The 51,546-nt window shown below is 37.4% G+C and carries 39 protein-coding genes and 3 pseudogenes; 13 read left to right on the top strand and 29 right to left on the bottom strand.

The genetic code is table 11. The features are described from left to right. The first annotated feature begins 122 nt into the window (after positions 1 to 122). The 3 genes from FJR06_RS21700 (at position 123) to FJR06_RS21710 (ending at position 5,968) form a co-directional block, all read left to right on the top strand. Positions 123 to 1,448 (top strand): TIGR03279 family radical SAM protein, encoded by a 1,326-nt coding sequence (locus FJR06_RS21700; RefSeq protein ID WP_015079907.1) that lies wholly within the window; start codon positions 123 to 125, stop codon positions 1,446 to 1,448. 183 nt (positions 1,449 to 1,631) lie between these two features. Next, positions 1,632 to 2,858 carry an EAL domain-containing response regulator gene (locus FJR06_RS21705; protein WP_015079906.1) on the top strand — a complete coding sequence of 409 codons (1,227 nt, stop codon included), beginning with the start codon at positions 1,632 to 1,634 and terminating at the stop codon, positions 2,856 to 2,858. Positions 2,859 to 2,971: 113 nt separating this feature from the next. Continuing rightward, entirely contained in the window at positions 2,972 to 5,968 is a 2,997-nt protein-coding gene (locus tag FJR06_RS21710) for a diguanylate cyclase domain-containing protein (protein WP_015079905.1), read from the top strand. A 54-nt stretch (positions 5,969 to 6,022) separates the two neighbouring features. Here FJR06_RS21710 and FJR06_RS21715 read toward each other — a convergent pair whose 3' ends face one another. The 9 genes from FJR06_RS21715 to dndC all read right to left on the bottom strand — a co-directional run bounded on the left by FJR06_RS21715 (position 6,023) and on the right by dndC (position 15,449). Beyond that, entirely contained in the window at positions 6,023 to 6,781 is a 759-nt protein-coding gene (locus tag FJR06_RS21715) for a HEAT repeat domain-containing protein (protein ID WP_015079904.1), read from the bottom strand. Positions 6,782 to 6,823: 42 nt separating this feature from the next. Continuing rightward, complete coding sequence (locus tag FJR06_RS21720) at positions 6,824 to 7,348, bottom strand: GNAT family N-acetyltransferase (protein WP_168652248.1); 525 nt, start codon at positions 7,346 to 7,348, stop codon at positions 6,824 to 6,826. An 18-nt stretch (positions 7,349 to 7,366) separates the two neighbouring features. Next, positions 7,367 to 7,504, bottom strand: a complete 138-nt coding sequence (locus FJR06_RS21725) for a hypothetical protein (protein WP_168633480.1) — start codon at positions 7,502 to 7,504, stop codon at positions 7,367 to 7,369. Between the two features lie 49 nt (positions 7,505 to 7,553). After that, positions 7,554 to 8,897, bottom strand: a complete 1,344-nt coding sequence (locus FJR06_RS21730; RefSeq protein WP_015079902.1) for an RNA-guided endonuclease TnpB family protein — start codon at positions 8,895 to 8,897, stop codon at positions 7,554 to 7,556. A gap of 311 nt (positions 8,898 to 9,208) precedes the next feature. Then, positions 9,209 to 9,613 carry a hypothetical protein gene (locus FJR06_RS21735; protein ID WP_015079901.1) on the bottom strand — a complete coding sequence of 135 codons (405 nt, stop codon included), beginning with the start codon at positions 9,611 to 9,613 and terminating at the stop codon, positions 9,209 to 9,211. Next, a complete protein-coding gene (locus FJR06_RS21740) occupies positions 9,598 to 11,127 on the bottom strand; it encodes an AmpG family muropeptide MFS transporter (RefSeq protein ID WP_015079900.1) in 1,530 nt (509 codons plus the stop codon). The genes FJR06_RS21735 and FJR06_RS21740 overlap by 16 nt, the downstream gene beginning before the upstream one ends. A gap of 15 nt (positions 11,128 to 11,142) precedes the next feature. Then, positions 11,143 to 11,538, bottom strand: coding sequence for a DNA sulfur modification protein DndE (gene dndE, locus FJR06_RS21745; protein WP_168652249.1), 396 nt, complete (start codon positions 11,536 to 11,538; stop codon positions 11,143 to 11,145). 86 nt (positions 11,539 to 11,624) lie between these two features. Further along, the gene (gene dndD / locus FJR06_RS21750; protein WP_168652262.1) at positions 11,625 to 13,613 is read right to left on the bottom strand and encodes a DNA sulfur modification protein DndD; all 1,989 of its coding nucleotides are present in this window, start codon (positions 13,611 to 13,613) and stop codon (positions 11,625 to 11,627) included. A gap of 210 nt (positions 13,614 to 13,823) precedes the next feature. Continuing rightward, on the bottom strand, positions 13,824 to 15,449 hold the full coding sequence (dndC, locus tag FJR06_RS21755) for a DNA phosphorothioation system sulfurtransferase DndC (RefSeq protein ID WP_168652250.1): 1,626 nt from the start codon (positions 15,447 to 15,449) through the stop codon (positions 13,824 to 13,826). A 180-nt stretch (positions 15,450 to 15,629) separates the two neighbouring features. Here dndC and FJR06_RS21760 point away from each other — a divergent pair, with 180 nt between their 5' ends. Next, a complete protein-coding gene (locus FJR06_RS21760) occupies positions 15,630 to 17,228 on the top strand; it encodes a DGQHR domain-containing protein (protein ID WP_168652251.1) in 1,599 nt (532 codons plus the stop codon). A gap of 10 nt (positions 17,229 to 17,238) precedes the next feature. On the opposite strand, the gene FJR06_RS21765 is transcribed toward FJR06_RS21760, so the two are convergent. The 5 genes from FJR06_RS21765 to FJR06_RS21785 form a co-directional block, all read right to left on the bottom strand. Beyond that, positions 17,239 to 18,177, bottom strand: a complete 939-nt coding sequence (locus FJR06_RS21765; RefSeq protein ID WP_168652252.1) for an HNH endonuclease — start codon at positions 18,175 to 18,177, stop codon at positions 17,239 to 17,241. A 35-nt stretch (positions 18,178 to 18,212) separates the two neighbouring features. Next, positions 18,213 to 18,686 (bottom strand): DNA phosphorothioation-associated protein 4, encoded by a 474-nt coding sequence (locus FJR06_RS21770; protein ID WP_168633477.1) that lies wholly within the window; start codon positions 18,684 to 18,686, stop codon positions 18,213 to 18,215. Between the two features lie 113 nt (positions 18,687 to 18,799). Then, positions 18,800 to 19,360, bottom strand: a complete 561-nt coding sequence (locus FJR06_RS21775) for a Uma2 family endonuclease (protein WP_168652253.1) — start codon at positions 19,358 to 19,360, stop codon at positions 18,800 to 18,802. Positions 19,361 to 19,419: 59 nt separating this feature from the next. Then, a complete protein-coding gene (locus FJR06_RS21780; RefSeq protein WP_015079892.1) occupies positions 19,420 to 21,486 on the bottom strand; it encodes an AAA family ATPase in 2,067 nt (688 codons plus the stop codon). Then, the gene (locus tag FJR06_RS21785; protein WP_015079891.1) at positions 21,483 to 21,656 is read right to left on the bottom strand and encodes a hypothetical protein; all 174 of its coding nucleotides are present in this window, start codon (positions 21,654 to 21,656) and stop codon (positions 21,483 to 21,485) included. Before FJR06_RS21785 ends, FJR06_RS21780 begins: the two co-directional genes overlap by 4 nt. Before the next feature lie 291 nt (positions 21,657 to 21,947). Here FJR06_RS21785 and FJR06_RS21790 point away from each other — a divergent pair, with 291 nt between their 5' ends. Together FJR06_RS21790 and uvrB are read left to right on the top strand one after the other, a co-directional pair. After that, entirely contained in the window at positions 21,948 to 22,511 is a 564-nt protein-coding gene (locus tag FJR06_RS21790; protein WP_015079890.1) for a Uma2 family endonuclease, read from the top strand. Between the two features lie 246 nt (positions 22,512 to 22,757). Beyond that, on the top strand, positions 22,758 to 24,755 hold the full coding sequence (gene uvrB / locus FJR06_RS21795; RefSeq protein WP_041457899.1) for an excinuclease ABC subunit UvrB: 1,998 nt from the start codon (positions 22,758 to 22,760) through the stop codon (positions 24,753 to 24,755). Positions 24,756 to 24,887: 132 nt separating this feature from the next. On the opposite strand, the gene arfB is transcribed toward uvrB, so the two are convergent. The 9 genes from arfB to FJR06_RS21840 all read right to left on the bottom strand — a co-directional run bounded on the left by arfB (position 24,888) and on the right by FJR06_RS21840 (position 38,339). Beyond that, positions 24,888 to 25,301: an alternative ribosome rescue aminoacyl-tRNA hydrolase ArfB gene (gene arfB / locus FJR06_RS21800; protein ID WP_015079888.1), complete on the bottom strand. Its 414-nt coding sequence runs from the start codon at positions 25,299 to 25,301 to the stop codon at positions 24,888 to 24,890. Positions 25,302 to 25,472: 171 nt separating this feature from the next. After that, a complete protein-coding gene (locus FJR06_RS21805) occupies positions 25,473 to 25,730 on the bottom strand; it encodes a hypothetical protein (protein WP_015079887.1) in 258 nt (85 codons plus the stop codon). A gap of 74 nt (positions 25,731 to 25,804) precedes the next feature. Continuing rightward, the gene (locus tag FJR06_RS21810) at positions 25,805 to 26,074 is read right to left on the bottom strand and encodes a hypothetical protein (RefSeq protein ID WP_015079886.1); all 270 of its coding nucleotides are present in this window, start codon (positions 26,072 to 26,074) and stop codon (positions 25,805 to 25,807) included. 140 nt (positions 26,075 to 26,214) lie between these two features. Continuing rightward, positions 26,215 to 27,753, bottom strand: coding sequence for an HlyD family efflux transporter periplasmic adaptor subunit (locus FJR06_RS21815; RefSeq protein ID WP_168652254.1), 1,539 nt, complete (start codon positions 27,751 to 27,753; stop codon positions 26,215 to 26,217). Between the two features lie 70 nt (positions 27,754 to 27,823). Continuing rightward, positions 27,824 to 30,544: a peptidase domain-containing ABC transporter gene (locus tag FJR06_RS21820; RefSeq protein WP_015079884.1), complete on the bottom strand. Its 2,721-nt coding sequence runs from the start codon at positions 30,542 to 30,544 to the stop codon at positions 27,824 to 27,826. Positions 30,545 to 30,565: 21 nt separating this feature from the next. Next, positions 30,566 to 31,162, bottom strand: coding sequence for a helix-turn-helix domain-containing protein (locus FJR06_RS21825; RefSeq protein ID WP_015079883.1), 597 nt, complete (start codon positions 31,160 to 31,162; stop codon positions 30,566 to 30,568). Between the two features lie 1,194 nt (positions 31,163 to 32,356). Continuing rightward, on the bottom strand, positions 32,357 to 32,740 hold the full coding sequence (locus FJR06_RS21830) for a HetP family heterocyst commitment protein (RefSeq protein ID WP_015079882.1): 384 nt from the start codon (positions 32,738 to 32,740) through the stop codon (positions 32,357 to 32,359). A gap of 2,435 nt (positions 32,741 to 35,175) precedes the next feature. Next, on the bottom strand, positions 35,176 to 37,563 hold the full coding sequence (locus FJR06_RS21835) for a GH116 family glycosyl hydrolase (RefSeq protein ID WP_168652255.1): 2,388 nt from the start codon (positions 37,561 to 37,563) through the stop codon (positions 35,176 to 35,178). Between the two features lie 302 nt (positions 37,564 to 37,865). After that, complete coding sequence (locus FJR06_RS21840) at positions 37,866 to 38,339, bottom strand: DUF5320 domain-containing protein (protein ID WP_158310519.1); 474 nt, start codon at positions 38,337 to 38,339, stop codon at positions 37,866 to 37,868. Positions 38,340 to 38,809: 470 nt separating this feature from the next. On the opposite strand from FJR06_RS21840, the gene FJR06_RS21845 reads away from it, so the two are divergent. Further along, positions 38,810 to 40,171 carry an NAD(P)/FAD-dependent oxidoreductase gene (locus tag FJR06_RS21845; RefSeq protein ID WP_168652257.1) on the top strand — a complete coding sequence of 454 codons (1,362 nt, stop codon included), beginning with the start codon at positions 38,810 to 38,812 and terminating at the stop codon, positions 40,169 to 40,171. Positions 40,172 to 40,308: 137 nt separating this feature from the next. Here the strand turns inward: FJR06_RS21845 and FJR06_RS21850 are convergent. Next, positions 40,309 to 40,677: pseudogene (locus FJR06_RS21850) on the bottom strand (type II toxin-antitoxin system PemK/MazF family toxin). Continuing rightward, a complete protein-coding gene (locus FJR06_RS21855; protein ID WP_015079878.1) occupies positions 40,643 to 40,873 on the bottom strand; it encodes a hypothetical protein in 231 nt (76 codons plus the stop codon). The pseudogene FJR06_RS21850 and the gene FJR06_RS21855 overlap by 35 nt, the downstream one beginning before the upstream one ends. A 349-nt stretch (positions 40,874 to 41,222) precedes the next feature. Here FJR06_RS21855 and FJR06_RS25020 point away from each other — a divergent pair, with 349 nt between their 5' ends. Both FJR06_RS25020 and FJR06_RS25025 read left to right on the top strand, forming a co-directional pair. Further along, positions 41,223 to 41,483 (top strand): transposase, encoded by a 261-nt coding sequence (locus tag FJR06_RS25020; RefSeq protein WP_371724279.1) that lies wholly within the window; start codon positions 41,223 to 41,225, stop codon positions 41,481 to 41,483. Continuing rightward, positions 41,455 to 41,640: a hypothetical protein gene (locus FJR06_RS25025; protein ID WP_371260327.1), complete on the top strand. Its 186-nt coding sequence runs from the start codon at positions 41,455 to 41,457 to the stop codon at positions 41,638 to 41,640. The genes FJR06_RS25020 and FJR06_RS25025 overlap by 29 nt, the downstream gene beginning before the upstream one ends. Positions 41,641 to 41,712: 72 nt before the next feature. Here the strand turns inward: FJR06_RS25025 and FJR06_RS21865 are convergent, their stop codons facing one another. Then, positions 41,713 to 42,129 (bottom strand): hypothetical protein, encoded by a 417-nt coding sequence (locus tag FJR06_RS21865; protein WP_168652258.1) that lies wholly within the window; start codon positions 42,127 to 42,129, stop codon positions 41,713 to 41,715. 176 nt (positions 42,130 to 42,305) lie between these two features. Here FJR06_RS21865 and FJR06_RS21870 point away from each other — a divergent pair, with 176 nt between their 5' ends. Continuing rightward, a complete protein-coding gene (locus tag FJR06_RS21870; RefSeq protein ID WP_168652259.1) occupies positions 42,306 to 43,052 on the top strand; it encodes a hypothetical protein in 747 nt (248 codons plus the stop codon). Positions 43,053 to 43,201: 149 nt separating this feature from the next. Here the strand turns inward: FJR06_RS21870 and FJR06_RS21880 are convergent, their stop codons facing one another. After that, the gene (locus FJR06_RS21880; protein WP_168652247.1) at positions 43,202 to 44,329 is read right to left on the bottom strand and encodes a hypothetical protein; all 1,128 of its coding nucleotides are present in this window, start codon (positions 44,327 to 44,329) and stop codon (positions 43,202 to 43,204) included. A gap of 156 nt (positions 44,330 to 44,485) precedes the next feature. On the opposite strand from FJR06_RS21880, the gene ileS reads away from it, so the two are divergent. Together ileS and FJR06_RS25030 are read left to right on the top strand one after the other, a co-directional pair. Beyond that, a complete protein-coding gene (gene ileS, locus FJR06_RS21885) occupies positions 44,486 to 47,404 on the top strand; it encodes an isoleucine--tRNA ligase (protein ID WP_168652260.1) in 2,919 nt (972 codons plus the stop codon). Positions 47,405 to 47,452: 48 nt separating this feature from the next. Next, positions 47,453 to 48,171 (top strand): annotated as a pseudogene (locus tag FJR06_RS25030) (Uma2 family endonuclease). Between the two features lie 158 nt (positions 48,172 to 48,329). Here the strand turns inward: FJR06_RS25030 and FJR06_RS21895 are convergent. Then, positions 48,330 to 48,578, bottom strand: coding sequence for a hypothetical protein (locus FJR06_RS21895; RefSeq protein WP_015079873.1), 249 nt, complete (start codon positions 48,576 to 48,578; stop codon positions 48,330 to 48,332). A 344-nt stretch (positions 48,579 to 48,922) separates the two neighbouring features. Between FJR06_RS21895 and ppsA the strand changes: the two genes are divergently transcribed. Continuing rightward, entirely contained in the window at positions 48,923 to 51,358 is a 2,436-nt protein-coding gene (gene ppsA, locus FJR06_RS21900; RefSeq protein WP_168652261.1) for a phosphoenolpyruvate synthase, read from the top strand. Here ppsA and FJR06_RS21905 read toward each other — a convergent pair. Further along, positions 51,315 to 51,546: pseudogene (locus tag FJR06_RS21905) on the bottom strand (hypothetical protein); the annotation flags it as partial. The gene ppsA and the pseudogene FJR06_RS21905 overlap by 44 nt on opposite strands.

Genomic DNA, 51,546 nt, shown 5'->3' on the forward strand with positions numbered 1-51,546 from the left:
CTTCCAAATGCTTCGCCCCTACTGACAACTAACAACTGACAACTGACAGATCGATAATTTATCTTCCAAATGAATGCTTCGCCCCTACTAACAACTGACAACTGACAACTGACAACTAACTCATGACTACCATTCAACCTGCTAAAATTACCAAGGTGCTTGCTGACTCAATTGCGGAGGAAATTGGCTTTACAGCCGGTGATGCGATTGTGGCCATTAATGGCACACAACCTCGTGATTTAATTGATTATCAATTTTTGTGCGCTGATGAAATTCTGGAACTAGAAGTTTTAGATGCGACAGGGAAAACCCATCATGTCGAAATTGAAAAAGATTATGATGATGATTTAGGACTGGAATTTTCAACAGCTTTATTTGATGGTTTAATTCAGTGTAATAACCGTTGTCCCTTTTGCTTTATTGATCAACAACCACCGGGAAAACGGACTAGTTTATATTTAAAAGATGATGATTACCGATTAAGCTTTTTATATGGTTCTTATCTAACTTTAACGAATTTAACCGCGAAAGAATGGCAAAGAATTGAACAAATGCGATTATCACCTCTGTATGTTTCCGTGCATTCTACAGAACCAGATATAAGAATTAGACTTTTAAAAAATAATCGGGGTGGAGAAATATTATCACAAATTCGCTGGTTTCAAGAACGAAGATTACAAATTCATGCTCAAGTTGTTGTCTGTCCAGGGATAAATGATGGTGAACATTTAGAAAAGACATTACAAGATCTAACATCTTTTCATCCTGGAGAATTACCAACAGTAGCATCAATAGCAGTTGTTCCCGTGGGTTTAACGCGATTTCGTCCCCAGGAAGATGAACTCATACCTGTAACTAAGGAAAAAGCACAAGAGGTAATTTCTCAAGTTAAATTACTCTCTCAGAAATTTCGCAAAAAATATAATTCTAGTGTAGTGTGGTTAGCTGATGAATGGTTTTTAATTGCCGGGGAAGAATTACCTAGCGAAGCTGAATATGAAGAGTATCCCCAAATTGATAATGGTGTGGGTTCAATTCGCTTATTTATTAAACAATTTACCCAAACTGCAACTGAGTTATTACCACCGAAAATTACCAACCAACGCAGATTGACTTGGGTTGTCGGTAATGCAGTGGAAATAGCATTTCAACCCCTGGTACAACAATTAAATACTGTAGAAGGGTTAGAAGTGAATATGCGGGCTTTATGTAGCGATTATTGGGGACAGAGTATCAGTGTTACTGGGTTATTAACGGGACATGATTTACTGTTAAATCTTCAAGGACAAGATCTAGGAGAGGGAATTTTATTACCTAGTGTCATGCTTAAACATGGGGAACTGGTATTTTTAGATGATATGACGGTTGCAGAAGTATCCCAACAATTAAATGTCAGTATTTTCCCTGTGGCGGGAGTTGAGGAATTAATCAATACTTGTCTTCAATAGGATTGATGATTTACCAAAGTCTTTCCTATTCGACAACCATACTCAACACGGCTTAATTATTTGATTTAAGCGGGTAGGGGTTTAGCAATGCTAAACCCCTACAAATCTAGGTTTTTCGTGATTTTACAAAAGTCCATGTCCCAACCGTTTTGAGTATAACAACTGACAACTGGCAACTGACTAATGAATAGAAAGACAAAAATTTTAGTTATTGAAGATGAAAAATCAGTGCGGGAACATCTATTAGATTTGCTAGAATCTGAGAATTTTGAAGTTGTTGCTGCTGCTAATGGGAGAATAGGCTTAAATATGGCTATGTCAGAATATCCAGATTTAATTCTCTGTGATATGATGATGCCAGAATTAGACGGTTATGGCGTATTAACAGCATTGCGGCAAGAGCCATCAATATCAACTATTCCTTTCATTTTTTTAACTGCTAACTCGGCTAAATCTGATTTCCGTCAAGGGATGAATATGGGAGCAGATGATTACCTGACTAAGCCATTTACCAGGGCTGAATTATTGAGTGCTATCCTAAATAAGTTGAAAAATTATGCAAATTTAAAGAAGAATTTATTGGCTAATATTAATAAATTAACACCAAGAATGCAGTTGGTTTTAAATAATTTAAAAATAGCAATAAGAGAGAAAAATTTTGCAGATTTTGAGCTTCATTATCAACCAATTACCGATATTAATACTGGCAAAATTACCGCCGCAGAAAGTCTATTACGTTGGACAAATACGGAACTAGGAAGAGTATCACCACAGGAATTTATTCCTTTAGCAGAGACCAATGGATTAATTATTGATATTGGTAAATGGGTGTTAAATAGAGTTTGTCAGCAAATGCAAACTTGGCAAGATATTGGCATTTATAACTTAACCATAGCGGTTAATCTTGCATCAATTGAATTTAATCAACCAGATTTAATTCCCCAAATTATCAATTTGATATCTAGCCATAATATTCAATCAAATTGTTTAGAGCTTGAACTAACAGAAAGAATGATTATGGAAGATGTGGATATGGCAAGAGTAGCTATGAATAAACTACGCTCTTTAGGGGTAAAGATTGCCCTGGATGATTTTGGTGTTAGTAATAATTCATTGCTTACTCTCAAGCAATTACCAATGGATACACTCAAAATTGATCGTGATTTTATCCAAAATATTAATGATGATTACCGCAAAGCAGCAATTACAAAAAACTTGATTCAACTAGGACATGATTTGCAGCTAAAAATTATTGCTGAAGGGGTAGAAACTGAAGCAGAACTAGCATTTTTACGAGAAAATAACTGTGATGCTATTCAAGGCTTTATCTGTAGTCCACCATTACCTGCATTAGAATTCCAGAAGCTCTTATTGACCAATAAATCTTTATTTATTTATCCTAATGGTTAGAATAGATTTAAGTAGGTTAGCATTGAAAATCGTCGTTATGGCACTAGGCAAGAGGCAAGAGGCAAGAGTGAAGAGGGTTTGGGCGGCTCGTTTCCCACTTACCGCGAGGTTTTATGAATTCTCCCTCTCTTAATTGGTTCGCTAAAATATTCATCAAAGTCCCGCTAAAAACCTTGTTGATAGTGCCATTTGTTTTGCAAACCGTGGTGGTAGTAACACTGGTGGGTTATTTTTCCTACCGTAGTGGACAGGAGGCTGTGGAAAGTCTAGCAGATCAATTAATTACCGAGGTAGATAATCGCATTGAACAACATTTAAATAGTTATTTAGGCAAAGCCCAGGAAATCAACCGCACTAATATAGATGCTTTCGAGTCAGGAGTCTTAGATTTAAATGATTTTAACGCCCTGGGAAAATATTTTTATCGTCAGGTGCGATCTTTCAATTTTGCCTATGTTAACTTTGGCACTAAAGAGGGAGGATTTATCGGTGCTGGTTATGGGCTGGGTAATAAATTCGACATTGGAGAAATTCCCATATCGGACCAAAGCAAAAGCCTCAGCTACTCAGTAGATAACCAAGGAAATCGCCTCAAGTTAGTAGCTACTCTCAAAAACCCGCAATATAATAATGCTGCCTGGTACTTAGATGCGGCCAAAGCTGGTAAACCGATTTGGAGTTCTATTTATACATGGGCAAATGTACCTGGTCGCATCTGCATTTCCGCCAGCACTCCAGTTTATGACCAGCAGAAAGGATTATTAGGTGTACTTGGTATTGATCTCGAACTTTCGCACATTAGTGAATTTCTGAAAAAACTGGATTATGGAAAATCAGGTCATATTTTTATTATCGAGCGATCAGGGTTGATTGTTGCTAGTTCCCAAGGTGAATCTTCTGCCCCTACTGTCAATGGCAAAGCGACAAGATTACAAGCCCTGCATAGCCGTGAACCTGTGATTCGTGACATAACTCAGGATTTAATCCAGCGGTTTGGCAATTTGCAAGCTATCTCCAAAACCCAACTTTTTCACCCGTCTTTGTCACAAAAACTCTTTGTGAGAGTGACACCATACCGCGACGATTACGGCTTAGATTGGCTCGTGGTGACGGTGATTCCGAAATCGGAATTTATGGCAGAAATTCATGCTAATGCCCACAGAACCCTGATTATCTGTAGTTTATCACTGCTAATTGCTGTGGGAACGGGTAGTTTCACTGCAAACTGGATAGCTAAACCAATTTTACGCTTGAGTCGAGCTAGTCAAGCTATGTCCAAAGGAGTATGGCAAGAGTCTTTATCTGAAGATATAACAATTGCAGAACTCAAGGTTTTAGCAACATCCTTTAACCAGATGTCCACTCAAGTCAAAAAAGCTTTTCAGGAATCAGAAACTAAATTTTCGACCATTTTTCATACTACTCCTGACCCTGTTTGGATTGCCACCTTAGCAGAAGGAAAATTTTTGAATGTTAATGAAAGTTTTTGCCAATTTTGGGGAGATACACCAGAAAATATCCTTGGCAAAACCAGTGAGCAATTAGGATTGTGGAAGAATATAGAGAATTTACACCACTTCAAAGAGAGACTAATTAATGAAGGCAGTATCGTCAATTTTAAACTGGTAATTTGTACTCAATCCCAGCAAACTAAAACCGTTCTCATCTCAGCTAAGGTGCAATACTTGGGTGAACAGGATTGTCTGATTGGTGTCATCAGAGATGTTAGCGATCTCTACGATGAACTTCGTTTACGCAAACAGACAGAAATCGCCTTGCACAAAAGTGAAGCTATGTTGTTAGAAGCCCAGCAGCTTGCTCACATTGGTAACTGGGACTATGATGTGATCACAGGTAAAATTACTTGGTCTACTCAGCTATTCCAGATTTTAGGACGTGACCAGACACTGGGTGAACCTACTTACGAAGAAATTCTCCGGCTTCACTATCCCCAAGATGCCGAACAGTTACACCAGGCAGTTGAGCGATCGCTCTCTACAGGAGAATCCTATCAATTGGAACTGAGGGTTGTCAAGGCAGATGGCTCTTTTCAGTATACAGAAGCTAGAGGCAAGGCCGAACTCAATGCCCAAGGACAAGTGATTCGGCTGTTTGGCACAACCCAAGACATGACTGAGCGCAGACAAATAGAAGATCAACTGCGAGCGAGTCAGCATTTTATTGAACAGATTACAGAACTAACGCCAAACCTACTGTATATTTACGACCATATCGAACAGCGTAATGTTTACATAAATCGTTCTGTTGCCGAAATATTGGGCTATTCTGCCACAGCGATTCAGTCCATGGGAGCTAACTTGTTTCCTATTATTTGTCATCCCGATGATCTATATCTGGTCTATCAGTCCATGCAACAGCTTGATAGTCTGCAAGATCGTGAGTTCGTGGAAGTAGAGTATCGCGTTAAGAATGCTCAAGGGCAATGGTGTTGGCTTTATAGTCGAGATATGGTGTTTTCTAGAACTGCGGATGGTAGGCTAAAGCAAACTTTAGGAACGTCCCAAGATATCAGCAAACGCAAAAAAGTAGAATTAGCTTTGCGAGAAGCAGAATATAACCTCAGATTAGCAAATCAGGAACTGGAAAAACTAGTCAATATTGATGGGTTAACGCAAATTGCCAATCGTCGCTGTTTTGATCATCGTTTAGAGCAAGAATGGCAGCGACTATACCGAGAACAGGAATTTTTATCTTTATTGTTATTTGATGTTGATTATTTTAAACGCTATAATGATGCCTACGGTCATCTACTAGGGGATGAATGCTTGATTAAAATTGCTCAGTCTGTACAACAGGTTATATTCCGTCCGGCGGATTTATTGGCTCGCTATGGTGGGGAAGAATTTGTGGTTATTTTACCCAATACGGACATTGATGGGACGATGGTGATCGCTCAACGAATTCATACTGCAATTCAAGATTTAGCAATTCCTCATCAAGCCTCGAAAGTAAGTAATATAGTTACTATTAGTATCGGCATTAGCAGTTTGATACCTACTTCCGAATTATCACCATCAAACCTGATTGAACAAGCTGATCAAGCACTCTATCGAGCTAAACAACAGGGACGCAATCAGTCTGTACTGTGATTTTTGGGATTTTGATGATTTTGATGATTTTTTATTAATGACTCCTGATTCCTCCTAAAACCATCCTTCTTGTTCGAGGGTTTCGATTAATTGTAAACCGCGAGGATCTCCTACGCCTAGAAGTGAGGCTTTGGTATCTGCTCTCACTCCTAAGTCTTTATCTTCGGCAAAAGCTTGGATTAATGCGTCTATAGCTGTGGCATAGACGACGTTAGATGGTAGTTCTTTACAAAGCTGGCCAATTGTCCAAGCGGAGTTACTTCGCACAGCGGCGATGGGGTCTGTAACTAAGGCTTCAATTAGGGCAGGAATTGCGCCGACGATGGCTTCATAACCTACTTCTGTCATCTGTGCTAGGGCGCTGGCTGCCCAGAGACGGACGGCGGGAATATCGGTTCTCAGGGCATTAGTGAGGGGTGCTAAGGAACGGCGATCGCGGCAATTACCCAAAGCCCAAACTACACCTTTACGAACATAACCATTAAAATCGCGGTTAAGTTGCATAATCAACGGTTCTACGGCTTCCTTGGCGGGGTTGCGGCCAATACCGTAGGCTGCACTGACTCGCACTAGGGGACAATTATCTGTTAGAAGATGGATGAGATAAGGTGTTGCCCGTTCATCTTGAATATCACAAAAAGCACGCGCTGCTAACATCCGTTGTTGAGGCTGGGGATTTTCTAAAAGTACCAGCATTAATTCGGGATCAGGTTTTTCCACTTCTGATTCATCAGCAAGTGGTTCTATTTTATCTAAGGGGCTTCCTAGCTCCGCTTCGGTATCGAGTAGGCTGAGTTCGTATTCGTCGTACATAATTATTTCACTGTAACCCTATTCCCCGTTCCCTGTTCCCTGTTAAGAGTTCCCTAACTCAAGTGATTTTACCATCCAGAGGGATTGTTCTTGATAACCAAGTTGATGATAAAGATTTAATGCGGGTGTATTTGATTGAAATACTTGTAGTCCGATTTGGCGATCACCTTTTTGTGTAGCCCAATCTTCTATATAAGCCATCAATCCTTTACCAATGCCTCTGTGTCTATATTCTGGGATGACGTAGAGGAGAAAGATATGCGGATGGCGATCGCCACTAACCTGATCTATCGCATTCCCCACCCATAAACAAGCTACGGGTGATTGGTAATTGGTAATTGGTAATTGGTGAAGAATTTCCTCCCCTACCTCCCCTACCTCCCCTGCCTCTTCATAAACCCACCATACAGGGGTATCACGACAGAAGTATTGCTCAACTGTATGTGCCAAGTGGGAAAAATCTTGATCAGGGAATTGTTCTTGGTAACTCCTTTGCATAAACTTAACCAAGAGGGCTTTATCGAGAGTAGAACCTTGGCGAAAAGAATAGCCTGGAAGTAAATTCACAATAGACCTATTCCCCAATTACTTAATTATTATCCCAATGGGGGCAGGGGCTGCCATATCGGAGGGTAAAAAGATGCGGGCGCTGACTGCTACTAAGGCAAAGGTAAATATCAAGATTGCCAGCATTGGGGCGATGTATTGACGAAGAATAGCCATGTTGTTGATTGTAAATAAATAGCAGAAGTTATTGAACTGATTCTAGCAATTATTTGGGTTTAGCAAAGCATGGCTTTGACACTCTCAGGGAGCCAAGCCACTGAGATTCTGCGGACAGAATAGACTTGGGTAACACCCAAAGCCTGATTCTCGCTACGGTCGTCAAACACCGTCTACCCAGTAAGCCTAAGTCTAAGCTTAGATTGCTGGCTACTTTTTTTAAAATATTCGCACTGCCGTTTAAATCGGCGTTAACTATTGAGCCATTACTTGACTGATATAAGCCACGTTTAAGACGCTTTCCTGATGCTTTCCACCCTTCTGGCTTTTCGCCATACTTGGGTAGGGAGTCTCCATCTAGAAAACTAGCTTTTGACGTATATGCTTCTTCAGTTTCTTGAAATCTAATACCGTGCAAATCACAAAGTTGTTTCAACCTATCTTTGAGTTTACCCAAAGGCATTTGAACGAACTTTTGGTTATTGATTCTACCCATGGTGGCATTAGATTTAAAGCCTTCGTTCCAACCAATTACTAATGTGCCAATGCCATATTTTAAGCAATGGTCAATAATTAGTTTCGCTGCTTTATTAATACCATCACGCATTTGATGGTTACGTTTACGGGTTACACGGTCTAACCAAGCATCCCAATAAGCTTCTGATTTCCCCTCTTTTCTTGTTGATATTTTCTTGTTCCAAAGCTGATTCATGGCTTTCATTGACCGGGCATCAATCAATAGGGAATTACCCAATGTATCAACACAAGCCGCTAAATTATCAGCCGTTCCCAAGTCAATAGACAGAGCTTGATTAATGTCTAAATCATGCTGTTGTTTCTCAACTTCGTAAGACATCTCTAAATAAAAAGTACCATTTTTAGGTATGATAGTAAACTCTTTAACATTTGCTATGTTTAAATTTGACGGCATTGGTAGAAAAAATTCAGAAATTCCAAACCATCTTTTAACTGTTAATCCCAACGAAAATCTAAGTTGTCCATTAACTAGAGTTGGTTTTTGTCCACCGCTATTAGGATAGGCGACTTTAAAAAGTTTAGAACTTGTTAGATATCCGGGTACTTTGGGTTGAAAGTGTAATTGTCCTTTAAGAAACAAAGAACGCAATTCTTTAAATGATTTAAATGCCTCAATTACAGACAATAAAGTTTGTTGTGCGGGTGTAGAAGGCAAAGATTTCGCAACCATAGTTTTAGAAACTGAAGGTTCGTAAGCTAAATCAAATTTACCCGTTAACAACTTTCCAGTTTTAAAAAAAGTTTGTCTAGCGAAATAAATACCGCTGTTGTACAACTTCCCTGACTGCTGACAGAGATAATCTAATACCGCTTTTGTTTCATGATCGGGAGACAACAAAATCTCCTGTACTCCCATTGACTTTTTGAGTTTAGACATTGAGTTTAGACATTGTTTCGACCGCCAATGCTGTGACAATATAATCATATCATATTAATAGCAGATTGAGTGTATGTCTAGAAAAAAAGGAACTGTTATTTATTTGTCTGACGAAGATAAGGCAAAGTTAGAAAGAATTGCCGCAAACTGGGGAGTGTCTCAGTCATCGGCTACGCAAAGATTGATCAGAGAATACAAGCTAGAGTAGAAAATACCACAGCGGTTAAAACCGCTCGTGCCGTTTTCCTCTCAGCACTAAAGTGTCTGAGTTTCCCACTTACCGCGAGGTTCTATGATTGCTGATCCTGGTCTAATTCATTTAAGACTTTTTCACAGTACCAATTTTCGGGCATTCCCGGAACGTTTTGTTTGGCTTGTTCAATTAGTCTTTCCGCTGCCGCTACGTCCCCAGATAATCTAGCGATGAGGCGATTTTTGAGGTAGTTGCCGGTCACTTCTTCATCTGGTTGGTTGGGGATGGTGGGACTGATAACTTGCAGCGGTTCACGGCGCAGTTGCCAAAATAATACGTAATAAAGTGTCCCAAAAATTAGAATCAAGCTAATAGTTCCCAAGAGTGTGAGGAAATTAAAAGCCAGATTTTGTAAAACTAATTGTGAGAGGACATAGCCCAGTAATAGACCTGTGACTATCAGAACGAATGTACCGACCAGAATAACTACTTGTGTTCCCATATATCTTCTTCTTCTAGTCCTGGTCTAGTTGCTGCCAATACTTTGGGATTCCAAGGGGCAACAATAGGTAATAGTAGCAAACCAGGTAGCGCCGCCACAAGAGAAAGTAAGAAAAATGTCGGCCAACCTGTGGCTTTTGCCCAACTTCCTGCGGGTGCGGAAAGTACGTCTCGACTAATGGCCATGAGGCTGGAGAATAACGCAAACTGGGTGGTTGTGAATCGGTGGTTACAGAGACGCATTAAAAAGGCGACTGTAGCGACTGTGACTAATCCAGCCGAGAAGTTTTCAATGTTTACGGCTATGACTAACAGGGAATAATCTTTTTTATCAGCGATGCCTTCGGCGCGCGGAGCTATCGCTAGGGCATAATAACCTAAGTTACTCAATAATTGCAGCCCCCCAAATACCCACAAACTGCGATTTAAGTTAATTTTGGTCATGATCACACCCCCAGCTAATACGCCGACAGTGGTGGCAAGAAATCCCATCCCAGCTTGAATTGCGCCGATTTCGGTTTTGGTAAAGTCTATTTCTCTCAGAAATAAGTTGGCTGTGATGCCGACGAGGGAATCACCTAGTTTATAAAGTAATATAAAACCTAGTGTTAAACTCGCTTGTTTGATACCAAAGCGGTGAAAAAATTCTTTAAAGGGCAGGAAAATAGCTGTTTGTAAGTTTTCAGGTGGACTATCTTCGCTAACTTCATTTAGGAGGGAGTTTGGTAATAATACGGATGTCGTTATCCAAGCCACTAATAATCCTGCTAATAACCAATAAAATACAGGTTGGGGAATGAAGCCGACAAAAACGCCAGCTATTAACCCTGCTACTAGTAACGTGATCATGACTATAAAAATCACGTCTTTGCCAGAAATGGGGGCTAGTTGTGTTTTATTTTGTAGTTTGTGTTCTGCGGGCGACCACAAAGTAGTAAATATACTTCCCGCCATAATCACTGCCATGAGCAAATATACGACATTCCAAGGTAAGTAATCTGCTAAGACTAAGGCGAGGGAACTGGTAATAAATAGGGCGATCCGGTAGCCTAATACCCACACAGATGCCCCTGGCTGCGCCTCTAGGGGGTTTAAAATGTCTGTCCGGTAGGCATCACCAGCGATGTCCTGGGTGGCGCTGAGGAAGGTAATAATCAGGCAATTGATGGCGAGGATTTGTAATACTTGTTCGCTTTGGGCTGGTTGTTGAAGGGCAAGGGCAGCGATCGCTAATACTAACCCAATTTGGGTAATAATTAACCAACCTCTTCTCCCACCTAGCAATGGTGGTGTAAATCTATCTAATAGGGGCGACCAGAGAAATTTTAAGGAATAAGGTAAACTTAATAACCCAAATAAGGTGATTTTGGCAATATCAACTTTGGCATCTTGCATCCATAGTTGTAGGGTTCTACTCGTGAGGAATAGTGGTAAACCTGATGCAAAACCTAGTAATAATAAAGCACCCATTTTCTGGCTTTGGAAGGCCTGTCGGAGTGCTTGAATTTCTTTCATACAATAAGTGCAAAATCAGGATTTTACTTTTTTTGTGGCCTGTTCAATTAGATCTTCAATTTTCTTAATATTCTGATCTCCGGCTAAGTAACCAATACCTCGATGTAAATGTAAGCGAAATTGCGTAATTAGGGTTTCTCTATCTGTATCTAATCCGTCGTTGTAGCAGCGTTGTTTGAGGGCTAAAAGTAAAATATCGGACATTTCTCCCCCAAAAACCCGCCATGTCATTTCGACGTTGCTATCTTGGGGGATAGGTACGGGGGAAGGTGCGGCGGCTTCTGCAAGGGAACGACAAAACGCCCACCGGCATAATATGTTCCATTGTTCGATTTTGGTGCTGCGTTTGAGTTTTAGGAGTTGTTCTTTGGCTGTTTGGGAAAGTTTGATTCTTTCTATTGGTGATTCCATGATTTTGGTAAAAAATATGAATTGAGTTTCGCGCAAAGGCGCTAAGGAGCAAAGACGCAAAGGAAGAAATTAAGAGGAGTTGGAGTTTACCAAAAATAACCGGCTTTGATTGTGGTTTCTCTTTTGTTGGAGTTATATTGGAGTAGGTATTCGCGGGCTATGGCTTCGGTTTCTTTCAGGTTTTGATATTCTTTTTTGCCGATTTCGGTGTCAGTGGAAAGGAGGATTACTTGATGGCTGGCTGAGGGAAAGTATCTTTCTACTAGGTTGTTGCGGTGGGAGGAGTCTAGTCTTCCTAATGGGGTGTCTATGGCGATAGGTAAGCGTCTTCCTGATACTTTGGCTAATCCCCACAAAAATGCGATCGCTAATAGTTGTTTTTCACCGGCGGAAAGCCGATGTTTGGGGACTTGTTTTCCGTTTAAATCATATAATGATAAGCCGAAGGTTTTGCTGTCTATAGCTATGCGATGTACTAGGTCTGATTTATGTAATAAATATAGAAAACAGTTTTTGACTTCTTCTTCTAATTTATTCAATTTTCTCAAAGTCAATCTTTCTCGAAATACTTTTAATGTTTGTTGAACTTTTAATGCAGAATCAATAATATGTTCACTATTTTGATATTTGATATTTTGTACAGTATATTCATTTAGTTCTTGTCTCAATTTTTTGGTTTCTGTATCTAATTCTATCAGTTTTTGAGTCATTATGTCTGACTGAGATTTAATTTTATTAAATTCAGTTTGTGCCTCTTTTACTGCTTTTTGTAGTTTTGTATATTCTTCGGGTGCAGCCGCAGTTTGTACTTGTCTTTCTAAGGTGAGAATTTCTTCTTCATAATTAGTTAATTCATCTAATTGCTTTTGGGCGGTGTTTTGGGAAACCTGTAAACGATAAGTTATATTGTCAAGTAAACTTAAACTTTCTTCATCTCCATTTAACCAATTATTTTCTGTTGATAAGTTATTGGTATATAAGTTATTGATATCTTCAGCTAAAAAAGATTGAATATTAGTAACTTTATTATTTTCTAGATTTAATTGTTGTAGCCAATTCAATAATCTTTCATCTCTAGCAATTAAGACATCTTTCGCTAATTGAATTTGTTGAGTTTTCAGTTCTTTTTCTCCCTGTCTTTGCACTTGAGATAATAAAGGACTAATTAAGGCTAAAGGTAAAACATCAGCAGCTAGTTCACACAAAGATTCACGGACATTATTCGCAACTTTAATTTTCTCTTCCTTTTGTTGTTCCAACTGACTACGTTCAGCAGCAATTTTACCACCTTCATTCACAAATCTATCTAAAGCCTCTTCATGAACTTTTTCTAATTCTGTAACTTGAATATTTATATCTGCTAGTTTTATCTGATTGTTTTCATATTCTGCCTGTTTTTCCTGAAGTCGGGTTTCTATTTCTGCTAATTTTTCTAAATCTTTAGTATCTGCAAATTCCCGTTTTTTGCGATTTACTAATATCTCTAAATCAATTGCCAATTTATCAGCTAATTCTAAACCCAAAAGTCCGTTAATAGCATCTACAACTATGGGCGGGGGTATTTCCTGTTCTGCAAGTTCTTTAACTTGTTCACCGTCAAAGAGAAATAAATTAGAAATACCTAAAGGTAAAATATTTTCTATATATTCATCCCAAATATTTACTAATGAATCAATTGGCCATGTTTCATCATCTCCTAATATTCCTAATTGGTCTTTTCCGTCTTTAGGATTTTTTTCCCAAGTTCGGACAACGCGATATTTTATTGGTCTATCTTCTTCAATATGTTCAAAAACTAATTCAATTCTAGTCTTTTCTGTAGGGGTACTTTTACTATTTACACATTGGGTAAGAAAATCACTATAACTCAAATTTCCCCTGGTTGAACATTGGGCGCGTTGTCCATATAATGCGAGGCGAATGGCATCCATGAGGGTGGTTTTTCCGCCGCCATTCATTCCTCCTAAAAGGATAATTGGGCGGGCGTTATCTTCGTCAATTTGGGGGTTGAGGTTGATGATTTGTTTTCCAGCATAAGGACCGAAGTTTTGCAAGACTAGTTCTAGGAAGATCATGGGTTTTTGGGTTGGGTATTCTAGTTTTTTTAAACGAACCACAGAGGCACAGAGGACACAGAGAAAGAGAGAAGGGAGATATTTATCTCGTTCCCTGTCTCTGACAGGGAATGCTGTCAAGAGGCTCTGCCTCGGTTATAATGAGTTGAGGTAAAACCTCAAAATTGGCATTCCCAGCCAGAGGCTAGGAACGAGGGTGGGGAGGATATTCTATTGGTCTGGGTTATCATCTGGGTTCTTTTGTGCATATTTGAAGTTAGCCCAAGTTTGTGGTTTACTCTCTTGTTTTTCGGCGGTATCTCCTAAACTTAATTGTTTGAATTTTTCCCGAATTGTCGCAACATCACCTTCTAATGCTGCTTGTCTTAAATCCCGTTTTAAATGGGCATTTGCGATCGCTTGTTCTGGTGAACGGGAACTTGTATCAAAGCATTTTTCTAGGCTTTCGTAGATACCCACACGGCGAGTTTTTTTCTTAAATTGTCTTTCTGTATCTAATAGTCTGGCCATTAGTTCTAGGTGCATTCCGTCACCTTCACAAATTTCTTCTAATACTCCCCATTCATCGCTACCAAGTATGCTTTGATCTGCACCAGGACGAGGATCTTTAAATACTTCTCCTGTGACTTCTTCGTATATGCGGGGGACACTATCATCAAATTCGTGTTTTTCTTCTAACCATATTCGGCGAATTTCACTCAATTCTGCTTGAGAAATAAGGGTAATATCGCGCATATTTTCGGGCGCATTTTCACGCATTTCTTTTTGCGCTGTTAATAATTTTCTTAACCAATATTCTCGCCAATATTTTGTATATGGACCATGTATAGGTTCAATAGATGCTTCACCATTTACATTACGTTCAAATAATTGAACTTCTCCCCAGATACGACGGAAATCTCTTTTTTCGCGGTCACGGTCAACATCTAATTCAGCACGAAAATCCACTAATGGTTGTAACCATTCTTTTTCTTCATCATTTTGAATCATTGCTTGCATAGATTTATCACTGTTAACCAATGTGCAAACCCAGCAACCGAAGCGAGAACTTCCACAACTAGGAGTAGAAGTATCAACAACTAAAGGACATTCATTATCTGCTGTTGCACCTCTATACATAGTAAATAAATCTTTATTGCTATATCCCCAAGGGTTTGAAAACTGCATTAAATATAGCCAAACTTCATCAGTTCGCCAATCTTCAATAGGTGTGTAAAGTAGAGAATTTATCAAATTAGGATGAGGACAAAGACGCTCTCTAACTCGACCTGCTTCACGTTTCATCATTATCAAACCGCGAGTTATGCTTTCAGTTTTGCGAGTTCCTAAAATAACTATTGTTTCACCATTAGCTCTCACAACGTCACGAATAAAAAGATTAGAAGGCTCAATTTTTAGCCGTCCGGTACACCAGCGGAATTTATTGCGCGGTGCTGGGTAGCCTTTACCAATTAAACCTGCCCAATATGTTTGTTTAGTTTCTGGTTGCAGCAAATGAGGTTGTATTGGCATTTTTTGCTCTTCAGCCGCTACTTCCATTTGTTTTAATGAGCTTTTTACCCAAGCAGAAACATAGGGATTTTCTACACCTGTATCTGTCGTAATTACATGAATTGGTTTAGTTCTTTTTTCCGCTGGAAGTCCAGAAATTGCATTCCAAATAAGCTGTAAAGTAGCAGTGCTATCTTTTCCACCTGAATAGCCTACTACCCAAGGTATCTCATCTAAACAATACAATTCTTGAATTTCTGTCGTCAAAGCTTGGATATACTCCACTAACTCTGGTACAGTACGATTCGGTTGATTTTTATTTTCTGGCTGTTGTGCTGTAGTCATTTTTCCCTACCTGTGGATACATGAACATAGAATCAATACTTCCCTTTGGGGGGATGGAATCATTTAGTATATAAATAAATCTAAGCTATGCGTGCAGCATATTTTTAAAAATTGCATCCCTAGTATCCATTTTTTTGGACAATAAAGCAAGAGTTAGTAACTAAGTTTTCAAAAATTAACATGAATGATAGTACAGATACACTAAATAATCAACTCGCTAACGAGTATTTAGAACGGGAAAATCAGGATAAACAGGTATTAGCTTTACTGCTAGACAGGTTTTCAGAGAAAAAAGACCAAATTCTTGTTCAAAAGACCGAAATGGGTGGTACAGAGGCTTATGTAGGTTCTGTGACATTGGAATGGTTCGCGGGACGGGTACATTTTGCGTCTGGTTTACCCCTGCTGCAAAAAAAGTACAACCCAGAGACAGAGAATATTGAAATTGACGCTGATAGTATTGATGACATTCAACAACGTCCTGTTGATTGGTCGCGTCAAGCACCGTTAGTACAGTATTTAGCAGCGAGGAAAAATCATAAATTTCCGGCTGTGTTGGTGGTAATTAATCAACCTTGGGTAGATAACCCCAAAGCAGCGGAGTGGGATAGTCAAGGACGGGCTAAAAAGGCGACTACTGATTTTATACCTTTAGATAAAGATGGTAAAGTCGGTTTACTGAATATTTCTGAAGACAATGTGACAATTTATGCTTTAGATGGTCAGCATAGATTAATGGGTGTCCAAGGTTTAATGGAGTTAATTAAATCTGGTAAACTTCAACGTTATAAAAAGGATAAAACTGCGGATGATAGTTTTATTACCTTATCTGATTTGATTGAGAAATATCAAGTAGAACCTGCTTATTTACAAGGTTTATCTAAAGAAAAAATTGGCATTGAGTTTATTTGTGCTGTGAATACCGGGGAAACTCATACAGAAGCAAAACGACGGGTAAGATCAATTTTTGTTCATGTAAATTTAATGGCTGCACCTTTAACTAAAGGTCAGTTAGCACAATTAAATGAAGATGATGGTTTTGCTATTGTAGCGCGAAAAATTGCCGTTACACATCCACTTTTAGAACAAAAACCTAATCGCAATCCCCGTGTTAATTGGAATAGTGCCACAGTAGCCGCTAATTCTACAGTTTTGACTACCCTGCAAGCTTTACAAGATATGTCTGAAAGGTATTTGGGGCAAAAGTTCCCCCACTGGAAACCTTTGGAAAAAGGGTTAATTCCCATGCGTCCAGAAAATGAAGAAATTCAGGAAGGAATTGCCGATTTTAGACTACTTTTTGATAATTTAGCTAATCTTCCCAGTTATAAAATATTGGAACACGAAGATACAACTGTTTTGCGGCGCTTCCATTTTGAAAAAGACGGAGGTGAGGGAAATATGTTATTTCGTCCAGTTTCTCAAGTTGCTTTAGCGCAAGCTTTGGGAACTTTGGTGTTTAAAAAAGATTTTGCTTTGACGGATATTTTTAAGAAGTTAGAGAAATTTGACCGTCAAGGGGGTTTTAGTAGTATGGAATATCCTCACTCTTTATGGTATGGGGTTTTATATGACCCCAATAAAAAGCGGGTACAGGTAGTAGGAAAAGATTTAGCTGTGAAGTTATTTATTTATATGTTGGGAGGAATGACTGAAAAAATGGAAGTTACTGCTTTACGTAAAGCTTTAGCTAATGCTAGGACAATGGAAGAACAAACTATAGGTTTTGATGGAAAATTGGTAAAACCGCAAGATGTAGGACTTCCGATTATTTTATAATAATAGCTAATTATGGCTGAAATATATGATGACGATGCCATTGTAAAGCTTCAATATCTGGAAAATATTTCTCTACTTTCGGTAATATGAGTATTTCCCCATGAAATTCCGTTATTGTTCTAGCATGGGGAGATACTTCTTCTAATTCTTTACTAACGATAATTTTGTATTTATCGTCAACAGCAAACCAACCTCTATCAAAAGCCCAATGATGATTTTTACAAAGTGCTATTCCGTTATGTATTCTACTGTCATAAAAAGCAGAAAATGGTTTTATATGTGCGCCGTCAACAATATTTTGATTACCAGTTTTAGTAACTTTTAACCCACAAAAAGCGCATTGACAATCATATACAGAAACAACCGCTTTTCTAAAAAAGGCATTTCTAATTAGTGTTTTTTTTAAACTCCATTTAGGGTTGTTAGGTAAATTTTCAATATCATCTAGTTTTTCTACTTCTGGATAATCTTGAAAAGTTTGATTAATTTGTAGAAATTCTTCAATTTCATCTTCATTATCCGAGAAAAAAGCGGCTACAAGTGCATCAATTAATTCTTTTCGAGAAGATTCATCTTGTAAGTAGTTAAATAATTCACTGTCTAAATATGCGTATTCAACAGCCTGTTTTAATTGGTTAGTTGTTTTTGGTTGTAAATTATTAAAACCTGCTTTAATTTCTACGTGCCAAAATCTCTCACTTTGGAGATGAAAAAATGGATAGTGTAAACCTCCTTTATAAGATTGTGAGCCAATAACATTCCAATATTTATTAAAAGCTTGAATTAATTCATCTGAGACAAAAATTTGATTATTGGTAATAACTCCTCTCATAATCAAATCAATTACGGTTAAAAGTAATATTGGTTTATATTGAGCATTACCACGTTTTCGGCTACTACTTACTTTTAACTTAGAAAACTTTTCACAATAAAAACGAAGACTATTCATATCTCACTACTTTATAAAAACGCGAACAAAATGGATTATTTTAAAAATCTAGTTAAATTAAATTCTCCTTCTATATTATTTTCTTGATAATCTATTGCTTTTCTTAAAATCAATAGAAATTGTATTTCATAATCAACAACTCCGCGCAGTTCACTTTGTAATATTTCTAATCCCCCATTAGCATACTCTTCAAATACTTGAGTCCGTTTATCCTCATATACATCTTCTCTAGAAGCAAGTATTTGGATATCACTTGTCTCAACAATTCCTAATAATTTGATAATTTTGTCATAACCCAGTGAAGCAAAATTTTCTTGTGGAATTGGAGAAGGCTCTCTTTTTGTAGTATCTCCCAGAGGAACACTTTTTTTATACTTTACTCCTAATGCTGCCGCAAATATCATCACCTCCACATAAGTTTGGAAAAGTCCCGGTGTTTCCTTAGACGCTAGTAACGACTTCACCAACTCAGCCTTATCTTGAGCAATTTTGATTCTATTTGCAGCCATAATTATAAAATATACACCCTTAACATCATAAACCAAACCTAACCTACTAATACTACAATCTTATCCTCCTCTTTGCGCCTTTGCTCCTTAGCGACTTTGCGCGAAACAAAAAATCAAAAAACATCCTCATAAACCAGAGAAAGAGGAAACGTAAAATCAACACTAACTAAATGTACATTATCACCCTCAACAAAAGGATGTAACTCCCATAAACCCCTATCATTTAAGCGAAAACAATCCAAACCGATTTTATCAGCACTAATTAAAACATATTCTTGCAAAGTTTGAATCCGTCTATACTGCTGAAACTTACCCCCCCTATCATAAGCTTCCGTACTCGGAGAAAGCACCTCAACAATTAAGCAAGGAAATTGAATAAACTTAATAGCTTGTTTATCCCGTTCATCACAACTTACCATGACATCAGGATAATGAAACGGACCATTTTCCGATATACCCACTTTAGCATCTGCCATAAAAGGACGACAATTACCACCCCGCAAATGATTTTTTAACCCAGAAGCCAAATTTAAAGCAATAGTAGTATGGGGAATAGTTCCCCCAGTCATAGCAAAAACTTCACCATTGATATATTCATATTTAATATCTTGCTGTTCCTCCCATTCCAAATACTCCAGAGGACTCATATAACTTTTCTCAAAATTAGCAACCATTTCTTTCTTCCTCCTTTGCGACTTTGCTTCTTAGCGACTTTGCGCGAAACAAAAATTATTTATTCAACCTCAACAATTTCAGTATATTCAAAACCATTCAAACTCTGACGAACCAAAGCATATCGTTCCCTCCCCAACTCAATAAAATCCTGTTCACAATTAGGCTTAGAAGAATAATAAACCAAAACATATTCCTTCCCAATCTTATCAGCAATTTCCTCCTCAACCTCAACCCTCCATTGAGTCTTAGTCACCAACACAACCAACTGATTTGCTAACTTAGGAATAGTTCGCGCAATGTGACGACGAGAATTAGCATCTAAACTCCCAAAAGGAGAATCCATAACAATAGGAAAAGTGCTACTATCAGGAACCATCATCATTTTCCGCTTCTCACTCCAGTCACGCACCTTATCAATAATACTAGCGATAAAAGATAAACTGAGAATTTGATTTTCTCCCGTAGAAGCTGCGACTGGTGCTTCAAATCCCGTCGTATTTTCCACCAAACTCAACTCATACTTTTCGCTGATTTTGGGAACATAAGGAGTAAAAGAAATATCTGAGAAAATTTCCTGTACCCGCTGTTCCAATTGGAGACGAAATTGATTTTCTTGACGGTTTTTAACTTCCGATAATCTGTCAATTGCATCTTGAGTAGCATTAATGCGACGCTGTGCTAAAGATTGTTTTTCCTCATTTTGTTTTTGCTTAGATATTTGTTTTATCAAAGCATCAATAGCTGTTTTTAGATGAGAAACTTCCTGTTGATTTGCACCTTGTTCTCGATTTAAGTCATCAATTTTAGCTTCAATTTCATCCAGACGTTTTTGTAAACTACTAATTTCCTCATTGGGATCTTTTCGGAGTTGTTCTTGAATAGTTGCTAATTCCAATTCAACTTGATTAAGATTTTCCCGTAACTGTTGAATTCGTACTTGTTCCCTGTCCGCTTCTTCCCAAAAAGCAACTGCTTGTTTATCAATTTCATCAACTTGCGCGCTCATTCTAATTGCGGTTTCTTCTACAGTGGAAGAACCAGATTTTCTCATTAAATTTTTGACATGAAAATGGGTGTGAGTTCCTTCCCTTAAATCTGCACCACAAATACAACGTCCAGTATTGAGTAAATCATTGACAAATTCCCGGGAAATTCCCGCAGTTAATTCACCTTTTTGTTTTAAATCTGTAAATATTTCCCGAAACTTAGCGGTAGTTTCCGATAACAGAACAGTATAACCCCGTGCAGAAATAACCTTTTTCAAATTCTCCCGTGTTTTTTTCAACTCTTCCCGCAAACTATCTTTTTGAGATTCTAAACTTTGCTTTCTTTCCTGTAATTCCTTAACAGCACTCAATTCTCGTAACTTGTTACTAACTTCCTTTTTGAAAGTCTGTTGACATTCCAACTCTTGATTTATTTCCGTTTGACGTTTATTAATATTGTCAATTTCCAGTTCTTGCTTTTCTTGCTGATTCAATAACTGTTTAGTTTCCGCGTCACCAATATGTTTTAACTCAGTTTCTAAACTCTTTTTAGCATCTTTCAAGTGTTTAATCGAAAGTTCAATAACTTCCACACCCAAAAAAGTTCTAATGGCTTCAGAAATTTCCGCTTTATTATCAGAACGGACAATTTCTTCAATGCGTTCACCGTCAAAGAAAAAATATTGATGTAAACTTGCTGGTAAAATCTGAGTTATAATTTCCTCAGCTTGCTGAAGTGGGAAATACCATTTTCCGTCATCTCCAGCAACTTGAATTTTTAACTGAGTTTTCCCAGCTTCAATCACATCACTTTCATTTTTATAAACCCGACAACCACGAGTAGCACGATAACGATTACCTTCATGTTCCCAACCAACTTCCACCCAACATTCCACAGGTTGACTAGGTTGAGATTCTGAAATTGCGCGTTTATTTACTAACTGTTCCGTTGACGCAAAAGCCGCACTAAATTTTTCATATAAAACCCAAGTAAACGCATTCAAAATACTAGTTTTACCTGCACCGTTACTACCATAAATCATCGTAGTATTGCGAACATCTCCACCAGCCAAAGTTATCTCTGGAGTTTTCCCATAAAAAGAACGAAAATTACATAATTTAATCGAAGTTAGCTTCATTGTACCGCTTCCTTCACAATAGTGAGAATATCATCATTAATATGACCCTTACTCTTTCTATCTAACCGACTTTTCTCCAACCTCCATACCTTCTCAATAATTTGCTTCACTTCCGGTGGTGCGCTGGTAATTGGTTCTTGAACATCTTCAATATTTGCTTCTGGTATCATTTCAAAACAGCAATAGATTTATTTTCTATTTTAACCAGTTCTGATACTATTTTTATCTATCTGCTCTTATCCCATTGCACTTGATATAATCGGTATACACAACCAGCCTTTAGCATATTACAAATTTTAACGCAGTCAGAAGCCAGAAGCCAGGGAATAAATTCCCTGTCTAATAGCTCAAGTCGGTTAAAACCGACTATTATAGGGGTATGCACTTGGATTAGATACACAGTTGCTGTATCAAATTCAAGTTAAAATCAAAATCGTACCCTAGCTTTAGGAAAACTAACCATGACAGTTACTATTGCTAAATGGAGTTTAGACGACTATCATCGTATGATTGAAATTGGCCTTTTAGCTGGTCGTCAAGTTGAACTACTAAATGGAGAAATTATCAACATGGCACCAGAAGGACCAGAACACGCGCAAATTAATACTGATTCTGCTGAATATTTGCGGGAATTACTCGGTTCAAAAGCACTGGTAAGAGATGCAAAACCGATTACAATACCTAATAGCAATTCAGAACCAGCACCAGATTTAGCAATAGTTGAACCACTGCGTGCTATTTATCGCAGTCACCACCCTTATCCTGAAAATATATTTTGGTTAATCGAATATTCTAAAACTACTCTAAGTAAAGATTTAGAGATAAAACGCAAAACCTATGCTGCTGGATTAATTAATGAGTATTGGGTAGTAGACTTAAAAAATCAACAATTAAAAGTGTTTAGAGAACCAATAAATGGTAATTATTCTAGAGAATTAACCTTTACTTGCGGTGAAATATCTCCATTAGCATTTCCAGAAATTAAAATTTCTATTCAACGATTACTACAAGGATTTTCACAATAAATCAATTGGGTGCGGCTTTTTTGAGCCGGCAAAAATAAATTCAGGCTTTGGGGGTTGACTTGCGCCGCCAGGCGTGATATTATGATAATGGGAATGTGTGCTTTTATAAAAATTTTATCACCACTCCATTATATTAATATAGCACATCGCCGGCGATGTTGCAAGCCAAACCCCGAAAAAAAAATTTCGCGCCAAACGTAAAACTGAGAAATTGTGTAGAATTGCTAGGTGTAACGTTCAAGCTAGATAATGGATTTTAATCTGCAAGCGCCTTTTGTCCCCACCGGTGATCAACCACAAGCGATCGCACAACTTTCTGCTAGTATTCAAACAGGAAATCATTATCAAACATTACTGGGTGCGACAGGAACCGGTAAGACATTCTCCATAGCCGCAGTCATTGAAAAAGTCGGTAGACCTACCCTAGTATTAGCCCATAATAAGACATTAGCCGCCCAGTTGTGTAACGAACTGCGGGAGTTTTTTCCTCATAATGCAGTTGAGTATTTTGTCAGTTATTACGATTACTATCAACCCGAAGCATATCTACCCGTTACTGATACTTATATAGAGAAAACATCAGCGATAAATGAAGAAATAGATATGTTACGACATTCCGCCACCCGTTCCTTATTTGAACGCAAGGATGTGATTGTTGTGGCTTCAATTAGTTGTATTTACGGTTTAGGAATGCCGGCGGAATACCTGAAAGCCGCAATTCGATTACAATTGGGAATGGAAATTGATCCGCGTCAAGTTTTACGGGATTTAACAGCAGTTCAATATACTCGCAATGACATAGAAATGGGGAGAGGAAAATTTCGAGTTCGGGGTGATGTTTTAGAAATTTCTCCTGCTTACGAAGATAGAATTATTAGAGTGGAATTTTTTGGTGATGAAATTGATGCAATTAGATATGTAGATCCTGTGAGTGGGGAAATTCTCCACAGTTTAGAAGCAGTAAATATCTACCCTGCGCGTCACTTTGTTACTCCTAAAGAAAGAGTAGAAATAGCTTGTGAAGATATAGCCACCGAATTAAAACAGCAACAATTAACATTAGAATCAATGGGGAAATTAGTGGAAGCACAACGCATTGATCAACGCACCCGTTATGATTTGGAAATGTTAAGAGAAGTGGGATATTGTAACGGCGTAGAAAATTATTCCCGTCATTTAGCAGGTAGACAAGCAGGAGAACCACCAGAATGTTTAATTGATTATTTTCCCAAAGATTGGTTATTAGTGATAGATGAATCTCATGTTACCGTTCCCCAAATTCGCGGAATGTATAATGGAGACCAAGCAAGAAAAAAAGTATTAATAGATCATGGTTTTCGGCTTCCCAGTGCGGCGGATAATCGTCCTTTACAAGCGGAAGAATTTTGGCAAAAAGTCAATCAATGTATTTTCGTTTCTGCAACTCCAGGAAATTGGGAATTGGAAATTTCGGAAGAGAATATTATTGAACAAGTAATTAGACCGACGGGAGTAATTGACCCAGAAATATTTGTGCGTCCCACGGAAGGACAAATTGATGATTTATTAGGAGAAATAAAAGATCGAGTTGACCGTCAAGAAAGAACGTTAATTACTACATTAACTAAACGCATGGCGGAAGATTTGACTGAATATTTAGCAGAGAGGGGAATTAAAATCAGATATTTACATTCAGAAATCAATTCCATCCAACGGATTGAGATTTTACAGGATTTGCGAAATGGTGTTTTTGATGTGTTAGTCGGTGTAAATTTATTGCGGGAAGGTTTGGATTTACCTGAAGTTTCGTTAGTTGCAATTATGGACGCAGATAAGGAAGGATTTTTGCGGACTGAACGTTCGTTAATTCAAACTATCGGCCGGGCTGCGCGTCATATTAGAGGAAAGGCAATTTTATATGCTGACAAATTAACAGGAAGTATGATTAAAGCCATTGATGAAACTGATAGAAGAAGAGGAATTCAAACGGCTTATAATAAACTGCATGGAATTACGCCGCAACCGATTATTAAAAAACAAACTAATTCGATTTTATCTTTTTTAGATGCTTCTCGTCGTTTAAATGCCACTGATTTAAAAATGGTTGATGAACATTTAGATGAATTATCGGTGGAAGATATTCCAGAGTTAATTACAATTTTAGAAAAACAGATGAAGGAAGCAGCGAAGAAGATGGAATTTGAAGAAGCTGGAAAATTGCGCGATCGCATTAAGCATTTGCGAGATAAAATGTTGGGACGTTAATATATAGCATTTATGTACAAGATTTTTTTCAACGAACCACAGAGGCACAGAGAACACAGAGAAAGAGAGAAAGGAGATGTTTGTATTTTATTAGGATTGCTATATATTATCATCACAGTAATAGCATCGTGATTATTCTGTAATTTTTCCTCTAGTCAACTTAATTTGTCCGCGCTTATTTTTACTATCAAGACGTTTTCTTTGAGAATTGCGACTTGGTTTAGTTCGTTTGCGTTTTCGCGGTAAAACAGACACACTTTTAATCAGTTCCTGAAGTCGTCGAAAAGCTTCCTCCTTATTCTGTTCTTGACTGCGGTATTCCTGCGCTTTAATCACCACAACTCCCTCAAGAGTAATGCGGTTATCTTTCAACTTCAAAAGCCGTTCTTTATAGATTTCTGGTAAAGAAGAAGCACAAATATCAAAGCGCAAATGAATAGCAGTAGCCACCTTATTAACATTTTGACCACCTGCACCCTGAGAACGAATCGCAGTAATTTCCATATCGCTATCAGGAATAATTACTGTCTGGGAAATTTCTATCATTTATATACAGTAATTCATACCTACAATACTATATCTTAACATAAAACAATTTTCACATAACTGTAAACAATTATCAGCTATCAGCAAAAACAACAAAAAAGGAAGTTGTTACTTCCTCAGAAATAAGCATTATGGGGTGTAAAGAAGAAAAAACAACCAACTAAAAATTATTCACAATACTAAATAAACAGCACTTCTGGCAAGATCAAGAGTAAAAATCTTATTATCGTAGAAACTAAATGGACCACGATATGCTGTTTCCAGGGTATTTATACCATCATAAACAGTGGTTAAAGCAACATTAGAACCACGTCCACCCAAGAAAGGTAAAGGTAAAATACCAGTACCTAAAATTTGCTGTATTTGCTCTGAATTTAAGTCATCCAAAAATGTCTTTTCCTGTAAGTCAGAAATTATGATTGTAGCCATGATCTTATTGCCTCATCAAACAGTGAATAGTTCTGGTAAACTTGACAAAATTGCCCTTGAATCTGCTAAAATAATTACCGATTTACCCAAGCATTAACTGTCCGAGCGTAATCTATCGTATTAAATTTATTATCATGAAAACTACCGGCTCCTTCATAAGTTGTTGATATGCTGTTTAGTCCATCATAAACGGTGGTTATAAAAACATTAGGACTTAGCCCTAAACTGGGATAGCCTCCCCAAAAACCTCCCCCTAATAAAATACCTAATTTTGATATTTTTAAATCATCAATAAAGGTTACTAAATGACTAGGATATAAGTCATTAATTACTATTTTCTCCATTATCGTATCCTCGAAATCCTTAATTCATTTAACTACTTAATTCTGACATTTTTCTTTTAGGAATAATCAAAAAGTTGCATATTAACGTCTATTAAAAAAGACATAATTTATTGAATTATGTCTTCAGTATAATACCTTATTTAAAGCTCTAAACCATTTTTCTGTAACTTCTTAAATGGATCTAAAATAAAGTCAACAACTCGACGTTGACGAATGATTACTTCCGCACTTGCTGTTTGTCCAGGGGTAAGAGGAATTTGTTTGCTACCAACTTGAATATAAGGATTTTCTAAAGCGATATCTAATTCATAAGTTTCTATTCGGTTAGAACTATTTTCTTGAATTTTAGAGTTAGGTGAAATCCAACTAATCCGTCCTGATACAATTCCATATTCTTGGAAAGGATAAGCATCAAATTTAATTTTTACTGGCATTCCTACCTTGACAAAACCACTATGTTGACTGGGCATACGGGCTTTCAAAATCAAAGCGGTATTTTCGGGAGCAATTTGAGCAATCATTTGTCCTAATTGTACCACAGAACCAGGTTTTTTAATAGGTAATTCAAAAATTATTCCATCAATAGGAGAGCGGACAATTCGCTGTTTTAGTTGTAAATTTAAAGATGCAAGCTGTCCTTTTGTTTGCATCATTTCTGATTGAAGAGAAATTATTTGATTTTGGATGTCTTTAAACTGTTCCTGACTTTTTAATAAAACTAATTCTCCTCCTTGCATAGAACTTTTATAACTATTTTCTTCTTCTTGTAAACGTAGTTTTGCCTGTTCAATATCTGAGCGAACTTGATTCATTAGTGACTGATAACGGCTGACCTCTTCTTTTAGCCGTAACTGTGCTGTTTGCAGATTAAATTTTGCTTCTTCTTGTGAACGTTGACTTTCTTCGGCAATTTTTTCCAATTCTACTACTTTAGTTTGAGAAATTATTCCTTGCTTTAACAACAGCCGATAACGTTCAACTTCAGAAACATCTCGACGTAACCGACTTGTAGCTAATCTATAGTTAGTTTGAGTAGATCGTATATTCTGTTTTACCTGATCAATTTGGGCTAATTTCTCCAAATCCTGGAAATTATAGGCACTTTTTTTAGTCTCAAATGTTTGTTGGGCTTGATTAAGTTGAGCAAGTTTTTCTAATGATTGAGATTGATTTTGCTGACGTTGAATATTAATTGCCATGAAGACTTGATTCTTCAGTATTTCCAGTTGAGATTGTCGATTTTTTAACCCATCTAATTTATCTTTTATTTGCTGTATTTCTGTTTGTAAAACATCAGATTGCATTTCTACTAATACCTGTCCAGCTTTAACGATTGCACCTTCTTTAACATTAACAGCAACTACACTACCAGTTACCGCACTATCTAATTTTTGTGTTGCCCCTTTGGGTTCTATTCTGCCACTAGCACTTCCTGTTTCATCAACTTTAGTTAACATTGCCCAAGGTAAAATAATTGCGGCAAAACTGACTAATAAATACAACATGGAACGAGTCCATACTTTTGGTAAAGCATCTAATAATTCTTCTGTACCATAAAACCAATCTTGGGCTTTATTTAATGTCTGAGTCTGAGGTTGATTTTGGATAAAAGCAGTAGATTCAGTTTGATTCTGCGGCTTTATGGTAGTTGTTGGTTGTGTGTAAACTGACTGTGGCATAAATAATTTTAGAATTCTGGTTATAGATCCCCAACTTCTTCAATAAGTCGGGGATCTGGTTATTAAACAATTAATTTGTTTGTGCTAATTGTTGTTGATTGAGATAGAAATAATGTCCTTTTTTGGTAATTAATTCTTCATGTGTACCGCTTTCTACTAAAACACCACGATCTAAAACTAAAATTAGATCAGCATGACGAACTGTAGAAAGACGGTGAGCAATAATTACACTTGTACGTCCTTGCAGAATTTTTTTGAGGTTGTTCTGAATAATCCGTTCAGATTCAGCATCAAGGTGACTTGTAGCTTCATCTAATATTAAAAGTCGCGGATTTCCCAGTAAAGCCCGGGCAATTGCTAACCGTTGACGTTGACCTCCAGATAACATTCCGCCTCCTTCACCAATTTGGGTTTCATAACCCATTGGCATCCTTTTGATAAACTCATCTGCACCTGCAAGTTGGGCAGCTTCCACAATCTCTTCTAAAGAGGCTTCTGGATGGGCAATTGTGATATTTTCCCGAATTGTTCCGCCAAATAAAAATGTATCTTGATCAACAACTCCTATTTGCGATCGCAAAGAATGTAAGGAAATACTAGTAACATCTTGATTGTCAATTAAAACTCTTCCATCTGTCGCTAGATATAAACCCAAAATTAACTTAGAAAGTGTTGTTTTTCCAGAACCACTGCGCCCAACAACTGCTACAGTTTGCTCAGGTAAAATTTCAAAACTGAGATTTTCTAAAATATTAATCTCACTTTCGGGATGATAGCGAAAGGTAACATTATGAAAACGGATTCTCCCGATTAATCTCGGTAAAAATTGTCGAGGGTTATGTTCTAAATCTTCCTCTAGTTGTGCTTCCAGTACATCATTAATTCGTTCTGTAGCAACAATCACCTCTTGTAACTGATTCCACAAAATAATTAATCGTTGGAAAGGCTGAATAATATTACCCAGTAACATATTAAAAGCAACTAACTGACCAATAGTAAGTTGATTTTGAATGACTAACCAAGCGCCAAACCAGAGCAACCCTGTACTTGCTAAAGATTGAATAGTAGAGCTAATTAATTGCAGTTGATTACTAATTACTTGACCACTAAAGTTCTTTTTGATTAAATTGTTTAGCAACTCTTCCCAATGCCAACGAACTGTTTGTTCAATAGCCATTGAGCGAATCGAAGAAATTCCCGTCAAGCTTTGAATCAAATAACTATTTTCCAAAGTTCCTGCTGTGAATACCTCTCGACTAATCCGCCGCAAAAATGGTGTGGCAAAGAATGTTAATAACACAAAGGGTGGCACAATTGCCAATGTCATTAATGCCATTGGTGGACTGTACCAAAACATTAATCCCACATAAACAAAAACTGTTAATAAATCCAAGCCAATAGATAGAGCTTCACCCGTCAGAAACCGTTGAATTTTTTGATTTTCCTGAACACGAGAGACAATATCTCCCACATAACGAGACTCAAAAAATGACAGAGGTAAGCCAAATGTATGCTTAATAAATCCCACCATTAAAGCCACACTAATGCGGTTAGCGGTGTGATCTAGTAAATATTGTCTTAACCCATTAATAGCAACCCGAAACAACCCAAAAATTAACAATCCAAACCCGACAGTATTTAAAGTTAAGATGCTACCTTGAACAATGACTCTATCTAATAAAAGTTGAGTAAATAAAGGTGTGATTAATCCAAATACCTGAATTAATACCGAAGCAATAAATACTTCTAAGAGAACCTGAAAATGCGGTTTAACTAAATCAAATAACTGCCAAAATGGCGTGTTAGCTTCTTGCGTTTTTTTGAGTGAAGTTGTAGGCTGTAATAGTAAAGCGTAACCAGTCCAACCTGCAAGAAATTCCTTAATAGTAAGCTGACGTTGGCCAATAGCGGGATCAGCAACAATTACCTGTTTTTTGGTAATTTCATAGACAACAATGTAATGTCTACCTTGCCAATGAGCGATCGCTGGTAAAGATTGTTGGGCAAATTTATCCAAACTGGCTTTCACCGGACGGGTAGCAAAACCAAGGCTTTCTGCTGCTGCACTCAAACTTCGCATGGATGCACCACTCCGGCTAACATTAGCCAGATCCCGCAGCCGATTGATACTCAGGTTTTTTCCCCAATAACGGCCAACCATAACTAAGCAAGCAGCACCACAATCAGCAGCACTTTGTTGTTCAAAAAATGGATAGCGTTTAGTAAATTTACGCCACCAATTACCAACAACTACCGTAGGAATAGGAAAGTATTGAGGGCGTTTTTTTACTTGTGTTGGTGGGGGAATTATTGGTTGAGGTAAATTGGCACTATTTACAGTTCTTGGGGCTTCAATCAGCGGAATTTCTGAAGAATTCGCAGTGTTAATTAGCTCTGCCTTATTCAGCAAAAGATGATAAACACTAGGAAACTCTCCCATTACCTTAGTTAATATTGCTTGGGGAAGATAGGCAACCTTTAAATTCATAGAAGCTCTAGCCACATAACTGCTAAAATCTTGTTCTGGAAATAAAGTTAACTCCCCAAATGATGACCCTGAAGTGAGAGTATTAATTAAATTGTTCGAGCTATCAAGTAATCTCACCTTACCAGTCAGCACAACATAAATTCCCGGCTTTGCTGTTGTCGCTTGCCAAAATTGCTTTGCTACTGGTGGTTCAATAATTTCTAAAGCCTTGGTACAATCTATAACTGCTTGATCTGATAAGCCATCACCCAAGACTTGCCTAATGTGTGTAACTAACTGTTCCTGAGAAAACGCTGATAGCATTTCCTAACCTCCAAAACACTATTATTTATTGGTCTGCATGAGATTCAATGACCAATGAAAACTAGGTTCAGGCGGAGAATGCAAATCACTAATTTTAATTGCTAAATCCTGATTTTCAGTAGTTATCAATGGGGAACTTTTATGTTTAGTAGAAAGTCCCATTTGTTTAAGGAGGCGATTAATGTGGCGATCGCTAATTTGAATTCCCAACTCTTTCGCTAAATGTTTACTCAACCATTGCGCCGTCCAATCACCAAAAGCATAGCCATATTCACGGGGACTAGAATTGACTAATTCCTTCAATCTTTCAATATATTGATGATTAACAATCTTTGGTCTACCCAATGGGCGCTGATTCCATTTGTGAGCCATCCCCGCCTCAGCAGTACCTATCCAATACCTAGCCATCTCCTGAGAACAACCAATCATGTCACAAATATGAGTTTGCGATTTGCCCATATCTGCTAACAACATAATCTCAATTCGTCGCCGATATTCTGGTTGTGAATTGCTTTGTAAATTTTTTAGCAATGCCTTTCGCTGAAAAGGTGTTAAAAACTTACTTTCATAACCATCGTAAATATCAATAACCCGATTTTGATGAGAATAAGATGACATAATTCTTACCAGTTGCCTTCTACTTTCAAATTTGGGCAAATTTATCTGTTACATCGATTGCTCAAAGACAGATGCCAGAAATTTCACAGATATTCAGTATTTAATTTGGAGGATGTTTCATGAGTATTTATGTGATTCTCAATATCTATGCAGCAGGCATAGCTGTTATGTCCCTCAATCAACAGCACTGTCTGGTAAAACACCTATAAATAAAGTCCAAAAAATTCGCTTTCTCATGCCAAATTTATCTGCATTAGTTAATCAATCCTCAAATATTTAAGTTCATGCAGTTCTAATTACCCAATAATTATGGAACAATTGTGCTAAAAATTGCAGCCCCAAAATAGATAAGCTCAGAAGGAGTAATCTATCTCTTACACTAGCCTAAAAAGAGAAAACTCTCATCAGCAGACGTTCTTAAATATGAAATCGTCTACTCGATAGCTGAGACTGAGCCATTCAGTTTAGATAAAAAAGTGATGAAGCTTTGATTGTTATCTTTAAATTCTGCTATATCTTCTTCTAAAATTTATATAAAAAATAAAATCTTCATCTAAACTTCATCATCTCTTCATATAAAATTTATATCAACTTAAAGCTGATATAAATATGGTTAGTAATTTCTAGTAAATCCTATTGTAGAATTTTATATCCATGAAAAAGAAGCTGTAAAATTATTACAACTTCTAATTGCAGTTATATCAATTGCCAGTTGACATAACAGTAAAAATTTGCAAATAAGAGCATGATTTCACCATGACCTTCCGTTTCCTCCTCTACCTTGATTACCAAAGTTAGCCAAACCTTAGTCACAGGAAATTTGCTAGAAAAAGTTATCTAGCCATCTCAATTTAATTAGGGCAACCCACCACCCTAATTGAAAACTGCTCAAGCTTCTGAGGAAAAATAACCACCTTTAGTCATGGTTCATCAGTCTTGATGGAGAATTTAATTAATGAAAAACTGAATGCAAAAGCAATCAGCCTATATGTTTCATGTACAGACACAAACAGTTTTTTGGGAAAAATGCAATTTGTCTGCTATGAACCTTTATTTAGGTTGCTATTTCTAATTTATAAGATGTTACCAGTGTATATTTGCCATTGTGGCAGAACTTTATAAAGGATTCAGTAATTGCAGTTACTCACATTGAGCATCATACTGAGTAACAAGCAATTACGATATAATCAGCAACTATGCCGACTTTTTTCCCCGACCATTGGCGCGTGCTTCAGCATGATGCTTGCCGCCAACTTCCATATAAGCTAAATCCTTAATCTTGCTTAAACAGTTAGATGCCAGATTGCCTTCGGATCTTTTCTCTGTGGGTGGTTTAGCAATTTTGAGAGTTTCATGATTTTGTGTATTCAAGCGACTCATGCGAGCGTTTTCTTTCAATATGCGGTTATAAGTGCGATAAGGAATATAGTGCATGGGATTATAGCCCACAAACCGCAACATTAAAACACAAGCCCAAGAATACTTCCCTGCCAAAATCGCTTCGACTACTTGGTCTAACTGTTCAGGATGGATTTTTGCTTCTAAGTTGTTACCACTGCCAGCAATATCTTGATTCATAATCTTAGTTATCTTTGAATTGAGTAAATTAGTCCAGTTGGGAGCAAATGCGATGGTCTTCAGCCAAATTGCTGTTGCGGGAACAACCGGAACCTATAGGTAATCAATTGGTGGCAGATGTTGAGAAAAGTAACAACTTTCGATAAAAGTCCGGTACTTGCGAATATTGATACCTGACGGGAATGGGAATCAGAAAACTGGATCTCTACGATTACCCATTTAACTAAGCTAAAACGCGCATTTGACCTGATGATTTTTTCCATAACCTGACCTGTGATTGAAAACCTGACTATTTTTAATCAAGTCTGTGTACTGCTGTGCCTTGCCGTGTATACCCTGATTTTCTGGGCAGTCTTACAGTTTTCATTTAGTAATATCTATAGCTCACAGAAATAATATGTATTAATTGTGCCTGGGCTTTAGATTTATACTTACCAATGAATCAAAGGTAAAAATTTACCTTGTCTGTGGCTTCTACCTGGAGGAATTGAGTTTGGCGTAGCTTTTCGTAGATGCAATTATGTCCTCTTGAAATTTCCAAGTGGAAATTTTCTGCTTCTCCCTAGTTACTGCTGTATAACTTCTTACCATTGATTGTGGTGCTTTTGCTGTAAAAGCTCACAATTACTGAATGGAATCAGGAAAACCATTGATTTCTCAATTTCAAAAGCCACATTTTTATTTATACTATTTTTTGTCGCTAATGTCATCTGCCAAGGTGGCAAGATTTAAGTTAAATTTACTGAACTTATCTAGATATTTACTTATGTCTTGTGCAAGTTTGATTTTTGTCCCCAGTTGGCAAAAAATGAGGGGTGTTACCCCCCACTTTAATCTCAATGGCAGATGTTATCATCGTTATACAAAGCAAAAAAACTACGAATCACCTTTGTCTATGCTCCGTAGCATATAGATAGTCGTCGCAACTATAGCTCAAAAACAAATGAACTTTAATTACCACAAATTTAATTTTTATATAATAATTACTTTAATGAGAATCATTGCTTTGTAGGCACTCTAAAGCTTTAAGTCCTAAAATTCTGACGACAATAAAAATAAATATCAATTACAAAATAATTCCATAATTAACAGTATTGTTTATTGTTAATACTCTGGGTTTCGATATTAATCTAAATTACCAATATGTTTGCTTTTATATAAAAAAATACCTGTAGCTATATCTGGACAGCAAAAACTGGATCACCATGAACCTTTCACTATTATCTTATTTGTTTAGTAAAAGCTATTTGTTTATTAGGGAAAATTGGCATTTAATTAAATAACTAGGTTGGTAATTATATGTATGCAATTTATTAATATAAGTAAGATTACAGTAATATTCATTAAACTGATTCGGTAAGAAGAACCATCATTATTTATGGTCAATTGCCGCAGATTATTCTTGTCAAAGCCGATACTTAGGTAGAAAATAAAGATCAAGTCCGTATGGCTAAGTAATTCTTAACAAATCAAATCTGCTCAAATTTCCGGGTCTCAAACGCTACTATTCAGCTTTGAGAGCGAATTATTAACTTACCTTTGGGGGTTAAAGTCCCCTGCTTCTACAAGCAGCGGGTTTTGCGTCGGGGTAAAATCCCCGTTGCAAAACGTAATTCTAAATTCTAAATTCTAAATTCTGCATTCTTTTAACTGAGATTTTCTCAATAACTTGCCCAGAAATTTATCCGGTAGTTGCTTGACAGATCAGAATGAGGAGGTTATAGTGTAACTCCCAAGCTGTTTAAGTTTTTAAACAAGTTGGGCAATTTTCACAAGCAGTTCGCTAGATCGAAATTTTGACTCTATTACAACTAGCTGGGAACTTATCAGCTAAATTAGGAGTCGTAAAAACTAAGTGCATTTGAACCTGACTAACCTGACATCATAGATTGATAAAGCTCCTGCTGTCCTTGCTTTATTCAACTAGCCTGCATCTACTCATATTACTAAATTTAAGGTCTACTGATAAATTCTCATCTGTTTCCAACCAGAGTAGAGAATATTTTTAGGTTGTTGATTTTAATCTTTTCAATTTCCATAACCCTAAATAAAGTAGGGAATTGGTAATTGTTTTTTGTGTCTTTAAACGTGCCATCATTTTCACAGCCTCGGCAAACGCAATTACTGATGTGATTTATTGCTAATTGCTGACTTCTCATTTTTCAGTGGCTTTGCGAGCGAAAGTCAACCCAATGATACTTGAGCAAAAAATTTATCCATGTTTCCCGGACCGACTAATTTTATCTTGAGTGGGAGTTTAGAAGTTATCTTTGTTGTTAAATCAGGAAAAAGAGGCATATCTTAAAGCATTGGTTTTCAGATTTAAATTCCTCAACTCTTAACCATTACTGATTTTTTCGCCCAATTCCGGAAATAACCGGAAAATAAAGATCCCCGACTTCTCAAAGAAGTCGGGGATGTGAAAAGTATCAAATTTAACGAACTAGCAAATAGATTCCCCAAATAGCCATAGCGCGGAGATAGGTACTAGCGCGGAAAGTGCCATTAGCGGTGATTGCTTCCGGGGTGCGAAATTGCAAACCATTGTCGTAAATTTGCCTCACCACAGCCTCAGTTAACCGCATTGCCTCATTTTTCATGTTCATTTGCACCAGGAAAGCTGCTAGACCAAAATTGATTCCCGTCCAAACTTCCAAAGGATGAGTAGAATTGGGATTTTCGGGTAAACCATTGGGAAGAACACCATTAGCAGCGCCAAATTCACCATTTTGAAACTTGAGAAAACAGGAATCATATACTTTTGTTAAGGCAGACAAAGCGCGATCGCTCGGAACAATATCTGGTAAACTCAATAGACGAGCGTAGAATTGCCCACACAATTGGTCAGCCATAACTACATCAGAACCACTGTCACTATCCAAACGGTAATACTCACCATTCCAAAGCTTCTCCTGATAAATTGGCTTCGATTGACTTAACCAACCTTGATAAATAGACCCTTGCACCTCCACCTCTGCGTCCTCTGCGCCTCTGCGGTTCGTTAAAATCTTAGAAATAGCAATAGCAGCTTCCAAAGCAGCTAACCACAAACCACCACAATAAGCACTCACACCTTGTAAACGCCAATCATCAAAAGTTTGGTCAGGAGCGCCAGAATTTTCTGGTATACTGTCACCATCGAGATCAAAAGTTTTCACATAATCGAGAGTTTGGACAATAGCATCCCAACAATCTGCTAAAAATTGAAGATCATTTGCACCGGTAAACAGAAAATCTCGATATACCTGCAAAACGAAATCACAACCTAAATCTTTCCACAGGTTGCAATCTTGATAACTAGTATAATTGGTTTTTTCCCAAACGTGTTCATTGGGTGCGCCTAAATCGTGGGGTGTCGCACCGGCAATTTTCCGAACTGCGTTGGGACTTTCAGATTTGATAGTTAAATAATAACCGATTATTCTAGTTCTATCATCACTTTGGGGAATTGCCCTAGCAAAAGCCCGAATTACCGATTTTTCCAATTCAGGGAATAACATCAATAACCCAAAAGAACCGTATAACCGCACATCTAAACTTTCATACCAACGATAATCTAAACATTCTAACACGGCAAATTGACCAACGGGATCAATTTCTGAGGCCGCACTCCAGAGAGTTCCTCCACTGGTTAAATCGTAGAGTTCGTTAAATAAAGCCATTTTGAACCAGTCAGGTAAATCTGATTTTGCCAAAATGGGATTTTGCCAATCTTGAATGAGCGATCGCCAATTCTGATATTCTTTAAGAGCAGTAGTGGCAATCTGCCAAGCATTCTCACCATTACAACCAAAAAAGTCTGTATATCTGCGGTAATAGTTCACTCCCGCGGCAAATTCTGTAACGGGAAAATCCCAACTTAACACAAAAGGAACTTCTAAATTTTCCCCAGGTTGCAAAGTGAAACGCACCGCAATTGCTGCACCTAATCTGGTATTTTCATCTGCGGGAGTTTCATCTATATAATTAGGTAAAGAACCATTTGTAGAAAAACTTTGCCAAACATCTTCACCATTACCCACAGGATTAAATCGGGAATGATAGAATATTTCCACTTGAGGATTCTTTGCAGTTGCAATACACCAAGTTCCGTCTCCTTCTTGAACAGTTTGACTATTAGAAACTTGACCTAAAACACAACCAAAATATTGATCATCTTCTGCTAAACAATTATAATTTCTTTGACTTTCTCCCCAACGTGGTAGATATTCATAAACTGGACTTCCATCATCTCTAACTCTAACTTCAGGAGATTTTAAAGTATTAGTAAACCAACCCACCATATTTTCCCAAGTTAGCATAATGCTAATGGTAATTGGTGCATTTGTGGGGTTGTGTGCTTTCCACAAGAAAACCGCAACCGGATAACTTGATTCTTGATAATTATCTGCCCAAATTGGCGAAAATTGCTCACAGGTTAATTGAGTTTTTAAGACATTTTCATAAACAAACCAACTGCGGGGATAAAGTGCGTGATATGTACCTGAATTCTGTTCCTGAGACTGTGGATACCATTGCCAAGATTGCAGTGTATGATCTTCTGGAGGTTGGGTAGATAATGCGTAAGCTTGTCCAGATTCAAAAATACTAAATTGACAAGCGGGAACAGTTTTAAAAGTATGTTCTCCCCCGTCAATGTGCCACAGGTTAAAGTCTCCCCGTGAAGAACGTCCTATACACCCTGCACCAAAGCCACCAAGGGGCATTCCGTGCCAGGGACCATCATCAATATTACTGGGATAACGGACGGTGTAGGGCTTATCCCAGCCTAAGCCAATGGGACGTTTCCAGGTGCAGGGGGGTATTTGGGGGTGGTTTGTCATGGTTTGAGTTTCAAGGTTGACGCTAAGGAAGACTAGCGAAAGATAACAGAAAATCAGGAAATAATGCAATAATTCATTACAAGCTTGATCAACTTACTAACCATTTAAAATCAGACGATAGCTAGGTTCGTAAGTCGTGTAGAAAATCATTTAATGATTCATTTAATGATTTATTAAATGATTTTTTGCAAGACACTAAAAACCATAGTTGTCAGCAAAGGATATTAGGTAAAATAAATAGTCAATAAAAAACCAGCTAGGAACTAACTTAGCTGGTTATTTTTGTGTGTAAAATACCTTACTTACATTTTATCACTAAGTAATTTATTAATCATCTCCTGTTGCTGCTTTAACTGTTCTTTAAGCATTTCTAATTCTGTTTTCTGATCATCTGCTTGTGATTGATTAGCGGGTAATTCTGGATTAATTTGGTTAGCTCTATCAGAGATATCTTGGTAATGCTTCTCTGATACTTTTTCGTTATGTCCACACCACGCTGATACTATTTTTTCATCACGCCCTAAATCAAAAACTTGATGAGTGATGAATGTATGACGGGTATTATAACAAGGCAGGTATTTTCTTAATTTACCCTGCTCTATAAGAGTAGGAATTATGCCTATAATCTTAGAAGTAGAAGTGCCAGTAGTGCCTCTCCAGTTAGCTCTAAGTGTACCATCTTTGACTATTTTCCCGTCAACCTTGAATACTATATCATTATCTTTTCCTTGTGGTATTGACTTTAACAATTCCCATAACTCACCATTCTTAGGCATAGGGAACATTCTAATTAATGAACCATTTTTATGATTCTTTAATGGGTAAAATGACTTGGTAAGATTATTGTAAGTCCTCCTAATCAAAATTCTTTCTCTGTCAAATGAAACATCACACCACATCATCCCAATAGCCTCACCCGTCCTGCATCCTGTAAGAAACTTAAAAGCTAAAATGTCATACCATTTAGCTTTAGTTTTGTGATTACCAGATATTGAGTATTATAGCACCATTGACACCTAGCGCGATGTGTAATTTTTCTCAAGTCATGGGTGAGAACTATATTTTCATTGCTGGAATTTTAGATAATTTTAATTAATAGATATTTTCCCGATTCCTTTTTAATAGTAACTTTGACTACGTTTAGTATTTTTTCAAGCGTTCCAAATAGACGGCAAAATACATTATAATTTTGTTACATATTTGTTAAGAAAGGTTACACGACTCTTAACAAAAGGAAATATGGTTTATGGTTGTTCCCCGTGAGAAGAATGCACCACATGAAGTTGTTATCGTTGGTGGTGGCTTTGGTGGATTGTATGCAGCAAAGGCTCTTGCTAAGGCAAAAGTAAATGTTACTCTCATTGATAAACGGAATTTTCATTTATTTCAGCCGCTTTTATATCAAGTTGCCACAGGTACACTATCACCTTCTGATATTTCCGCACCATTGCGATCTGTATTCAGCAAAAGCAAAAATACAAAAGTGTTGTTGGGAGAAGTAAGTGATATTAATCCCAAAGCGCAACAAGTTATTTTGGGTGATGAAATAGTCCCTTATGATACATTAATTCTGTCCACCGGTGCAAACCATTCCTATTTTGGTAAGGATAATTGGAAAGAATTTGCTCCCGGATTGAAAACTGTGGAAGATGCCATAGAAATGCGTCGGCGGATATTTTCAGCCTTTGAAGCCGCAGAAAAAGAAAGTGATCCGGTAAAACGTCGGGCTTTGTTAACTTTTGTGATTGTGGGAGGAGGTCCAACTGGTGTAGAATTGTCCGGTGCGATCGCTGAATTAGCATACCAAACCCTCAAAGAAGATTTCCGCAACATTGACACTTCAGAAACGAAAATTTTACTATTGCAAGGGGGCGATCGCATTCTCCCACACATTGCCCCAGAATTATCAAAAGTAGCAATAGAATCTTTACAAAAGTTGGGTGTGGTTATTCACACTCAAACCAGAGTCACAAATATTGAAAATGACATTGTTACTTTCAAGCAAAACGGTGAATTGACAGAAATTCCCTCAAGAACTATCTTGTGGGCAGCCGGTGTGCAAGGTTCAGCTTTGGGGACAATCCTCGCTGAACGCACAGATGTAGAGTGCGATTTCTCTGCCAGAGTAATTGTCGAACCTGACTTGACTATCAAGGATTATAAAAACATTTTCGTAATTGGAGACTTAGCTAATTTCTCCCATCAAAATGGTAAACCCTTACCTGGTGTTGCCCCCGTAGCCAAACAAGAAGGAGAGTATGTAGGTAAACTCATTAAACGCCGGCTTCAAGGTCATACTTTGCCAGAATTTAAATACAATGATGTGGGTAGTTTGGCAATGATTGGGCAAAATTTAGCCGTTGTAGATTTAGGTTTCATTAAACTCACAGGTTTCATTGCTTGGATATTTTGGCTAGTAATTCACATCTACTTCTTAATTGAGTTTGACACTAAATTAGTGATAGTAATTCAATGGGCTTGGAATTATATTACTCGCAATCGTCGCTCTCGATTAATTACAGGGAAAGAGGCTTTTTTGGCAACAGAAACTGTTAATAATAGCAGTCATTCCCAGACTACAGAAAAGAAGCAACCAGCCAAACTCTAGAATTTGTGGTTTGTAGTACCACGGCATTAAAATTTATGGGAAAATCCGCCATTCTTTCAACACTGAATTCAATTAGTGTGAGGTGGCGGGTTTAATTGTGAGTGCTACTACGTCCAGTAAATTGGGTGTATTTTTAGTCATTTAATATTCAAAACAATAGCTAAAGCATTACTAATTTCCTGCATAATTTCTTCCGCAACTATTCCCACTTTTTTAATTAGTCGTTGTTGAGAAACTGAACGAATTTGAAAAGTATCTGCTGTGGATAATTTGCTTAAATTATTCTCTGCTGTTGTTTCAATACGTATCATCCAAGGTACTTGTGCAAAAACTTCGTTCTATCCGGTAATAGGTACAATAACCTTTAAGCGTAAAGTACCTATATCATCATTATTAACAATGATACAAGGTCGGGTTTTGCTAATTTCATCCCCTACTGTGGGATCAGCATTATACAGCCAGATTTCACCTCTACGCATAATCTTGGTACTCATAAAAATCTTCATTACAAGTATCAACAAATTCTGTTAAACTGCTTTCTGTTTCATAATAAGAACGCATCATTTCCGCAGCAGCAGTTAAGCTCAGTTTTTGAGGATTTTGCATTTCTTCACGCATGAGTTTTAAGGCAAATTCTATTATCTCTAGTCTTTCGACATTAGGCATTTGTTTAATAGCTTCTAAAATTTGGGGGTTGATCATAATTTGTGGCAATTGTAAGTAGTTTCTATTTTAAAGTAAGATATACTGACTCTGCAACCTTCGTAGGTTGGGTTGTTCGCGTCAGCGTTGCGGAGCAATGGAACGAAACCCAACACCATCCACCAGAATATTATAATTAATGTTGGGTTTCCTTGCGTCAACCCAAACTACGGGGTAAAATCAAGATTATAAAACACAACTTTAATCACAGGATATTTATAGTATGGAATATCGCCGCGCCAAAGTGGCAGGAGGAACATACTTTTTTACAGTCGTGACCCAGAAAAGATAAAAAATATTATGTTTACCCAAAAATGTTTCTTTATTAAGAGATGCTTTTGGTTATGTAATGCGGAAACATCCATTTATTATAGCTGCTGTTGTTATTTTACCGGATCATCTCCACTGTATTTGGACTTTACCAGAAAATGATCAGGATTTTTCTACCCGTTGGCGGTTAATTAAAAGTTATTTTAGTCGTAAATGTGAAACTATTTCACCAGAAAATATATCTATATCTAGAAAAAAGAAAAAACAACGGGCTATATGGCAATATCGTTTTTGGGAACATTTAATTAAAGATGAAATTGATTTTCTTTCATCATGTTGAATATATTCATTATAATTCTGTGAAACATGGTTTGGTAACAGCACCAAAGGATTGGGAATATTCCAGTTTTCACCGTGCAGTGCGTCAAGATATGTATGACATGATGTGGGGTGCGGGTGAGGAAATTATTTTTGATGATGATATTGGCAACGAGTAGGTTGGGTTGAATGAAATGAAACCCAACATTGATGGTATAATGCCTATGGGTTGTGTTGGGTTATCTCATCAATTAATTATCCCTACAAGCTCTAAAAACTAATCTGCGCCCAATTTCTGTTTGCTGTTGATAACGAATATTTAGGATATCAAGCATTTCCCATTTCCTTCCTAAGTCCATGATTAAAACTGGTGCATCTTTTTGTCTAAGAATCTGATTACAAACACTATAACGTCCAAAGCTAGAGCCGTAATTACTAAAATCATTAAAGACGCTGAAACGACCAAACTCAGAACCATAAATTCCAAAGGGATTAAAAATACAATCCCTTTCATTTTCATTACATGACTTACCATTATACCCTACATCGCCAAGAAATTGATCATCACCGGGAGAATATATAAATAACCTTTCAGCCTTAGCAGAAGTTGTAGTCAACCAAAAAAATGTAGCAATTACGGAAGTAGACAATAAAAGTTTATTCATCATAAATCTGCTGAACAATGAATAGTAAGTATTATTCGATAATATCATTTTGTAACTATTTTAGACACTAATTAGGAAAATTATGTTAGTAATAAATTAAAACCCCCAATAAGTGATTTTACTGTTGATATAAGAGTTTAAATCAATTTATACTTAAACTAATGAGTGTATGAAAAAATATGGGATTTTTAAAAACTTTTGGTAATATTGCTGGTGAAATTATTGGTAGCACTGTTGGTGGTGGAATAGAAGTGGTGGGAAATTACTTGGACAGCAACTTTATCAAAGAAGTCGGACAAGGTGTCTATCAATCAACTGTTGCATCCACAGAAACATTAGCTACTTTAGCTGATGGTGTGGTTACAGCAGTTCACGGAGTTGCTACTGACGATGAACAAAAAATTGCAAGTGGATTTTCTGATGTTGAAAATGCAGTTAAGTCTACAGCTATTGGCGTGGGAAGAACTTTGGGATACACTGCTACCAGCGTAGGTGAAGTTTTCAATGGACTTGCTAATAATGACTTAGAAATGGCAGGAAGAGGTGCTAAAAAAGTCGCCAAGGTTATTGCTGTTGGCACTTTAGCTGTTGGTATAGGTGATATACTGATTTTAGGTGATACAATCATTCCTGATGTTGAGATTGTTAATGAATTTCTGGTTATGGAAGCAGAAATATTCAATAATCCATCTGATATGAGTGAGATGGATGTTGTTCTCTATGAAGATGTTTCAGAAGTAAATGCTTTAGAAGAAGTTTCCAATTTTACTAATGATGTTGAATATGTACAGCCGCATTGGGTAAGCGGATATGAACGAAATGGGACTTATATTGAAGGTTACTGGCGGGATGGAGATGGTAATACTTCTGAAAACGTAACTTCTGAACAAGGAGGTGGTTATTTTCGTAGCAATTCATCAACATAAATTAAGCCAAATATAATAGTCTTGTATACTGTTGGGTTTTCTCAACCCAACTTATAACTATTTACGCTGTCACCATTTCCTGTACTAAATTAGGTGATGTTGGCTCAAAATGTAACACCATAATTTGCTCTGGACGCAACCCAACAGATTCATAAGTTTGTCCATATATCTTTTAACTGTTCTAAATCTTTCTTCAAGATTAGACCATAAATTCTTTCTGTACCTTTTTCAATAGCATCAAGCAGTAATCCAAATCCTATATCTATATAAGGTTTATCTCCATAAAATCTAATAGAAATTCCATCATTTTTTAGATTAAAGAAGGTAGTATTTTTATCAGGTTTATATTCATGAATAAAAGCACATCTGTACTTTTTATAAATGAGATTACAATATCTATATTTTTCAAATTCCTTTTTTAATTTTCCAAATTCACTGTTTATGAAATTTTTATATAAACAATTGTCGTTTTTTATATTTTCACCCGTGATATCCAACCAAATTTTTTCCAATAGTTCCATACAGTAATCTATTTTCGGATCTTTATGAACTGGGTGAGACCTATTATCTTCAGGATTTTTACTATCATCATATGTATATGTTCTATTAATAGAACTACTATCGCTTAACCATTTTTCTTTTATTGCACATTTAAATTTTTCACTAAGTTGATTGATTAAATTAACTAATTTTTCTTTTTTATCTTCTTCATCTTTATTTTCTTTTTTCCGTTTGTTGAATTCTTTTTCGATGTTTTTAAGGACGTTTTTAAATAAATTATCAATTTCTATACTTAAAAAAGGAATACTTACACTGTCTAAATAGTTACGATTTTCTTCTTCCTTAAAAATCGTGAGCAAAAATGATGTGAATCTTGTTTCATTTCCCTTTTCTTTTGTTTCGGGCGATTTTAATTTAATTTCCAAACTAGATAAGCTATCTATTAAGGAACAAGATAAAACATAAGATTCTCTAAAGTAACTACCAGAAAATGGATGATAATTTAAAGGGTTCATATCTGATACAAGAGATATTTCTGGCTGAGAAGAATTGAAATAGTTTAATAATATATCATGACATTTTTTACATAATAAAAGTCTAGAATAATAAAATTTTCTAAATCTATCTGCGAAATCTTTAACTTGTTCCTGTTGAGTCATAAAAATAGATTTTTGAATAAGTTGCACTACATAAGTTTCTACAGAAAGTCCTTGCTGTTGTGCTTCCTGTATTAAATACTGTTCTAATTCTGGTGGTAAGCTGAGGGTTAGTGTCATAAGTCTATTGTGGGTGACTTTATATATTGTAAACCTGCAAAAACAAAAAATTAACCCCAAAATACCCATAACTGCTGTTGGGTTTCGTTCTCCCAACCCAACCGACGACTTATAATTGATCGGATAACCTGCACACCTACATTTAGGCATGAAACTGTGACCGAAACTGGAAAATACAAAGATACCGTTAACTTACCCAAGACTAACTTCGATATGCGGGCAAACGCAATCAAGCGCGAACCCGAAATCCAAAAATTCTGGGCAGAAAACAACATTTATTCTCAACTGGCAGAAAACAACCCCGGCGAATTATTTATACTGCACGATGGACCCCCCTATGCTAACGGCCAGTTGCATATTGGTCATGCTTTAAATAAGATTCTCAAAGATATTATTAACCGCTACCATTTGCTCCAAGGTCGTAAAATTCGCTACGTTCCTGGTTGGGATTGTCACGGGTTGCCTATTGAGTTAAAAGTTCTGCAAAATATGAAACAGGCAGAACGGCAAAATCTCACTCCTTTGCAATTGCGTCAAAAAGCCAAAGAGTTCGCACTGAAGACCGTAGACGAACAACGAGAAAGCTTTAAACGCTATGGGATTTGGGGTGATTGGGAAAATCCTTATTTAACCTTAAAACCGGAATACGAAGCCGCGCAAATTGGCGTATTTGGGGAAATGTTCCTCAAAGGTTATATTTATCGCGGTTTAAAGCCTGTACATTGGAGTCCTAGTTCTAAAACCGCTTTAGCAGAAGCAGAGTTAGAATATCCTGAAGGTCACGTTTCCCGCAGTATTTACGCCGCTTTTCCGGTGGTGAAGGTTGCTGAAGGGTTAAAAGCTAGTTTGGATGGCTTCTTGCCTGATTTGGGTGTGGCTGTGTGGACTACTACTCCTTGGACTATCCCCGGTAATTTGGCTGTGGCTGTGAATGGTACGTTGGAGTATGGGGTTGTGGAGGTTTCGCGCAAAGACGCACAAGGAGCAAAGGCGCAAAGGGAATGCAGATATCTAATTGTTGCGGCTGAGTTGGTGGAACGGTTGGGAGAGGTTTTGGATTGTGAGTTAACGGTGAAAGCCAAGTTCGCAGGGAAGGATTTGGAAGGTACTATTTACTCTCATCCTCTGTTTGACCGTGAAAGTCCGGTGGTGGTTGGTGGTGATTATATCACTACTGAGTCGGGGACTGGGTTGGTGCATACTGCTCCTGGTCATGGTCAAGAGGACTACATTGTTGGTCAGCGTTACGGTTTGCCGATTCTTGCTCCTGTTGATGATAGTGGGAATTTTACGGATGAGGCTGGTAAGTTTTCTGGCTTGAATGTTTTGGGTGAGGGTAATCAAGCGATTATTGATGCTTTAAGCGAGGCTGGTTCTCTGTTGAAGGAGGAAGCTTATCCTCACAAGTATCCTTATGATTGGAGAACTAAGAAACCGACGATTTTCCGCGCTACTGAACAATGGTTTGCTTCTGTGGCTGGTTTTCGGGAGGAGGCTTTAAAGGCTATTTCATCTGTGCGGTGGATTCCCGCACAAGGTGAGAACCGCATCACGCCGATGATAGCAGAAAGATCCGATTGGTGTATTTCTCGTCAACGTTCTTGGGGTGTACCGATTCCGGTGTTTTATGATGAAGCGACTGGGGAAGTTTTGCTGAATGCGGACACGATTAACCACGTTCAAGCTATTTTTGCCGAAAAGGGTTCTGATGCTTGGTGGGAGTTGTCGGTAGAGGAGTTATTACCGGAAACATATCGTCATAATGGCAAGACTTACCGCCGGGGTACAGATACAATGGATGTCTGGTTTGATTCTGGTTCATCTTGGGCGGCTGTGGCGAAGCAAAGACCGGAGTTACGCTATCCCGCTGATATGTATTTGGAAGGTTCTGACCAACATCGCGGTTGGTTTCAATCTTCTTTGTTAACTAGTGTCGCGGTTAATGGCATTGCACCTTATAAAACTGTGTTAACTCATGGTTTCGTCTTGGATGAAAATGGCCGGAAAATGAGCAAATCTGTGGGAAATGTGGTAGATCCTCAATTGATGATTCAAGGTGGGACTAACCAAAAACAACAACCTGCTTATGGTGCTGATGTTTTGCGGTTGTGGGTTTCTTCGGTTGATTATTCTGGTGATGTGCGGTTGGGTGGTAACATCATCAAGCAATTAGCGGATGTGAGAAATAAGATTCGCAACACAGCGCGGTTTTTATTGGGTAGTTTGCATGATTTTGATCCTCAGAAGGATGCTGTAGCTTTTGATGATTTACCAGATTTGGATAAGTATATGTTACACCGCATTCGTGAGGTGTTTAATGAGGTGACGGACGCTTTTGATAGTTTCCAGTTTTTCCGCTTTTTTCAAACTGTACAGAATTTCTGTGTTGTAGATTTGTCAAATTTCTATTTAGACATTGCTAAAGATAGATTATATATCAGTTCTGCTGATGCTTTCCGTCGTCGTAGTTGTCAAACAGTTTTGCAAATTGCTTTGGAGAATTTAGCGATCGCCATTGCTCCCGTTCTATGTCATACTGCGGAAGATATCTGGCAATTTATCCCCTACGAAACCCAATATAAATCAGTTTTTCAAGCTGGTTGGGTGCAGGTTGATGATAAGTGGGATAATCCCGAATTAGCAGAATTTTGGAAAACACTGCGACGGATTCGTGGTGATGTTAATAAGGTTTTAGAACAAGCACGGACAGAAAAGTTAATTGGTTCTTCTTTAGAAGCTATTGCATTGATTTATCTTAGTGATGAAAAATTACGCACTGCTATCGAACCTTTGAATGTTAGCGGGAATGGAATTGATGAATTAAGATATTTGTTCCTCACTTCTGAAGTCCAATTATTAGATACTCCTGAGACATTAAAAGGATTGAAAACCCTGCGAGTTCAAGGTGAAGATAATTGGGATATTGGGGTAGTTAATGCCGCAGATTATGAACATGATGGAAAATCATATCAGAAATGCGATCGCTGTTGGAACTATTCTCCCCATGTGGGTGAATCAGCAGAACATCCTTTACTGTGTGAACGTTGTATTCCCGCATTAGCTGGAGAATTTTAAAATCATGTAGGGGTTTAGCAATGCTAAACCCTTATACGATACGCAACAATGTTTTTCTTACCAATGGTTTTAAAAATGCAACCCAATATCATCATGAATGATGATCAATTTTTTAATTTCTGTCAGTTAAACCGTGATTTGAGAATTGAACGTAACCATCTTGGAGATTTATTAATTAGGGACTTCCAGGAAATAAATTATCCCAATAAATAAATGAACAAACGAACCACAGAGGCACAGAGAACACAGAGAGAGAAGAAATAGGGAGGGTTTTTGCGTTAGTTTTGGGACATTTTTTTATTTGGAAGTCTCTTATGTCTCCTACAGATTCAGAAACAGGTGGACGTAATTTTAATTTAATCGGTGAATTAGGTGTTTGGACAAAGCAAAATGGTACAGGAGTAGGATTTGGTTCTAGTGGTGGTTTTACCTTACCCAATGGTGCAGTCCGTTCTCCTGACGCAGCTTGGATAAACCGCACAAAATGGGAAGCAATACCAGCAGAACAAAGGAAAAAATTTGCTCCTATTTGTCCTGAGTTTATTATTGAATTGCGTTCAGAAACTGATAATTTAAAGATTCTGCAAGAAAAGATGCAAGAATATATAGATAATGGTACACAATTAGCTTGGTTAATTGATAGAAAACAACGGAAAGTATTTATTTATCGTCCTAGTCAAGCTGTAGAAGAATTAGACAATCCCCAAACATTAACTGGTGAGAATTTATTACCCGGATTTGTTTTAGATTTAAGTCAGATTTGGTAATAAATAACAGTAGAACCTAGATATTGTAAAAACTAATAAATCTATTAATTTATCCGTCTTTATCTGCGTTCATCTGCGTTCATCTGCGTACCCTTCGGGAAGCAAGCTACAATCATTCTTGAAATCTTATTTGGTAATAAATAAATTGTATTCCAGCTTTAGCGAGAGAATTTTTCCTCTAATCTTGCTTGGAAAGAATTTGGCTGAATTAAGCAGTAAGAACCAAGACGATGTTCTTGTGGGGCGATTTTTTTAGTTAACTTTGCTAAAATGGGTTTTGGGACTTCAGCGGTATGACGTTGGGTTAATACTGGCATTTCTTGCCAACAACTCCGGCAAAACCAGTAATTTTCAGCACCACGGATATGGTGTAAAAGAAAGTCGGAACAGCAAGGGCATTGGGGCATAATAGTTTCAAGTCCTTTGTTAAAAGTGTTCGGCTAAATCCAGTCATGTAATAAATTGAGATAAATTAAAACTTGTTATGTATATTCCTTAATTTTAACTCTCAAGCAGGGGGGAATTATGAGAATACTTACAAGAACAATATATTACGTAATATTTCGCTATATTAGCTATACATTTATTTATACTCTAAACTAGAGTAATCTTAAATGGAGGATGCCATTTAGACATCTGGTAGTCAATCCCGTTACCTGCTATATATCCTCGCAACATCCTCAAACTCTCCGTGCATAAACAGAATGGGTTCTGAATTAAATAACAGTAGCTATTTAAGGAATCTCAGAATATGTTGGAAATTAAACGCAATCAAGAAAATAGCCAAATTCATCAAGAAGCTTTAGTATTACCCTTTAATGCTGTGGGAATTGCAGATATTCCCCTAGTAGGTGGTAAAAACGCTTCCTTAGGGGAAATGATTCAACAACTAAGTTCCCAAGGTGTGAAAGTTCCCACGGGATTTGCGACTACGGCTTATGCTTATAGATACTTTATTACTGGGGCTGGTTTAGAAGTAAAACTGAGGAAGATTTTTGCAGATTTAGATGTGGAGGATATGGCTAATTTGCAAGAATGTGGCAAACAAGCCAGATCATTAATGTTAGAAACCCCATTTCCGCTAGAATTGCAAGAAGCGATCGCTAGATCCTATCAAAGTTTATGTCAAGAATATAGTATAGATACTGATGTGGCTGTTCGTTCTAGTGCCACAGCCGAAGACTTACCAGATGCTAGTTTTGCGGGACAACAGGAAACTTACCTGAATGTTCATGGCATTAAAAGCGTATTAGAATCTTGTCATAAATGCTTTGCTTCTATCTTCACAGACAGGGCTATTTCCTACCGACAAATGAGAGGTTTTGATCATTTTGAAGTAGCATTATCAGTGGGTGTCCAAAAAATGGTTCGGTCCGATTTAGCCTCTTCTGGGGTGATGTTTTCCATAGACACCGAAACAGGCTTTCAAAATGCCGCTTTAATTACTGCTGCTTATGGTTTGGGTGAAAACATCGTTCAAGGTGCAGTTAATCCCGATGAATATTTGGTATTTAAACCAACTTTAAAACAAGGATATAAACCCATTCTCCAAAAACGGTTGGGAACAAAAGAAATTAAAATGGTTTATGATCTAGGCGGATCAAAATTAACTAAAAATATCTCCGTTCCTCAACTTGAACGTCATCAATTTGCCCTCAATGATCAAGAAATCCTCCAACTAGCAAAATGGACTTGTATCATTGAAGATCATTATTCCCAAGTCCGGGGAATGGCCACACCAATGGATATTGAATGGGCAAAAGATGGGATAACAGGAGAATTATTTATTGTCCAAGCTAGACCAGAAACCGTTCAATCTCAAAAATCAAAAACCGTCCTCAGAACTTATCAACTCCAGGAAAAAAGTCAAGTTTTATTAACTGGTCGTAGCGTAGGCGAAATGATAGGTCAAGGTAAAGCTAGAGTTATTCTAGATGTGCCAGATATTAACCTATTTCAAGCCGGAGAGGTGTTAGTTACTAACCGCACAGACCCAGACTGGGAACCGATTATGAAAAAAGCCAGCGCTATTGTCACTAACTCTGGGGGGAGAACCTGTCATGCATCAATTATTGCCAGAGAAATGGGTATTCCTGCTATAGTTGGTTGTGGGAATGCGACTACAGTTTTAGAAACTGGACAAGAAATTACTGTTAGTTGTGCGGAAGGGGAAACAGGTCAAGTTTATGCAGGTTTATTAAACTTTGAAATTCAAGAATTACCATTAGATAATTTACCTCGAACCCGCACTAAAATTATGATGAATGTGGGTAATCCAGAAGAAGCTTTAGGTTTGACAGCAATTCCTAATGATGGTGTTGGTTTAGCGAGAATGGAATTTATCATTGCTAATCATATTAAAGCCCATCCTTTAGCATTATTACATTTTGACGAATTAGAAGACGAACTTGCCAAATATAAAATTAGCGAATTAACGGCACAATATGAAGATAAAGCCGAATTCTTTATTGCCAAATTAGCGCAAGGTATCGGCACAATTGCCGCAGCATTTTATCCCAAACCTGTAATTGTCCGTTTATCTGACTTCAAAAGTAATGAATATGCCAACCTTTTAGGAGGTAGACAATTTGAACCCAAAGAAGAAAATCCGATGATTGGTTGGCGTGGTGCTTCTCGTTATTATGATCCTCGTTATCGTGAAGGTTTTGCTTTAGAATGTCAGGCAATGAAACGGGTAAGAGAAGAAATGGGTTTAACCAATATGATTCTCATGGTTCCCTTTTGTCGTACTCCTCAAGAAGGAAAACAGGTATTAGCAGAAATGGCAAAAAATGGCTTAGTCAAAGGTGAAAATGGCTTAGAAGTTTACGTCATGTGCGAGTTACCAAGTAACGTTTTATTAGCTGATGAATTTAGTCAGGTTTTTGATGGTTTCTCCATTGGTTCTAATGATTTAACCCAATTAACATTAGGATTAGATCGAGATTCTGAATTAGTGGCACATTTATTTGATGAACGCAATGAAGCTGTTAAAAGAATAATAGCAAAAGCCATAACTACTGTTAAACAAAATAATCGCAAAATTGGTATTTGTGGACAAGCACCCAGTGATTATCCAGAATTTGCTCGTTTTTTAGTTGAACAAGGTATAGATTCTATTAGTCTCAACCCTGATTCTGTGATTAAGACAATGTTAGAAATTGCGAAAGCAGAAACAGGGGAATAGGGGAATAGGGACTGGGGACTGGGTAATAGGTAATTGGTAATTGGTAATAGGTGATTGGTAATAGGTAATTGGTAACAGTTTTACAACTAACAACTGACAACTGTACGGGCGAAGCATTTGGGGAACTATTTTTGGCAATGACCGATAATTTATCTTGCAAATGCTTAGCCCCTACTAACAACTGACAA

The sequence above is a fragment of the Dolichospermum sp. UHCC 0352 genome (assembly GCF_009711925.1).
GTDB lineage: Bacteria > Cyanobacteriota > Cyanobacteriia > Cyanobacteriales > Nostocaceae > Dolichospermum > Dolichospermum lemmermannii.

Bases quoted from the DNA above. Each gene is read 5' to 3' on its own strand.
- FJR06_RS21740 (WP_015079900.1), bottom strand. From the start codon at position 11,127: ATGAAAGAAATTCAAGCACTCCGACAGGCCTTCCAAAGCCAGAAAATG.
- FJR06_RS21835 (WP_168652255.1), bottom strand. From the start codon at position 37,563: ATGACAAACCACCCCCAAATACCCCCCTGCACCTGGAAACGTCCCATT.
- FJR06_RS21820 (WP_015079884.1), bottom strand. From the start codon at position 30,544: ATGCTATCAGCGTTTTCTCAGGAACAGTTAGTTACACACATTAGGCAA.
- FJR06_RS21715 (WP_015079904.1), bottom strand. From the start codon at position 6,781: ATGTACGACGAATACGAACTCAGCCTACTCGATACCGAAGCGGAGCTA.
- FJR06_RS25025 (WP_371260327.1), top strand. From the start codon at position 41,455: ATGAAATTGATTTTCTTTCATCATGTTGAATATATTCATTATAATTCT.
- FJR06_RS21815 (WP_168652254.1), bottom strand. From the start codon at position 27,753: ATGCCACAGTCAGTTTACACACAACCAACAACTACCATAAAGCCGCAG.
- FJR06_RS21700 (WP_015079907.1), top strand. From the start codon at position 123: ATGACTACCATTCAACCTGCTAAAATTACCAAGGTGCTTGCTGACTCA.
- FJR06_RS21725 (WP_168633480.1), bottom strand. From the start codon at position 7,504: ATGGCTATTCTTCGTCAATACATCGCCCCAATGCTGGCAATCTTGATA.
- FJR06_RS21735 (WP_015079901.1), bottom strand. From the start codon at position 9,613: ATGGGAACACAAGTAGTTATTCTGGTCGGTACATTCGTTCTGATAGTC.
- FJR06_RS21845 (WP_168652257.1), top strand. From the start codon at position 38,810: ATGGTTGTTCCCCGTGAGAAGAATGCACCACATGAAGTTGTTATCGTT.
- ppsA (WP_168652261.1), top strand. From the start codon at position 48,923: ATGTTGGAAATTAAACGCAATCAAGAAAATAGCCAAATTCATCAAGAA.
- FJR06_RS21865 (WP_168652258.1), bottom strand. From the start codon at position 42,129: ATGATGAATAAACTTTTATTGTCTACTTCCGTAATTGCTACATTTTTT.
- FJR06_RS21805 (WP_015079887.1), bottom strand. From the start codon at position 25,730: ATGGCTACAATCATAATTTCTGACTTACAGGAAAAGACATTTTTGGAT.
- FJR06_RS21855 (WP_015079878.1), bottom strand. From the start codon at position 40,873: ATGATCAACCCCCAAATTTTAGAAGCTATTAAACAAATGCCTAATGTC.
- FJR06_RS21785 (WP_015079891.1), bottom strand. From the start codon at position 21,656: ATGATACCAGAAGCAAATATTGAAGATGTTCAAGAACCAATTACCAGC.
- FJR06_RS21880 (WP_168652247.1), bottom strand. From the start codon at position 44,329: ATGACACTAACCCTCAGCTTACCACCAGAATTAGAACAGTATTTAATA.
- FJR06_RS21870 (WP_168652259.1), top strand. From the start codon at position 42,306: ATGGGATTTTTAAAAACTTTTGGTAATATTGCTGGTGAAATTATTGGT.
- FJR06_RS21765 (WP_168652252.1), bottom strand. From the start codon at position 18,177: ATGAATAGTCTTCGTTTTTATTGTGAAAAGTTTTCTAAGTTAAAAGTA.
- FJR06_RS21790 (WP_015079890.1), top strand. From the start codon at position 21,948: ATGACAGTTACTATTGCTAAATGGAGTTTAGACGACTATCATCGTATG.
- FJR06_RS21780 (WP_015079892.1), bottom strand. From the start codon at position 21,486: ATGAAGCTAACTTCGATTAAATTATGTAATTTTCGTTCTTTTTATGGG.
- FJR06_RS21810 (WP_015079886.1), bottom strand. From the start codon at position 26,074: ATGGAGAAAATAGTAATTAATGACTTATATCCTAGTCATTTAGTAACC.
- FJR06_RS21760 (WP_168652251.1), top strand. From the start codon at position 15,630: ATGAATGATAGTACAGATACACTAAATAATCAACTCGCTAACGAGTAT.
- FJR06_RS25020 (WP_371724279.1), top strand. From the start codon at position 41,223: ATGCGGAAACATCCATTTATTATAGCTGCTGTTGTTATTTTACCGGAT.
- FJR06_RS21825 (WP_015079883.1), bottom strand. From the start codon at position 31,162: ATGTCATCTTATTCTCATCAAAATCGGGTTATTGATATTTACGATGGT.
- dndE (WP_168652249.1), bottom strand. From the start codon at position 11,538: ATGGAATCACCAATAGAAAGAATCAAACTTTCCCAAACAGCCAAAGAA.
- dndD (WP_168652262.1), bottom strand. From the start codon at position 13,613: ATGATCTTCCTAGAACTAGTCTTGCAAAACTTCGGTCCTTATGCTGGA.
- FJR06_RS21710 (WP_015079905.1), top strand. From the start codon at position 2,972: ATGAATTCTCCCTCTCTTAATTGGTTCGCTAAAATATTCATCAAAGTC.
- FJR06_RS21840 (WP_158310519.1), bottom strand. From the start codon at position 38,339: ATGCCTAAGAATGGTGAGTTATGGGAATTGTTAAAGTCAATACCACAA.
- FJR06_RS21830 (WP_015079882.1), bottom strand. From the start codon at position 32,740: ATGAATCAAGATATTGCTGGCAGTGGTAACAACTTAGAAGCAAAAATC.
- FJR06_RS21730 (WP_015079902.1), bottom strand. From the start codon at position 8,897: ATGGGAGTACAGGAGATTTTGTTGTCTCCCGATCATGAAACAAAAGCG.
- dndC (WP_168652250.1), bottom strand. From the start codon at position 15,449: ATGACTACAGCACAACAGCCAGAAAATAAAAATCAACCGAATCGTACT.
- FJR06_RS21775 (WP_168652253.1), bottom strand. From the start codon at position 19,360: ATGGTTGCTAATTTTGAGAAAAGTTATATGAGTCCTCTGGAGTATTTG.
- FJR06_RS21770 (WP_168633477.1), bottom strand. From the start codon at position 18,686: ATGGCTGCAAATAGAATCAAAATTGCTCAAGATAAGGCTGAGTTGGTG.
- FJR06_RS21895 (WP_015079873.1), bottom strand. From the start codon at position 48,578: ATGCCCCAATGCCCTTGCTGTTCCGACTTTCTTTTACACCATATCCGT.
- FJR06_RS21705 (WP_015079906.1), top strand. From the start codon at position 1,632: ATGAATAGAAAGACAAAAATTTTAGTTATTGAAGATGAAAAATCAGTG.
- arfB (WP_015079888.1), bottom strand. From the start codon at position 25,301: ATGATAGAAATTTCCCAGACAGTAATTATTCCTGATAGCGATATGGAA.